The sequence below is a fragment of the Ancylobacter tetraedralis genome, from assembly GCF_014195655.1.
Lineage (GTDB): Bacteria > Pseudomonadota > Alphaproteobacteria > Rhizobiales > Xanthobacteraceae > Ancylobacter > Ancylobacter tetraedralis.
In genome coordinates this window covers 288,104-345,379 of sequence record NZ_JACICD010000006.1, presented here as the reverse complement: position 1 = coordinate 345,379, position 57,276 = coordinate 288,104, and the positions used below count along the sequence as shown (strand labels likewise).

Below are 57,276 nucleotides of genomic sequence, written 5' to 3'. Positions count from 1 at the left end.
GTCGAGACGGCTTGCGATCGAGAAGATCGGACGAGGGATCACGGAATCGGGTCGCGCGCCATTCGCGGTCAGTATCGGGACGCAGATGCGAACCGGACTGGATGGAACCACATTTGATCCGGCAAGCTGGGCCGACTGGCACACCTATCTGCGGTTCCGCTTCAATCACCGCTATGACCTGAGCGAGGGCCCGGATCTGCATCTCGACAGCGCTCCTCGCGGGATCCATACCGAGCGCGAAGGAGGATATGGCGGGCTGCCTGAGCGTATTCGGTTGATCCGGAAAGACTATGGTCGCCCTCCTTGGGAGGATCGTGAGCGCTTGTTCGTCACGGTGGCGTCGGCCGTCGGCACCCGAGTCTTCTCGCTGCCTGACCCCTGGTCCGCGGACTATGCTCCACCGGGCGGTTTCTTCGACATCATGGCAGTCGAGGAGGAAGGCCAGCTCATCTGCGACCCGATCTTCATCGACACCCAGATCGGCAGCTTGATCGCCTATATGAATGCCGGGCAGATCCAGCTCGCGGCCGATGTATTCAAATTGGCAAGGCAGTTCCTCTTCGAAAAGAACGAGGATCCGGTTCGCGCGGCCGCAGGGGGGTATGTCCTCCTGTCGGGTAACGCCCCCGACAAGCTTGGTGACTGGCCTCAATGGCTGCACAATCTGGCGACCCGTTTTCCGCATATTCCCGACGGCCCGATCCTGCGCGCTCGCTGGCTGCTCGAATTCGGCGACGGCAGCGAGGAGCAATTTCGCGATGCTCATGACCTGCTCGTCGAGGCGGTCCAGCGCGGGATTCCGTTGTTCACCACCGGCATCGTCTGGCTAATCGAGGGACTGCAGCGCACCTCGATCGATTGCCCGGTCTGTGCGGACATGCTCGGAAAGATCCGGGGAGTCGCGCGGTCGATGGATCTGAGTCAGGCGTTCAGCTCGTTCAGCCTCGCGCATCCCGAAGGACGTAAGAGCGCGATCCGCGATCCGCTGTTCGACCTGCCGCAACAAACGGGCATCGGCGACTATGAGACCGCGCGAGTGTCTCAGCAGTTCAGCGCCGATCTTGAACGCTGGAGTCTCTCGCAGGAAACGACGCCGCTGCTCCTGCCACAATATACGCGCTGACATGCTTCGCCTCGAATTGCTCCCCGCGTGCGAAGGTGACTGCCTTGTTCTTAGCTGGGGCGACGCCGCGGCGCCGCGGCGCATGCTCATTGATGGCGGCCGCAGCGTTACCGCGGGCGCGGTCAAAGCCTATGCCGCCGAGCATCGGCTCGGCGAAGGCGCGTTCGAGCTGTTCGTCATCACACATATCGACCGCGACCATATCGAAGGGGCGGTGGACTTGCTCGGCGAGGCCTGTTTTCGCCGCTTGGTGAAGGAGGTTTGGTTCAACGATCGCGCCGATCTCGACTATCATCCAGCGCCCGGCTTCGAGGAATATGGAGCGCTCGACGGCGAGCGGATCACCCGGTTAATCCGCGACCATGGCATCTCAACTAATCTACCGTTCGCGCCCAAACCGGTTGCGATGACCGGCGATGATCTTACTGTGGTCGAGCTGGCCGGCGGGCTCACGCTGACGCTCCTGTCGCCCGATCTCAAACAACTCAAGGCGCTGGCCGATCCGTGGGACGAGACCATGGCCGCAGCGCCTCTGGGCTGGGAGGATTTCGGCGATGACCAGCCGATCGACGTCGCCTGGATGGCAGCACGCCCTTTTCGCAGTGATTCCGCCAAGCCCAATGGATCGAGCATTGCCTTTGTCGCGAGCTATGGCGACGTTCATATCCTCTTAACGGGCGATGCTCATGTCGGGCGGCTGCAGCGGTCCTTGGAATTGTTCAGAGTGGCCAATCCGGAGGCTCGCTTCAGCCTGGTCAAGACCTCGCACCATGGCAGCAGAGGCAACACGTCCGCGGAACTCGTCCGGCTACTCGATTGTAGCCGTTGGGCCGTCTCGACCAATGGGACGCAGTTCCGACATCCCGATCTTGAGGCTGTAGCCAGGATCGCCGCAGGCTCGCCCGCGCCTGTCCAGCTCTTCTTCAATTACGATACTGGCCAGACCTCCATCTGGCGAGGGCCGTTTAAGCAACCGGTAGCCATCGACGCGTTCTACGGCATCGACGGCTATATCGCGATCGACGTCGCCTGACGTGCCCAGCACGTCTGAGGCGCGGGGGGCAGCCTCGCAATCGACCGAGTTGCTACCTCTAGCGGCGCTCTTCGGGGTATCGGGGGGCTGCGTGCGGCCGATTCGCGCCGCCAAGTCGGTCGTTCTGCGGCAGCGTCACTCTACCTCAATTGCCGCCGTTCGGCCTTCCACTAGATGGCGCCGGCGGTGATGGGCAGAGAATATCGGGTGCTTTGGAGATCATGGTCGCGCGAACCGCGTCGACATAAAGCGATATGCCCCTTGCCGAGACTGCCGTGAATGGAGCCAGTGTTCGGATTGATACATCCCGCGTGCAGTACGCGCGGACCGTTTTCTACAGCCAATCTCGTCCGAGCCACCTATGTCGCGTCGATACGGCTGGATACGCTTGTCAGCGCTGAGGCTGCATGAGACGAAAAGGAATTTCTCGATCAGTCGGTTTGTGACCGTCGGCGGGCTTGCGTCCGCCTACTCTATCGGCCACCAATCGCTATCGAGTGCGGCTGCGTCAGAGGTCTACGGGCGGGCACGGAGCGCCTGTGAGGGATGAAGAGATGAGCAAGGACCGTTCGGTCCAAAAGCTGCAAGCGGCCGGCGGATCGGGCCAGGTCCGTTCCGTGCGCGAGACAATGACGGCTTTGATCCGAGAGGCGCAGCGACAGCACAGTGGCGGTCCGGTCGCCAAGGGCGAGGCGGCCTTCGAAAGCGCTCAGCACATGCGCTTCTACGGCGGAGGATCGCCGATGCTGCCAGAATCATTACGCGGACTGCTGCGCGAAACCGAGCCAAGTCGTCGCTTATCCGAGCTTGTCCTGCCTCGCCAGACGATGATTGATATGCGCGATCTGATCGCAGAGATTCGCGACACGGCCCTTCTTCGCTCGCATTCATTGGAACCAAGACACACGGTCCTGCTGGTCGGCCCTCCCGGCACGGGTAAGACCAGCATGGCAGCCGCGCTCGCCGCGGAGCTTGCGCTTCCATTCCTGACGGTCCGGTACGAGGGGTTGATCGGCAGCTATCTGGGCGAAACCGCAAGCCATCTGCAGGATGTCGTAGACTATGCCTCGCGCACACCCTGCGTGCTGTTCTTCGACGAGTTCGACAGCGTCGGCAAGGAGAGATCCGACGCACAGGAAACCGGAGAGATCAAGCGCGTCGTGAGTTCGCTGCTTCTCCACATGGACGCGCTACCGAGTCACTGCGTTGTGGTCTGCGCGACCAACCACCCTGAATTGCTTGATCGCGCGGTTTGGCGGCGGTTTGAGCTTCGGCTCCAACTGCCTCCGCCGGGAGCAGCCGAACTGCGCGATTGGTTCAACCGGACCGAGAAGTCGTTTGGCGATCTAGGGATGACCAGCAAGGAGTTCGTCGACCTATTTTCGGGAGAGACCTTTTCTGAATTAGAGGCGATTACCATAGACGCTCGCCGTAAAGTTGTTCTATCTCATGGTGAATTGGCACCGAGAGACGCTTTCCTGGGGGCAGTGGAGCGGTGGGAGCGGCGCCGGAATATAGGGGACTTCGTCGCCAGTGGCCCAACGACCAATCGTCAGAATCCGTCGCGAACCCGCGCGACAAACAAGAAAACCCGGAAGGCGGGCGTTCTTCCCCAGGGCGATCTCCTCGGGGGAGCAGGCGACACGTCAGGGTCCTAAGTTCGACGCGATCGAGAACAGTGTCGTCCGTCTGCTGGAAGGCGCCGACCTGAAGCAATCACCGTCGGAGGTTGCACCAGACCGCGCACTCGTTTTCGAGGTCATTAACCCTCTTTCCAACGTTCCGAAGTTCATTCTGGCCGCTCGCTCTGCGGGGTTCGAGTGGCTTGGAGAGGATTACGACCTCGCCGACGATGAGCACGAGGAGCAAGGCGAGGACGAGGATCCCGACTCCGCGAAGAGCGCTCAGAGCGTGCTCTACGTGACGATGCCCACTATCGCTGGGCTACAGAAGATAGTGTCGCTGTGGAAGCGGTTCAGCGCAGGTGCGGCGAAGCCAACTGGCGGCGAGGGCGAATGGTGGCCGCTATTCGGTTACCTGAGTGATGTTCGTCCCTGGTCCGCCAAGGATCGCGTCGATCCCACCACCGATCGCTATGTCGAGCGCATGGCGCGAGATCACCCTGATCGTCCTGTTAGGCTTGAGCTCGATCTCTGGTTCCGCGCCGAACCCGCGCTCCGGGCGGACGCGCGCACCTACGTTACAGAGCTGCTCGCCGTGCTGGGTGGCCAGCTGCTCGATTTTGCAACGATAGAGCCGATCCATTACCAGGCGGCGCTGATCGAGATCCCGATTGCTCAGGCAAGGATGCTTCAGTCGCTCAAGGGTCCGATTGCGGACGCCGACCGGGTAATGAAGGTCCGCCCCCAGTCACTCTATCGCGCGGATGGCGGTATAGAAGGCGACGGGGTCGTTGCAGAAGTGGCGGAAGGCCCGGTTGCTCTTAGCGGCCCTTCTGTTGCGGCGCTCCTCGACGGATATCCAGTCGACAATCATGTACTGCTTGCCGGCAGGCTCGATATTCAAGAAGTTGATATAGGTGCGGCAATGGTTCCGGTGGCCCGCCGGAAGCACGGCACCTCGATGGCATCTCTCATCGTCCATGGCGATCTTGGTGACGATCCCGGACCAATCGAGCGTCCGCTGACCGTAGTCCCGGTGCTCGCCTCGCCGCAGCATCTCAACGTCGAGTGCACGCCGCCTGATAAGCTACCGATCGCCATGGTCTACCGTGCGGTCACCGCACTGATGGAGGGCATCGATGGCCTGCCGGCGCAGGGTGAGAATATCGTAATCGTCAACCACTCCATCTGCGATCGCGAGGCGCCCTTCGCCCAGCGCCCGAGTTATTGGGCCAAGCTGCTAGACCATCTGAGCTACACCTATCGGCTGCTATTCGTCGTGAGCGCCGGCAACTCGAACGATCCCTTCATCCTCGACGCATACGCAGATGCCCAGGCATTCGCCGATGCTGATCCGATCGAGCGTCAAGTCGCGGTGCTGAGGTGCGTTGAAAAAGCGAAGGGACGCCGAATCATCCTGAGTCCGGCCGAGTCGATGAACAGCCTCACCGTAGGTGCAATACATGGCGACGGTTCAGGTGCTTGCCCTAACGGAATGACTGAGCCTTACGATCCCGTCTCGGGAGTCACCAACATCACCTCGAGTGTGGGGTTGGGCATCAATCGTGCGATTAAGCCGGACATGGTTGAAACCGGCGGCCGTCAGTTCGTCCAGTCGGATGTCGAGGACGGTTTGCTCTCAGTCTGGGCGATCGAGCACCCCGATATTGGTCAGCTAACCGCCGTGCCCGATCCCTCAGGCGTCACCAACGGCCGTCTCGGTTTCTCAACGGGCACTAGCAATGCCGCAGCACTGATCACGCGCGCCGCCATCCGCTTGGCGGACGTTGCTGAAGACATCTTCGAAGAGAATGACGAGGTATGGGCCGAGAGCGCAACCCGCGCGGTAGTTCTCAAGGCGCTCCTGGCGCATGGTTGCGGATGGGGCGCAACGGGCGAACTGCTGTACAGCCTCTATCCGGGCAAGTGGCAGCGGCGGCGCGAGGCTGTTTCTCGCACAATTGGTTATGGAAAGCCAGATCATACCAGGGTAGTCAGCGCGGATGGCAGCCGCATCACGCTGCTTGCGGACGACGTGATCAACCATGACGAGCTCCATGAATATCGCCTCCCGGTGCCGCGGGCGATGATCAACAATCGCGAGATACGCCGCGTCACAATGACTCTCGCCTGGAGCAGTCCGATCGATCCAGTCACCAAGCGCTATCGTGGTGTGCTCGTCGAGGTGGTCGATGGAGATGGCAAGCGGAAATTCTGGGACGGCCTTGATGGCGTGAAGGGCGAGGACGGTTCAAAGAAGGTGACTGGCCCGGTAGTGGACGCGACGCGCCGGGGCACGCTCCAGCATATCGTCCTCGAGGGAAAGAAGCTCATTCGAACAGCACCTACAGGCGACATCTTCGTCGGCGTACAGGCGCGTGCGGATCTCGTGGCTTTCGCCAATGTCGACATACCCTATGCGCTAGCGATCACGTTGGAGATGGGGCAGCCGGTCCGCCAGGATCTATTCGCCGACGTCGCCGCCCGTGTTCGTGCCAAACGTGTTGCTGTGCCGACCCGCGTCAGAACGAGAGTGAGGGGCTGAAATGGCGTCGAGCGCAAGGGGCAATTTAGGCAACAAAAACCCGTCGAAAGTCATCGAGTATCTGCGCGAGATCGATGATCATGAAGCGGCAGATGCCCTCGCACCGGCGGGCGGTACTGGACAGGCCTTCGGCTTGAACTGGGGCTCGGAGGTGTGGGGGCACACCGGTGTCCTGATTGGCTTCATTCCCCCAGCCCCGAGCAACCGACTCGCTTCGATCGAAAATGCGGCCATCCTGCCTCCCGATCCTTCTCTTAAGGGATCTCGGATCAAGATCAGCCTCGAGAAATTCTGGGTCCAGAGATATCCGGGGCGCGGGACGCACGAGATACTTTGCGAGTTCACGGGCAAGAATCAGGCCCAAGGCGAGCAGGAGGAAATGCAGTTCGCGCTGAAGACCGAGGCGAATGACGGTGCGAGTGCGGCGGTCAGCGGTGCACCGATCTTCCTCGGCGTAACGGTCGGCAACAACGGGATCGCATTTGAAGGCAAGACGATCAACGTCCGGAGCAAAACCGACGAGGATCTCCTGTCCGCGTTGAGTAGCGGCACGTTTCGAGAGGGGCTCGGTCTTCTTACGACGGTTCAGCCGGCGCTGAAGCCCTTCGTAGGCCTTGCCTCGTCCGTCGTGACGGCCGTCCTCAAGCGCAGCAAGAACAAGCAGATACATTTCTTCAAGCTGGGTCTCGATTTCTCGGCGAGCCAAACCTCGGTTGCGCTGCGCCACGGCTCATTCGCCGTGATCCAGGCGGACGATGTGAACTGGGACTGGTCCAGCATTGCCTGGAATGTCGACGCGCAGCAGATTGTTCGGAAGGAAACCGGACAAGCCGTCGGCTTTAATTATCTCGTGTTTCGCGTGTCACCTTTCGAAGAGCAGTGAAGCCAAGTGCGGCGTGCCGCGCTCGAATCGTTGATTATATCAACTAACGTGGACGAAGGCAGCTATTTGCGGTTCGCTATCGAAAGCCGATCGGTCGTCTAGCAGCCCCGTTCTGTCAGAGGAGCAGAATTTGCTAGTCGAAGAATCCTCTCGCTTGAGGATGGTCAGCTAGCTGTGGCGGACGATAGGGTCGGGAATATTCAGGGTCAGGCACGGCGGGCGCTTCGAGCCTCTCAATGACAGTTGGATGCAGGCGAAACTCTGATTCAACAAGACGAGGGCGGCGCTTCCATCTTTTCCTAAAGTACCATCGCTGTGTCATCCAAACCTCGTCATGCTGCAGGCCAAGCGCGTCTGGAGTGGTGACAACCAGCTCGTCTCTAACGATGATCGAGGGGATGCAGGCTTTGAGTTCTCCGATCATCCACTCGAGCGCAATATCGCTCAGCCGGGACTCATCCTCCGGGTAGCTGCCGCCGACATCGCTGTGGCAGCCGGCGAACCAGAGCTGGTCAAGCCATTGGTGCTCTTTGCCCTCATTCTCCTGCACGGCGGCGCGCGTACCCCATTCAACGCGGGGGAAATCGGCTCGGTTTTCGTCAATAGAGAGCGCATGGCGCGCAAAACCGACCTTGGGTGAAAGCCACCGGTCGTAATTTTCCTTGCGCCAATATGCCCGGTGCGTGTTGAGAATGGCTTTTCGCCAATTGAATGGATTCCAGAGGTTCAGCGGCGCGTGGGGATCTTCCTCAAAGTATCGTATCTGCCGTGTTACTGTCCAAACATAGCCGATGAGGACGACACAGGTGAGGGCGCCAAAGACCAAACTCAATACCCAGTGCCAGTCAAAGAAGAAGCTGGCAGCGAGCAGAAGTACGGTGCCCGCAAACGCCCCGCGGACCAGCCAAGTCACAACTGCATTTTGAAGCGCGGCGACGGTATCGAAAACGCCGACGAAATCGGGCTCGACATTACCGCGTAGATTGTCGGAGCCGTCGCAGGCTGTGCATCCATAGGCCACGCGGAACCGCCGCCCCTTTTCTTCGCGCTGTGCAAAGTAGGGCTGTTGGCGGCGCGGCTTTCCCGTGCCGTGGCTATACACCGACTTCACTGCCTCTGTTGCGATCGCCATAAGTTGCGGGCCATGTCGGGGTATAGCCGATCCGTCGCGAAGTTTAGTAGGCACTCCGCATAGGTTCATCATGTTGGCGAGCGCACGCACTGTATAAGCGCCGCGTGAAAATCCAATCAAGATGATACGATCGCCAGGCTCGTAGTGGGAAATGACTTTCGCGTAGCAATCGATCATGTTGTCTTCGATACCCGCCCCTACGGCGGACTCTAAACCGCTCATTATCTTTGAGGGCGTTGCACCTTCGATTTCGCCGGCGCCGAGCCCGGGATCATAGTAGGCGACCTGATCGTAATAAGAAATTGGCGAGGATGGACCCGGGCGCATGGCGCGAACCACAGTGCAGAGCCAAGCCCCTTTTGAGGGCGTCCCTAAGTCGTAGCGATTTCAAGGACATAAGTGTTCGTAGTTCCACTCTGGTCGGCGCGCCAGCAACCTCAGGGGGGCTTTGGACGAGGCGGAAGATCGCCATTTTCGTTGCCGAAATCGTGTCATTGGGTTGGGATGTTGGCACGTGCCCTCGGTCGCTGGCGTTGGCGCGCGGGCCGTGTGCTGCAGCTGGTATGTTCCGAGCGGCTACATAGAGCGATTTTGCTGAGGTTGGGGTCGTGGGTTCGAATCCCATTACCTGTAGCATAACGATGCGGTCGGCCTCATTGCTTGAAGTATTGCTCACGATGCCAACGCAGGGATGCGGGTGCGGCGTGGCGGTGTACATCTTGACGCCCCTTAAGATCGGCGTCCCTTTGAAGCTGATCTGCCCTCAGGATCGGACGGCATCGGAGACTGCCTTGAAGGATTCACCCGTCGTGTCGCGCATCACCTTCCAGTCGATGCACGAGCAGGTCTACACGCAGATCACCGACGTGCTGATGCGTGGCGGTTTCGCGCCCGGACAGAAAGTGAGTTCGCGTAAACTGGCTGCCGCGCTGGGGACGAGCGACATGCCGGTGCGCGCGGCACTCGGCCGGCTGCTGGCCGAAGGCGGCCTTGTGCAGAATGCCAACGGGACCTATGCGGTGCCGTCCGTCGATCCGGTACGGTTCCGCGACGTGATGGAACTTCGCGCTCTGCTGGAAGGTCGGGCGGCGGAGCAGGCCGCGGGCTGCATCGACGCGGCAGGCTTGCGGGAACTTGAGGACTGCGGCGCGGAGTTGGACGCAGCCTTCGCCGAGAACGACACCCAGCGCTATCTCGACATCAATCAGCGGCTGAAGTTCACCATCTACCGCTACACGCCTTCACAGACTCTGAAGGCGCATATCCGGCTGCTCTGGCTTCAGGCAGGCCCCTTCCTGCGCCACCTTAACGGGCGCCTCCCGCAAATGCTCGATGCCAATTTCCATGACGAAGCCATCGCGGCGTTGAAGGCGGGGGACGGCCCGAGGGCTGGCGCGGCGATTGCGCGGGTTATTCTGGCCGGCACGCATTTCCTGCTGGCGCATGTCAGCTTCGCCGAGGACGACACGGCTCCCTAGTTCCGCCCGCCTCTTCTCGTGAACAGGACCAGCACGAAGCATTGCGCGATCGCAGATCGCAATTTACGCTGCTGCCTCTCGTTCGACCCGCGCGGCGTCGGTTTCACGGGCCTCCGCTCGCGCGCAGGGGCTTCACCTTTGGAGAGGTGTGAGATAACGCATTTCGAGGGCAAGACCTGCATTGTTACGGGCGCCACGTCCGGCATCGGATTCGCCATCGCGGCCAAGCTCGCCGAACAGGGGGCTGATCTCGTGATCGTCGGGCGCAATCGCGCCCGAGGGGAAGACGCCCTTGCCACCTTGTCCAAGGGCGGCACCCGAGCGCAGCTGGTCGTTGCCGATCTCGCGGACCGTGCCGCTGCCGGCCTCATTCATGGGCGCGCCATGGAGGCGTTCGACCGGGTGGATGTGCTCATCAACAATGCCGGCATTCTCGTCAGAGGCACGGTACTCGATGGCACGGATGACGAATGGAATACCGTCCTCGACCTCAATCTTTCCTCCGCCTACCGCATGTCGCGGGCCGTGCTGCCGACGATGATGGCGCAGCACGCGGGTTCCATCGTGAACATCGCCTCCGACTGGGCACTGATGGGCGCGCAAAACGCGACCGCCTATTGCGTTTCCAAGGCGGCGCTTGCCCAGCTCACCCGGTGCATGGCGCTCGACTTCGCCGCCCACGGCATCCGCGTCAACGCGATCTGCCCCGGGGACACGGCGACGCCGATGCTGGAGCGGGCCATTGCGGACCGCGGCCGGGAAGCGACAATGAGCGCCATCAATGCCAGCATACCGCTCGGCCGTGTCGGACGACCGGACGAGATCGCCAATGCGACGGTGTTCCTGGCCTCGGAGGCGGCGAGTTTCATGACAGGCGCGCTGGTACCTGTGGATGGCGGAACCTCGGCTCAGTAAAGCTGTGTCGCGGGAACACATGCCACGATGCCAGAGAAAGACATGACGCACACCTCGCCCTCCGGGGCCTGCCTCGACGAGGCGCAGCAATTTCTTGCCGCCCACCCCGACGCGCCGGCCTTCGACATCGTCATGACCGATTGCCACGGCATCGGCCGCGGCAAGATCATCCGCCGCCACGAGCTTGAGGCCCTGTATCGGTCCGGGCGTCCGATACCCACGAACATCTTCGCGCAGGACGTGACTGGGCGCGATGTCGAGGCCACGGGCCTCATTCTGGAAGATGGCGGCGCCGATCAGCGCTGCTGGCCGATACCGGGAACACTCGCTCTCCAGCCGCACGTCAATCGGGGGCAGGTACTGGTGAGCATGTTCACCGATGCCGGCCTGCCGACCGACGTGGAACCCCGACCGGTTCTGCTCCGGCAGATCGAGCGGGCGCGGCAGGCCGGCTTTACGCCCATGGGCGCGTTCGAGCTCGAATTCTATCTGGTGGATCCGCAGCCGGACGCGCAGGGGCGCCATGGGCCGGCCCGCTACCCGCTGACCGGCCGACGCCCCATCGGCCCGAATGCGCTCTCTGTCGACGAGCTCGACGAAGTGTCTCCCCTCTTCGACGCGATCTATGAGGGCGCCGCCAAACTTGGCCTGACGCTGGAATCCCTGATCTCGGAATATGGCGTCGGCCAGTTCGAGCTGACCATTCGCTACCGCGACCTCGCTCGGGCGGCGGACGACGTCATCATCGCCAAGCGGCTAATCCGCTCCGTGGCAAGGCGGTTCGGGGTGGAAGCGACGTTCATGCCCAAGCCCTTCGGCGATCAGTCGGGTTCGGGCATGCATCTGCATCTGTCGCTGGCGGACAGCTCGGGCGCCAATCTCTTCGCCGATCAGCCCGACAATTCCCTCAGTCCGCTGATGCTGAACGCCATCGGCGGCGTGCGCGCGACGCTGGGGGAGACGATGCTCATCCTCGCCCCCTTCCTCAACTCCTGGCGGCGTTTCGCCTCCGCTGTCTACTCGCCGGCCTCCGACAGCTGGGGCGTCGACAACAGGACCGTCGCGCTGCGGATTCCCGGCACGCCCGGTGTCGGCGGCGCCACCCGCCATTTCGAGCACCGCGTGGCTGGCGTCGACGCCAATCCGTATTTCGTCGCGGCGGTGACGCTTGGCGCCGCCCTCGACGGTATCCGCAATCACCGCGATCCCGGCCCGCCCACACATGGCGACGGCCATGCCGAAGGGCGCGGGCGAAGCCTGCCGCGTAGCTGGCTCGACGCGATCGATCGCTGCGAGCACTCCGCCTTCGTCAGGGAGATACTGGGCGCGCGGCTGCATCACGCCTTCCTCGCCATCAAGCGCGCGGAATATGAGCAACTCGCCGCGCAGGCGACCGCCGTGGAATGGGATCACTATGGCTTCATCATCTAACCCGTCATCCGGGAGCGGCCGCCAGCCGAGCCCGGCCCGTCCGCTCGTGGCCATTCTTGGCTGCGGGCTGATCGGGCAGAGCTGGGCAGCCCTGTTCCTTCATCACGGTCTGGATGTTGCCGCCTGGGACCCCGACAGGTCGACCGTGGAAGCCATGCCGGAGCGCCTCGTGCCGCTGATGGCTCAACTGCGTGAGCTGGGCGACACGCAGCCGGGCACGTTCCGGCCGGCGCGTTCGCTCGCGGACGCTGTGCGCACGGCTTGCTGGGTTCAGGAGAACGCCCCGGAGAAGGTGCCGGTGAAGGCGGCGCTCTATGCGGAGGTCGAGGCGACGGCGCCGCCGGGCGCCATCATCGCCAGCAGCACCTCGTCGCTGACCTGGACCGAGCTCTCCGCCGGCATGGCCGACCCGGCGCGACTGGTCACGGCGCACCCGTTCAATCCGCCGCACCTCATGCCGCTCGTCGAGATCTACGCCGCCAACGATGCAGTGCGCGGGCGGGCGGTGGCGTTCTATGAGGCCCTCGGACGCAAGACCGTCACTCTGCGCAAGGATGCGACCGGCCATATCGCCAACCGGCTGGCTTCTGCGCTGTGGCGTGAGGCTGTGTACATTGTCGCGGAAGGCATTGCCGACGTGCCGGAGGTGGACGCGGCGCTGGTTCACGGCCCCGGCCTGCGCTGGTCCATCATCGGCGCCCATATGGCCTATCATCTCGGAGGTGGTCCGGGCGGGATGCGCCACTATCTCGACCATCTCGGTCCCAGTCAGGAACGGCGCTGGTCGACATTGGGGACGCCGCGCCTCACCCCCGAAGTGCAGGCGATGCTCGTCGAGGGGATCGAGCGTGAAGTCGATGGTCGCTCGATCAACGAACTGGAGGCGGAGCGCGACCGGGCGATCATCCATGCCCTGCGTGCGCGCCAGGAGGCTCCATGAGCGATAGCCCGCGAATTGTGCTCATCCACGCGCTGGAAGAGTCCGTTATCCCGTCGCGGAAGGCGTTTCGCGAGCAGTGGCCGGAGGCGCTCGTCTTCGACCTTCTCGACACGTCGCTGGCCGTCGACCTCGCCGCTGTCGGGAGGATCGATGCCGCCATGATCCGCCGCTTCGTCACGCTGGGCGACTACGCCGCCAGCGCGGTTGGGGCCGGTGGAGTGGCCGCGGGCATCCTCTTCACCTGTTCGGCCTTCGGCCCGGCCATCGAGGCGGTGAAGGAACGGCTGGAGATTCCCGTCCTCCGGCCCAACGAAGCCGCCTTCCGGGCCGCGCTGGCACAAGGCGACCGCATCGGTTTAATTGTCAGCTTCGGGCCGTCCGGCGCCGCGCTGTCGAGCGAACTTGAGGCCATGGCCGCGGTGGAAGGTCGCCGCATCGCCATTGAGGTTGCGGTTGCCGACGGCGCCCTCAGCGCGCTCAAGGCGAGTAACGGCGAGGAGCATGACGCGCGTGTCGCCACGGCGGCGGCGCGACTGCGCGGGTGCGATGTGATCGTGCTTGGTCAGTTCTCGCTCGCGCGCTCCCGCGCGGCGGTACAGGCTGTCGGCGGCGTCGAGGTGGTGACGACCCCCGATGCCGCCGTCATCGCTCTGCGCGAACTCGTGGTTGCCCGGCGCGGCGAATAGCGAGGACGTGGGACACCTGGGACAGCTCTCCGCCTAAGCGTCGGCCCGGTAGCGATCGAGATTGTCGGCCAGCAACCGCAGCATGTCATCGCGGATGGGATCACGCGAGCCCCCCATCCAGGCCGCGGACAGTGGTAGGACATTCAGCTCTTCCGACCCTGAGAAGTCGAGCGGGACATAAGCCACGCCAGCGACGCTCATGCGCGAGGTCCATCGCGGCACCAGCGCTACGCCGAGGCCAGCGGCGACGAGGCCTACGATCGTCTGTTTCTCACCCGCGACCTGCGCGATGATCGGCTTCAGTCCCTCCTGCGCGAACAGCTTGATCGTGAGATCGTGGCTGTGCGGGCGCAGGCGCCGGTTAGGCACGATCAGCGGCTCGTCCGCTAGTTCGCGCACGCTGACCGAGGCGCGCGGGGCAAGCGGATGCTCGCTCTGCACGGCAATAACCACGCTTTCGCGCAGCAGGTGGAGCAGCTCGATCTGGCGGCTGAGCTGGGTCGGCGGCCGGATCAGCGCGAGATCCAGCCGCCCCGAGAGCAAACGCGGCAGCAGGCCGATCGTCTTGTCCTCCACCAGTTCGACGACGATATCCGGCCGCCGGGCGCGGAAATCGTGCAGCAGTATCGGCACCAGCCCGGCCGCGGCGGTGTCGACGGCCCCCAGCCGCAGGGTCGTCGCATTGAGCCGCGCCCGCTCGCGGAAACGGGTCTCCATCTCATCCGCCGCCTGCAGGAGGCCGCGCGCCCCCGTCAGGAGCGCAACGCCATCGTCGGTGAGGCCGACACTGCGCGTGGTGCGCACGAACAGGCGCGCCCCGAGCGACTCCTCCAGCAACTGGATATGCCGCCCGAAGGCCGCCGGCATCAGATCCATGCGACGGGCGGCGCGGCCGAAATGCAACTCATCGGCAGCGGCCACGAAGCATCTGAGCTGATGAAGATCCATGCTCTCGCCCTCGTTCATCGTCGGAAGATTATTTCAATAAATTATATAATGCAGCCTCAATTAACGAAGGGGCGACATCGTCTACCATGAGTGGAACAGGCGCAGGACATAAGCGCCCGACTGCACATAGGGAGGAATTCCAGATGCCGCGCAACGTTGCAAGCGTGCCGAAGCGCGCCCTTCAGCAGACGGCCTTGCCGTTCATTCCTCATCCTCGGCTTTTTCTCGTCGCCCTGTCCTGACCCGCTCCCACGGCCCTGCGGCCCGCTCAGCCGAGTGGAGCTTCGCGCAAACGTTGCCGCACGCGCCGTTCGTGTTGCTTTTCTGGAGAAAATTCAATGAAGACCTATAAGATCGCGGCTATTCCCGGCGACGGCATTGGTGACGAGGTGATCTCCGCCGGCGTGGAAGTGCTGCACGCGACGGCGGCGCGCGAGGGAAGCTTCTCGTTCAAGGTCGATCATTTCGACTGGGGCGGCGAGTACTACAAAAAGCACGGCGTGATGATGCCGGAGAACGGGCGGGATCTGATCCGCCATCACGACGCGATCCTGTTCGGCTCGGCCGGACACCCGGAGATTCCCGATCACATCACGCTGTGGGGCCTGCGCCTCAACATCTGCCAGCCCTTCGACCAATATGCCAATGTGCGCCCGACCCGCATCCTGCCGGGCATCACCTCGCCGCTGCGCAAGGTTGAGGGACCGGAACTCGACTGGGTCATCATCCGCGAGAATTCGGAAGGTGAGTATGCCGGTGTCGGCGGGCGGGTGCATCGCGGCCAGGCGCTGGAAGTGGCGACGGATGTGGCCATGTTCACGCGCGGCGGCGTCGAGCGGATCATCCGCTTCGCCTTCAACCTGGCCCGCTCGCGTCCGCGCAAGCATCTGACCGTCGTTACCAAGTCGAACGCCCAGCGCCATGCCATGGTGATGTGGGACGATGTGGCGACCGAAGTGGCCGCCGAGTTCCCGGATGTGACCTGGGACAAGATGCTCGTCGACGCGATGACCGTGCGCATGGTGATGAAGCCGGAGAGCCTCGACACCATCGTCGCGACCAATCTTCATGCTGATATTCTCTCCGACCTCGCGGCCGCCGTGGCCGGCTCGCTCGGCATCGCGCCGACCGCGAACCTCAACCCGGAGCGGAACTTCCCCTCCATGTTCGAGCCGATCCATGGGTCGGCCTTCGACATCACCGGTAAGGGCATCGCCAATCCGGTCGGCACCTTCTGGTCATCCGTGATGATGCTGGAACATCTCGGCGAGAAGCCCGCCGCCGACCGGCTCATGAGCGCCATTGAGCGCGTCACCGGCGACAGCCGGTTCCACACTCCCGACCTCGGCGGCACGGCCCGCACGGCGGATGTCACGGCCGGCGTGATCAAGGCCATCCAGGCAGCCAACGCTTGACGTCCGGCGTTGCCGGCCTCCGGGCGACACTTCCTCGTCGCCCGGAGGCCAAACGAAGTACGTGCCGGCAAACGGCACCCGAACCAACGAAAACAAGGGAGGTTCACCATGATACGCCACATGATCGCCACTGCCGCCATGCTCGCCGCGCTGGCCGCCTCGACGCACAATGCTGCGGCTCAGGACACATTTCCCTCCAAGCCGGTGACCATTCTCGTTCCGGCCGCGGCAGGCGGACCGAGCGATACGGTCGCCCGTCTCGTGGGGCAGGCGATGAGCGCCAATCTCGGGCAGCAGGTGCTGATCGAGAACAAGGGCGGCGCCGGTGGCTCGCTCGGCACGGGCCAGGTCGCCAAGGCGGCGCCCGATGGCTACACGCTGCTGCTCTATCATATCGGCGTGTCGACCTTCGCTGCGCTCTATCCCGCGCTGCCCTACAAGCCGTCCGAACTGACCTCGGTGGGACTGGTGACGGAAGTGCCGATGACGCTCGTCGGCCGTAGCGATCTCAAGGCGAACACCATTGCCGAGCTGCTGGCGCTGATGAAGCAGCCGGGCACCTCCCTGACCATCGGCACGGCGGGCGTGGGCGCGGTGTCGCATCTGTGCGCGCAGATGCTGGAACAGGCCACCGGCGCGAAGCTGACCAAGGTTCCCTATCCGGGCTCGGGACCGGCGATGACCGACCTGATCGGCAAGCGCATCGACCTGATGTGCGACCAGACCACCAATACGACCAACCAGATCAAGGCCGGCGAGATTAAGGCGTTCGGCGTGACGACGCCCAAGCGCATCGCCATCCTGCCGGATGTGCCGACGGTGGATGAAAGCGGACTCAAAGGCTTCGAGATCACAGCCTGGCACGCGGTCTGGGCGCCGAAGGGTACGCCGGAGGCGGTTCGCGTCCGCCTGTCCCAGGCGCTGCAGGTAGCCCTCAAGGACCCGGTGGTGATCGAGCGCTTCGCCGCGCTTGGCACCGTTCCGGTCGAGCCGACCGAGGCGACGCCCGCGGCGCTCGACACGCACTTCAAGGCGGAGACGGCACGCCTCGAGGCGCTGCTGAAGACGGCGAACTGACCAGCGGCAGCATCCCTGCCGGGCAGACTCCCATAGTCTGCCCGGCACCTCGTGTCCGAAGGCGCATGATGCGGAACTTGCCGGCACGGCAATGATGCCGCCCCGCTGCGCCGAGCTGAGAGCCCATGCCCATGACCAACCCGCAACGATCGCGCAACGATCTTTATGTCGGTGCGATCTTCATCAGCCTTGCGATTTTCTTCGGAAGCGAGGCCCGCCACTACGACCTTGGCGCCGGCGGGCAGGTTGGGCCGGGCCTCTTTCCGGTGGTGCTGTCGGTGCTGCTGCTCGGTCTCGGCATCGCCATCGGGCTCCAGTACTGGCGCGCCCATAGCGATCATCAGGCAAGGCCGGTGCCGTGGCGAGCCCTCGTGCTTGTCTGCCTCTCGCTGTTCCTGTTCGGCTATGCCAGCGACGATCTGGGCCTCGTTCCCATCGTCTTCATCTGCACCGCGCTGACCGCCCTTTCCTCGACGCAGAACTCGTTCGCGGCCGCCCTGATCATTGCAGCCGTCATGAGCCTTCTGTGCTTTGCCGTGTTCAAGCTGGGCCTCGGCATCAATCTGCCGAGCTTCGGCCCGGTCTTCGGACTGTGAGGAGAATGATGGATCTTCTGTCCAATCTGGCCTTGGGGTTCGAGACCGCCTTCTCGCCGGTCAACATCATCTGGTGCTTCGTCGGCGTGCTGCTGGGTACGCTGGTGGGTGTGCTGCCGGGCATAGGCCCGACCGCCACCATCGCGATGCTCCTGCCCATCACCTTCACCTTCTCGCCGGTGACGGCGCTGATCATGCTCTCGGGCATCTATTACGGCGCGCAATATGGCGGCTCCACCACCGCCATCCTGATCAACCTGCCGGGCGAGAGTTCCTCGGCCGTCACGGCGGTCGATGGCTACCAGATGGCGCGGCGGGGACGCGCCGGACAGGCACTGGCCACGGCGGCGCTGGGCTCGTTCTTCGCCGGCAGCGTCGCCACCCTTCTGCTCGCGATGGCGGCCCCGCCGCTGGCGAGCGTCGCGATCCGCTTCGGCTCGCCGGAATATTTCGCGCTCATCGTCGTGGGACTGCTGGTGTCGATCTCGCTCGCTCACGGCTCCATGCTGAAGGCGCTCGGCATGATCGTGCTAGGCCTCGTGCTCGCCACTGTCGGTCAGGACGCCTACACCGGCACGCCGCGCTTCACGCTGGGCCAGCTCGAGCTCTATGGCGGTATCAATTTCGTCTCCATCGCCGTCGGCGTCTTCGGCGTGGCGGAGATCTTCCGCAACCTTGAGGACGAGCGCGGACGCGAAGTCGGGGTGAAGCATGTCACCCATCTCTGGCTGAGCCGCGAGGAGTTCCGCCGTATCGCGGCGCCGGTTATGCGCGGCACCGCCCTTGGTTCCATCCTCGGCATTCTGCCCGGCGGCGGGCATGTGCTGGCGTCCTTCGCCAGCTATGCGGTTGAGAAGAAGAGCTCGAAGCATCCCGAGGAGTTCGGCCACGGGGCCATCGAGGGCGTGGCGGGTCCGGAAAGCGCCAACAATGCCGCCGCGCAGACCTCGTTCATTCCGCTGCTGACGCTGGGCATCCCCGCCCATCCCGTGATGGCGCTCATTCTGGGCGCGTTCATCCTTCAGGGCATCGTTCCTGGCCCCAAGGTGATTTCGTCACAGCCGGAACTCTTCTGGGGCATCGTCGCTTCGATGTGGATCGGCAATGTGATGCTGGTGATCCTCAACCTGCCGCTGATCGGCGTGTGGGTGAAGCTGCTCTCCGTGCCCTACCGCGCCCTCTTCCCTGCCATTGTCACCTTCGCCGCGATCGGCTGCTATTCCATCAACAACAACCCGTTCGATGTCTATGCGGTGATCGTGTTCGGTGTGCTTGGCTATGCGCTCATCCGGTGCGGCTGCGAGCCGGCGCCGCTCTTGCTTGGCTTCGTGCTCGGCGGCCTGCTAGAGGAGCATCTGCGCCGCGCCCTCATCATCGCCCATGGCGACCCGATGGTGTTCATCCAGAACCCGATTTCCGCGGTGCTGCTCGCGGTGGGTGTCATCATCCTCGTGGTCGCGGCCCTGCCCAGTATTCGCGGCAAGCGCGACGAGGTCTTCGCGGAGGATGAGGGGTAGGCCGTGATGCAGTCACTTGTATCGGGTGATTGTGTAAAACGCTGTACCCACTCAGAGACCGGAAATGGCGGCGTCCGAGGGGTGAACCGAGGCCTGCGCCAATCGTGATCAAAGATATCGACGTTGCGCCTTAGAGAGCCGCAGCGAAGACGTAGCTCTCAGTTTCATCAACGTCGGTGCGCAATTTTCCGGCGTGGAATCGGGGATTTATCAATATGTCCGTTCGGGGCTATCCGCCTCTGACTCGTTGCGGAAGCACCACGGAAGCAGATTGCGGCGCGGGCTAGCGTGCGGCGCGTAGGTCGGGCGGCTAAGAGACTCGCGCGTCGCGGCTCTGCACCTAGCGCAGACGATCGGCGTTCAGCAGGCTGTTTTTGGTGCTGCCGAGTTGCCGTCGCCCGTGCGAATCGCCTCCCTGCGGCAGTTCGATGAGCTCGCGGCCGAGCTTCCGGCGCTTTACTCACGGCGCGCCGAAGTCGCTGCGACGTTGCGCGCACATCAGCAGCGCTGGGACGACGCAGATCGAGCCATCGGCTACACCGTCACCAGACAGGGAGAGGCGGCTGCTTCCGCCTACGAAGAGAGCTTGATCGCGAGGCTCTTTGCAGCGGAAGCCACCTCTCTGTGTGACCTCTCGGCCAAACGTGACGAGCTGATTGCCGTCGGTTCCGAGGGGCCGCACATGGCCCGAATTGCGGCGCATCCGCAGGGATCGCGCACGAGGCGCCGATAATGGGCGTCCTGGAAGGTCTCGGGATAATGCCCGGGCTGGATGTAGACGACCGGGCTGTTCCTCACCCGATGCGTCCAGACGACGAGATTGCTGCCGGGCGGGCGCTGCCATCCACGATTGGAACGCCTTTCGCCCGTCATGGCGAGCTTCAGCGAATAGAGGTTGCGGTCGGTGAACGCGACATCGCTGCGGGCAATGGGCGTTACATCCTCCTCGAAGACCTCCATGAGATAGGCCTCGTCGGTCAGGGTGAACGAGGAGGGCAGGCCGGCGAATAGCGGATGTTGCGGGTCCTCCGCTCTGATCGTCATCGGGACCTCGAAACGCGTGCCGCCATCCATCGCCGGCTTGCCACGCACCGCGCCAGGAAAATGCCTCAGGACGCCTCCCAAAGCCTCGGCGTAGTCCGGCCAGGAGGTCCACGCCGCGATCGCGTGATGCAGCGCCACGATCGGCATGCCCGCTTCAAGCAGAGCCGCGAAACCCTGCTTGAATGCCTCCGACGGAGGAACCTCGTAGCTCGGTCCGTCCCAGGGATTGCCGCCCGGCATGTCGTAGAGCACCACGGCGTCGACATCGCCAAGGCATTCGGGATTGAGGACGCGCTCGGCAAGCGGATGTTCGACGAGGAAGGGCTCCATGCCCGCAAAGCTCTCGAACATCGCCATCAGGTTGGTGCGGTCATATGTGTGCCCGTTGCCGACGACGAGAAGGCGCGGCCGTGCCTTGTAATCGAGAAATCCCAAGCATTCCTCCCGGCGTGTGACATCCGGGCCCGCGCCCCCGGCCGTGCGTCAGGCGCAATAGTCGATCGCGAAGCTCACGTCGGGATCGTAATGGTCGTCCCAATAAGCCTTCCACAGCGCCTTGCTGATCGGCCCCACCTCGCCATTGCCGACCGGTTTACCGTCGAGCGTGGTGATCGGCATCACCCCACCCGCCGTGGTCACGAAGAGCAGTTCGTCGCACGCATAGGCCAGATCCACCGGTACGTCGTCGATCGTATAGAGGTAGCCAAGCTGCTCGGCGGCGGCGAGCACCGATTTGCGGGTCACGCCTTCGAGCACGCCCCGGCGCGGCGTGTAGAGCTTGCCGTCCTTGATGAGGATGATGTTGAAGCCGGAGCCTTCGGTCAGATTGGCGTCGCCGTCGGTCAAGATCGGGTACATCGCACCACGGTCGCGCGCTTCGATGAGGCCGCGGGTGAGATCGCCCCACTGCAGGTTCTTCACCGTCGGATCGATGGCGCCCGGTGGAACGCGGCGAACCGTACGCGCGATGACGGCGCTGCCGCCGGTCTTCTGCGTCTCCTCGTTCATGACCCACAGATAGGGCATGACCATGAGATAGCAGAAGTTCTCGCATTCTTCGGGAGCGTACTGGCGCACGAAGCGCAGGCCGCGGGTCACGATCATCATTACATAGGCATCGCGGATGCCGCTTTTCGCGGTCATCGCGACCAAACGGTCGCGGATTTCCTGGCGCGACAGGGGGCTCTTCAGGCGCAGCCGCTCACAGCTACGCTCGAAGCGGTCGAGATGGTCGTCAAGACGAAAGAAACGGCCGTCCCAGACCGCCGGCACATCATAGGTCAGGTCCGAATGCAGGAAGCCTTGGTCGAGGATGGGTATGCGCGCCTGCTTCAGCGGCACATACTCTCCCTCGATATAGGCGATGCCCTGGGCGAACGGGTTGTCGCTCGCTTCCAGCGCCTCCACTCGCCGCCGATATTCCGTGAAGATGTGGTCGGTGTAGGGCATGCGGAATCCTCCGTCAGGGGGCGGAACGTTTTGTCAGGCGGGCTGAAGTCCGAGGGCCGCGATTTCCTTCATGGCCTCCTCGGCGCCTTCGAGGGCGCGGTCGATATCGGCGGGCTGGTGCGCGGCGCACAGGAAGAGATTGTGCTTGGGGTGCATGTAGACACCGTGGCGCAGCGCCGCCGAGCAGAAGGCGTTCGCGATCTGCAACTCCTTGTCGCCGTCGAACAGCACCATCGGCATCTGCGCCGGCCCGGTCTGGCGCAGGCGGAAGCCGTGCTGCCGGGCGGCGGCATCGAGGCCCTCGCGGAACCGCAGGCCCATCGCTTCGGTGTGGGCCAGCGCGTCGCTGTCGCGCAGGATCTCGATCGTCTTCACGCCTGCGGCCATGGCCGCCGCGCCATACCAGAACGAGCCGGTCACGAAGATCTTGCCGGCACCCTCGCGCATGCGCTCGCTTCCCGCGACGGCGGCCAGCGGCCAGCCATTGGCGATCGCCTTGGAGTAGGCGGCGAGGTCGGGCTTCACACCATATGGCGCCCAGCTGCCACGCACGTCGAGACGGAAGCCGGCACGCACCTCGTCGACGATCAGTGCCGCCCCGGTCCGGTCGCAGACCGCGCGCGCGTGCTGGAGGAAGGCCGCATCGGGTAGTTCCTGGTCGCGGCCGACATCGTGCCGGAAGGCCGCGAGCAGTATGCCGGCAAGGTCATTGCCCGCCGCCGCCACAGCCTGGTCGAGGCTCGCCGTGTCGTTGAAATCGAAGGTGATGAGATGCGCCCGGTCCTCCGCGGTCACGCCCACCAGCGAGGGTGAGCACCACGGCACCGCGCCGTGATAGGCGCCGCGCGCCACCAGGATCTTTCGCCTGCCGGTCGCGGCGCGTGCGATCGTCACGCAGGCGGTCGTGGCGTCCGTGCCGTTCTTCTGGAACATTGCCCAGTCGGCGTGGTCGACGGTCTCAGTGAGAAGCTCGGCGAGTTCGACCATCGCTTCGGTCGGCCCGTTGCCGATGTCGGCATCCTTCAACTGCGCCATTGCCGCCGCATCGACGTCGGGATGGTGGTAGCCAAGGACATTGGGTCCCCAGGCGCACATGAAGTCGATATAGCCATTGCCATCGACGTCCCACACCCGGCATCCCTCCGACCGGGCAAAGAACTGAGGGTAGCCTGGGCCGATGGCGCGGGTCGCCATGTGGCCCCATACGCCGTTCGGCACGACGCGCTGCGCGCGAGCAAGGAGTGCAGCGTCGCGGCTGTTCGGCAGGCTGCGTGTCATGATGTCCTCCATGGCAAGAAGGGAGGCGTGAAGCCTCCCTTCCAGCACCGATCAGTTCGAGATTTCAGCAAGCGGCAGGTTGCAGCAGGCGCTGTAGCGCATGCCCTTCACGTCCGGGCTGTGAGCCAGGATCAGATTCGGGCTGACCATCGGGATGATGATGCGGTCCTTGGCCATCTGCTGGCCGGCTTCGAACCACAGCTTGTCCGCCTCCGCCGTCGTCGGGGCGGCAAGGGCCTGCTTGAGCAGCTTGCCGGTTTCCTTGTTGATGATGCTCGGATCGGTCGCGGCGCCGGCGCGCTTGGCCCAGACCGAGCCTTCGGACAGGCCGAACACGTCGATATACTGCGAGGTGCCGTAGAAGTCCGGCGCAAAGAACACGGTGGTCAGCGGAATGTGGTCGCCATTGGCCGCCTCGCGCCAGTTCGCGAACGGCACCGGCGACAGCTCGACCTTGATGCCGACCTTGGACAGATCCTGCTGGATCTTCTGCATCATCAGCGAAAGGTCGACCCCGTACACGTTCATGTCGGGATAGATCGACTTGAGGGTGAAGCCGCCCGCACCCCCGGCCTTGGCCAGCAGTTCCTTGGCGCGCGCGGGATTATAGGCCGGAATCTCGTGGCCATCGCCGCCGGGGAAGCCGAGCGGGATCGGCGTCGCCATCGGCCGGCCCGCGCCGCCCAGCGTGAAGTCGATCAGCGAGGTGCGGTCGATGGCGATGGAGATGGCCTCGCGCACTTCCGGCGTCAGCTTGACGGTATTGGCCTTCGCGCCGGGCGACAGGGCGATGTAGACGAAGTTGTAGGAAGGCACCTGCTCGACGACGATCTTCGAGCCGGCGAGGGTCTTGGCGGTCTCGGGGTCGATCTGCATGGCGATGTCGGCGGAACCCGACTGGAGCATCTGTGCCTGCGCCACCGCGTCCTTGACCTGGCGGAACACGACTTCCGGCACTGCCGGCGCCTTGCGCCAGTACTTCTCGTTGCGCTTGAGGCGCAGCTCGGCGTTCGGCTCATAGGAAGCCAGCACGAACGGGCCGCTGCCGGCCGAATGGGTGAGGAACCAGTTTTCCGACGTGTCCTTGTTCACGGCGGTCACGTCCGACAGCGCGCCCGCGGCCGTCGCGACATCGCTGTTGATGACGGCGAGGAAGCCCGCCGCGACCTGGTTGAGGAATTCGGAATTGGGGGCGGACAGGTGGATGATCACCGTCTGCGCGTCGGGCGTGTCGATCGAGGTGATCGGGTCCGCGAGGAAGGCGCCGTTGCCCTTGATGTTCTTCAGGCGCTCGAAGGACCATTTCACGTCCTTGGCCTCGACGGGCGAGCCATCGGAGAATTTGGCGGCCGGATCGAGCTTGAAGGTGAACTGGGTCTGGTCCTTGTTCGCCTCCCAGCTCTTGGCGAGGACCGGGGCCACCTTGTTGTCCTTGTCGAGCGTGACGAGCTGCTCGTAGACGGAGGTGTTGTAGATCTGGCAGGTGTCGCACCAGGCACGGGCGGGATCGAGCGAATTGATGTCCATGTCGCGCGCAATCACCAGCGCGCGCTCTTCCGCCCGGACCGGGCCGCAGAATACGGTCGCGGCAAGCGCCATCGACAGCAGAACCATCTTGGACTGTTTCAGGTCTAGTCGTTTCATCGTGGTACACCTCTCTGAAGGTTGAGCCGCGGCTGCTCGTGTTTCACTGGTTTTCCGCAATTCTCAGCAGGGCGTCCCCCACATCGCCGGCACCCGCGAGCGCCGCGCGATTGAGGACCGCCGATACCGTCGGCGCAGCAAGCCCGCCGGTGACGCGCAGGATTTCGTGGTCGAGACTGTCGAAGAAGCGTTCCTGGATTTCGGCCGCCCAGGTCGCGCCCATGGAAAGGCTGCGGGCCGTCTGTTCGGCGATGACCACGCGTCCGGTCTTGTCGATGGACGCGCCGATCAGCTCCCAGTCCATGCCGTGATGGTCGATGTTGCGCAGGTCGATAATCTCCGCGTCGACGCCGGTCTCCTGCGCCGCCTTGACCGCGTTCTGAACCATGACGGAGGTCGCCAGCACGGTGCAGGCATTGCCCTGCCGGACGACCCGCGCGGTGCCGAAAGGAATGCAGTAGTCGCGGTCGCCCTGCGGCACCTCGAACTCGCGCTGATAAAGCTCGGTATGCTCGATGACCGCGACGGGATCGTTGCAGGCCAGTGCCGAATTCATCAGCCCGATATAGTCGAAGGCGGTCGACGGCGTGACGATGCGCCAGCCCGGGAACAGGCCGAAGAGCGAGGACGGATCGCCCGAATGCTGGGATCCGTAGCCGGTGTGCGGTGACACGCGCACGCGCATGACCAGCGGAACCGGAAAGCCGTCGCCGAACATGTGACGCACCTTGCCGACGCCGTGCGCGATCTGGTCGGCGGCGGTGAAGCAGAAATCGCCGAACATGATCTCGACGATGGGGCGAAGCCCGTTGAGCGCCGCACCGAGCGCTACGCCGGTAAAGCCGTTCTCGGCGATCGGCATCGGCAGCACGCGGCCGGGCCATCGCTCCAGCGCGCCCTTGGTGAAACCGCTGACGCCGCCGCGCATCTGGTGGACATCCTCGCCCATGACGATGATGGTCGGATCGCGCTCCATCGCCGCCGCGATCGTCTCCGACGCCGCCGTGACGAACTTCACCTTTTCCAGCGGCAGGCCGCCGAGCTGGTCGTGATCCAGCATCCGCCTGCCGGCCAGCTCGGACAGATCGCCCAGAATACCGCGGTCCCGGCTGCCCGCCTCCGGCCAGAGACGGTCGGGAATGCGCAGCGCATTGCCGCCGGGCACCGGCTCGGTCAGCCGCGCGGCGGCAGCGGCGACGCGATCCGTCACCAGCTGGTCGATGCGATCGAATTCCTCGGCGGAGAGATAGCCGAGCGCGGTCAGCCGCTCGCGGGCTAGCGCGATGGGATCGCGCTCCCGCCATTCGGCCTCTTCCTCCTTGGTGCGATAGCCGAAATCGCTGCCGCTGCGGCTGCCAGACTGGTGGAAATGCCGGTAGCAGAGCGCCTCGACGACGACGGGCCCGCCCTGCTCGCGGATCCGCCGGCGCGCCTCGGCCATGGCCCGATGCACGGCCACCACGTCCATGCCGTCGCACTCGATCGAGGTGATGCCCAGCATGGCCCCGCGCGAGGACAGGCGCGTTTCGCGCGTCACGTCGGAAACGCGGGTCGAAACGCCGTAGAGATTGTTCTCGATGAAGAAGATGACCGGCAGGCTCTGCGCCGCCGCGATGTTCATCGCCTCGTAGCTGGCGCCGTTCTGGGTGGCGCCATCGCCGAAGAAGGCGACGGAAACCTGGTTGCGCTCCAGCATCTTGTCGGCGAGCGCATAGCCGACCGCGTGGGGCGGGTTGCCACCCACGATGGCCGAGGTGCCGACGACGCCTGCATCGGCAAAGCGCATGTGCATGGAGCCGCCGCGCCCGCCGCAATAGCCCGGCACCAGACCCATGATCTCGGCCATGAAGCGATAGACGGCCTCATCCATGCCGGGCGTGAACGTGTCCGTGCGGATGTCGAAGCCTTCCGGCACCTCGGTGTTGACGAGCTTCATCAGCACTTGGTGATGGGCGCGATGCGTGCCGTTGATCTTGTCGCCGGCGCCGAGCACCGACATGGCGCCGACCGCTCCCGCCTCCTGGCCGATGCTCGCATGCGCCGGCCCGTGAATGAGCCCCGCCTTCTCCAGATCGAGCAGCTTCTCCTCGAAGCGGCGGATCAGCAGCATCTGGCCGTACCAGTGGATGAGGTCCTGGGCCGTCTCGTCCCGCCAGTCGGATTGTTCGAGCTCCAGGCGGAACCATGCCGCGGACGGAGATAGCGGTATCTGGCGAACCATGGTTCCTCCGGAGTGGTCCTTGGAGAGTGTCAGTACCCGGCCGCGTACGGCTCTTTTTGTTTATGGAAATAAATTCCGTTTTCTATTGAATGGCACACTAAGCTGTGCCAGCCTCAGGACGCAACAGGAATTTTCACAGGATTAAGAAGGTCAAGTTTGATGATCAGGGACGCTGACCTGCTCGAAGCGCTGGCGCAGACAGTGCAGCGTTTCGTCCGCGAACGGCTGATGCCGGCGGAGGCACGCGTCGAAGAGGAAAACGCGATCCCGCCGGAACTGATCGATGAGATGCGCGAACTCGGCCTCTTCGGCATGTCCATTCCCGAGGCGTTTGGCGGGCTGGGCCTGACGATGGAGGAAGAGGTGATCGTAGCCCTCGAACTGGGCTATACCTCGCCGGCCTTCCGCTCGGTCATCGGCACCAATAACGGCATCGGCTCGCAGGGCATCATCGTCGACGGCACGCCGGCGCAGAAGGAATACTGGCTGCCGCGCATGGCGACAGGGGAGGTCATCGGCTCCTTCGCCCTTACCGAGCCCGACGTCGGTTCAGACGCCGGTTCTGTCAAGACCACCGCCGCCCGCGATGGCGACCATTACGTCCTGAACGGCACCAAGCGCTTCATCACCAACGCACAGGTGGCGGGTGTGTTCACCGTCATGGCGCGTACCGGCGGCCCGGGCCCCGCGGGCGTGACGGCGTTCCTGGTGCCGCGCCATTCACCCGGCGTCAGCTTCGGCGCCGTCGACAAGAAGATGGGCCAGCGGGGGACGAACACCTGCGACGTGATCTTCGAGAATTGCCGCGTGGCGGCGGACGCGGTGATCGGCGGCGTGGAAGGCCAGGGGTTCAAGACGGCAATGAAGGTGCTCAATCGCGGGCGCCTGCACATTGCGGCGGTGTGCGTGGGCATCGCACAGCGGCTTTGCGATGAATCGGTCGCCTTCGCGCGCAACCGCGTGCAGTTCGGCAAGCCCATCGCCGAACACCAGCTCATCCAGGCCATGCTGGCCGACAGCGCAACCGAGAGCTATGCCGGCCGCTCCATGGTACTGGAAGCCGCCCGCCGCTTCGATACGGGCGCGCGCATCATCCAGCAGGCCGCAAGCGCCAAGCTGTTCTGCTCGGAAATGGTGGGGCGTGTCGCCGATCGCGCGGTACAGATCCACGGCGGCGCCGGCTACATGCAGGAATATCCGGTCGAGCACTTCTATCGCGACGTCCGGCTTTTCAGGCTCTATGAAGGCACATCGCAGCTGCAGCAGATCATCATCGCGCGCGAAATGATGAACGCCTGAGGCACGCCATGGGACGGCATCTCGGCATCGTCGCCGACGACTTTACCGGTGCGCTGATGGTCGCCGGCTATATCGAGGGGGCCGGGATCTATTGTCCCGTCGTCTTCGATCATGCCGGCCTCATCCCGGAGGCGCCGATTATCGTGGCCGGCACGCGGACTCGCACCATCGCGGTTTCGGACGCGCTTGCCGAGCTGGCCCGCATGAGCGACGCCTTTGTTCAGGCGGGCTATGCGCGGCTGGCCTATAAGGCCTGCGCCTCCTTCGATTCAACCGCCGAGGGCAATATCGGGCCGGCAGCCGATTTCCTGGCGGACCGACAGGGCCTGCGGCCGGTGCTGATGAGCGCCGGCTTTCCCCGCTACGGCACGACGGTTCATCAGGGGCATCTGTTCTATCGCGGCCGGCTGGTCTCCGACTCGATCAAGCGCTTCGATCCGTTGACCCCGATGCCGGACCCCGATCTCGTGCGCTTCCTGTCGCTGCAGACCCCGCATCCGATCGCGCTCGTCAACCACGCCACTCTGGTCAACGGCGCGGGTGCCGCGGGCGAGGCCGTCGACGCCCTGGCGGCGGAAGGGGCGGGCCATGTGCTGTTCGACATGAGCGACGACAATGACGCCGAGGTCGCGGCCGAACTCGCTTGCGCGCGGCCCAGCGTCGTGGTGGCAAGCGATCCGTTGATCATCGCCTATGCCTGCCGCCTTGCCCGCGCCGAACCGGCGCATCCCATGCCCCCGCCGCGCCATGCCGACGGCCCGGCGGCGGTGATCGCCGGCTCGGTCGGCCCGGTGGTTCTCCGGCAGCTCGATGTATTCGGCGAGGCCCATCCAGTCCTCACGGTGGACCTCCTCGACCCGCGCGGCGAAGCCGGGATGATCGCGGCCGCGCTGGAATGGGCGATCCCATTTGTCGGCGCCCGACCCTTTGCCATTTCGAGCGCAACCGACGCCGAGGGCGTGGAGCGCGCGCAACGCATGCTCGGCCCGCTCGGCGCCGCGCGGCGCGCCGAGCATGTACTGGGGACCATCGCGAAAGGTCTGTACGAACGGGGCGTCACCCGCTTCGTGGTTGCCGGCGGCGAGACCTCGGGCGCCGTCGTCTCGGCGCTGGGCATCGGTGCCGTGCGGGCCTTTCCCGAAGGGCCGCTCGGCACGGGCTTCTGCGTCGCGGAAGGCGGGACGCCGATCTCGCTCTACCTCAAGCCGGGCAAGCTCGGGGCCGACGACGTGCTTCTGCGCGCGTTGGACCTCATGAATGCATAAGCCAAGGAGTTCTCCCCATGTCGACCTTCTCCGACCCGCGCGTCGCCCTGGTGGACGCCACGTTGAAGAGCGTCGAGTTGAGGCTCAACAGTGGCACGGCGGGTAATCTGAGTCTGCGTCACGGCGAAGGTATGCTGATTACGCCTACCGGCATCCCCCCGCACGCGCTCGACCCGGAGCAGATTGTCGAGATGGATTTTGCCGGCAACTGGCAGGGCCGCTGGAAGCCGTCTTCGGAATGGGCGATCCATGCCCGGCTCTACCAGACGACCTCGGCCGGGGCCGTCGTTCATGCCCATCCCGACAACTGCGTGGCTCTCGCCGCGCTCCGGCGCCCCATGCCGCCGTTTCACTACATGATCGCCAGCTTTGGCGGAGATATCGTCCCCTGCGCGCCCTACGCCTGCTTCGGCACCCCGGCCCTCGCCGAAACTGTGATCGCGGTCATGGGCACGACCTACTCCGCCTGCCTCATGGCGAGCCACGGCATCGTCACCACGGGGGCCGACCTGACCACGGCACTGATGCGCGCTGAGAAGCTCGAAATGCTCGCGCGTCAGTATCTTCTGGCGTGCGCGGGCGGCGAGCCGGTCCTGCTGACGCCGGAGGAACTGGTCGAGGTTCACGGCCGCTACGGCAGCTACGGGCAGCAGTAGGCGGTTCCCGGCGCTCAGGCGCTGCGCCAGACCTCGCTGAGGATGCGCAGCGCCAGCTCCGGCTTTTCCAGATGAGGCATGTGCCCGCAGGCGTCGAAGGCATGCAGCGCGACATTGTCGGGCAGGCCGCGCGTGGAGGCGAAGGGCAGCACCCGGTCCTGCCGCCCGAACACGACCCGCACGATCTGCGGCAGCTTCGCGAGGTCGGCGGCCACGGAGAAGCTCTGCGTGCCATCGGGGAAGAAGCGGTTGGCGAAACCCGCTATCGCCGCCGTCAGATCCTCATCTTTGCGCTGCTGCACGACCGCCCGCACGAAGGCGTCGGAAATCGTCGCCGGGTCGTGAACCAGCAGTTCCAGCCAGGGCCGCACGCTCTCGGCGCTGCGCGCCCTCACGACGCCCTCGGTGAAGGGGGCATTGATCTGCGGGCCCAGCCCCGCGGGCGCGAAAAGGCAAAGGCCACGAATATCGGCCTGCGCCCGCCGCGCCACGCGCGCCGCCAGCGCGCCGCCGAGGGAATGTCCGGCCAGGATCATAGGGCCGATGTTCTGGGCGGCCAGCGTCGCCTCGACCAATTCGGCCATGTCGTCGAGATCATCAGGCACGCCGCGCGGCGACTGGCCATGCGCCGGCAGATCCAGCGCCAGCGCGGGGAATGCGCTGCGGCCGCCAGCAAACAGGCCGCGCCAGTTGTTCAGGTCGCCGCTGAAACCGTGCAGCAGGACGACGGGAAGGCCGTCCCCCCGGCGAAGCCAGACCGCGTTGAGCAACTGGGATCCCGCCACAGCCGGCGCGAACGGGCCTTCAGCGACAGAAGCCGCCGCGCGCGCGGTGGCCGGCTGGGCAAGCCCGGCCAGAACGTCCTTCTTCTGCACGCGGCTGCGAGGGCCGGTGCCCTTCAGCCCCTCGATCGAAACCCCGTACTCGCGGGCCAGGCGGCGTGCCAGCGGCGTCGGGTTGGGCATGGCGCGCCGCGATGTCCCGCGTGCCGCCGCCACTTTCTGTTCGGCCGTGGCCGGCACAGCAGATTGCACGACCGGCATTGCCGCCGGCGCGGCATCGGCGACCGCCTCGTCAGGCGCAAGGATGCGGGCGACTTCCGCACCCACCTCGACCTCGACATCGCTGCCGACCAGATGGCGGATGATCCCCGAGCCCGGCGATTCCACCTCCACGGCGGCCTTGTCGTTGTCGATCTCGAACAGAACCTGTCCCTGAACGACCGTGTCGCCTTCCCTGACATGCCAGCGCGAGACGCTGCCGCTGGCCATTTCGAGGCTGACCTTGGGAAAAATCACATTAATCGGCATGGCGGGTCCTTCAGGGGCGAAGCTTATTCCGCGGAAGTCTTCCAGTCGGGCAGGCCGAGCGGGATGGGCGTCGTATCGGGTTGGCCGGCGAGCCGGGCGCGCAGGCGCTGCGTCAGGCGCACGAGTTCGGGGCCGACCATCTCACGGCACAGTTTCTGCGGCAGAAGATCGACGATGCCGCCGCAGGTCAGCGCCACGAGCGGCGAGCCATCCGTCGGCCGGAACGCGACGCCGACCGCGTTTATGTAGCTGTGCCAAGTGCCGAAGACGCTGACGAAGCCATCGCGCTCATAGTCCCGGACCGCCTTGTCGACGAGCGTGACAAGCGCGGCCTGGTCCTTTTCGCCCGCGAGCACCTGCTCCAGCACGGAGGCGCGAATGGGTAGCTTCATCTCGGCGAGATAGGCGAGGCCCATCGCCGTGCGGCAGATCGGCACCCTGGAGCCGATGTTCAGCCGCAGCGTGACCGGCGACATTGAGCGGCAATTGGCGAGGTAGACCATCTCCAGCCCGTCTCGCGTACCTAGGGCCACCGCCGCGCCGGTCCTGTCGGCCAGCTCCTGCATGAGCGGGCGCGCCATGTGGATCACGGGATTGGAGCTCAGCGCGGAATAGCCCAGCGACACGGTCGCCGGACCTATGCTGTAGCGGCCCAGCGTCTCGTCATAGTTCAGATAGCCCAGATTCACGAGCGTGGCGGTCAGGCGCGACACTGTCGCCTTGGGCAGACCCGTCCGCTCCAGCAGATCCTGGTTGCCGAGCGTGCCGACATCGGCCGTGAACGCGCGCAGTATTTCCAGCCCGCGCGTGAGCGAGGCCGCCGGATTGCTGCCCTCCGCAACATCGCTGCCATCAACCGGCTTGGTTCGCTTGCGCATTCTGTCCGTCTCTCTCTCCAGGACGCGCCGATCAAAGCACCTCCCGGCCTGTCATTCCATCACAAATGGAATATAATTTCATTTACGTTGACGTTCGCTCCGCCTGTTGTCAATAATGACGTTGCAGCGACCGCACGCCCATTCGAGCCCAAGGAACCGGCATCCTGCAGAGGGGACGTATTCTTGACACGCTACATACTGCGACGCCTCATCGCGATGCCGTTCTTGGTGCTGGGCATCGTCACCCTCGCCTTTCTGCTGACGACGGTGACAAAGGGCGACCCGCTGGCGGCGATCGTGTCCGACCGCCAGATGAACGACCCGGAGGCCGTCGCCGCCGCGAAGGCTCGCTGGGGGCTCGATCGAAGCCTGCCCGAACGCTACGTGATCTATGTCCGCAATCTCCTGACCGGTGACATGGGCACCTCGTTCATCACGCGCCGGCCGGTGGCGCAGGATGTTCTCTTTCGCCTCCCCGCGACGATGGAGCTGGTGATCGCGGCCATGCTAGTGGGCTCGACTATCGGCATCGCGCTCGGCGTGCTGGCGGCCTATTTCCGCAACACCCCGACCGATCATCTGGCCCGCTTCTTCGCGCTCATCGGCTCGTCGGTCCCCGTCTTCTGGCTAGGCCTTGCGCTGCTCTATGTGTTTTCGGTCAAGCTGGGCATCCTGCCCGGACCCGGACGGCTGGACCCCCGCGCGGCGTTGCCGCCGAGAATTACTGGCTTCATGACCATCGACACGCTGCTGGCTGGAAACGTCAAGCTCTTCATCGACGCGGTGTGGCACTTGATCCTGCCCGCCTTCGTGCTGGGCTGGGCGGTTGCCGGCACCATCTCCCGTCTGGTGCGGGCCAACATGCTCGAAGTGCTCGACCGCGAATTCATCCTCACCGCGCGCTCCAAGGGGGCCGGTGAATTCCGGGTCGTCATCCGCCACGCGCTTCGCAACACGCTCGTGCCGACCCTCACCGTCATCGGCTATTCCTTCGCCTATCTGCTGACGGGCGCGGTCCTCACCGAAACCATCTTCTCGTGGCCGGGCATGGGGTCCTATGCGGTGGATGCCGCGCGCGGCCTCGACTTCCCCGCGATCATCGGCGTGACCATCGTCGGCGGCATCGTCTTTCTGGTGACCAATCTGCTCACCGACGTCGCCTATGTCATCGCCAACCCACGCGTCCGGCTGGGGTAGAGACATGAGCGCGCTCTCATTTTCCTCGTTCCGACGGGTCGGCTGGATCTCGCTGCCGCTCGCCGTCGGCATCGCGATCGTCCTGTTCTGGCTGGTCGTGACGTTCCTCGCGCCGGTCATGTCGTCTTATGATCCGATCGACATGGTCGGACGCCGCCTGCAGGCGCCGAGCTGGCAGCACTGGCTCGGGACTGATGCGCTGGGGCGCGATGTGCTCAGCCGCACGCTGCATGGCGCGCGCCATTCGCTGCCTATCGCTGTGATCGTGGTGGCGCTGTCCGTCGCTATCGGCGCGCTGCTGGGCGCCATATCGGGCTTTATCGGCGGCCTTGGCGGGGCCGCCATCATGCGGCTGGTGGACGTGACGCTGTCCTTCCCGCCGATGCTGCTCGCCATGGCGGTCGCGGCCTCGCTCGGGCCCGGCCTCGAAAACGCGGCCATCGCCATGGTCATCGTCTGGTGGCCGGTCTATGCTCGGCTGATGCGCGCGCAGGTGCTGGAAGTCCGCGAGCGCGAACATGTCGAGGCGGCCATCGCCGCCGGCGCCAGCAGGCCGCGCGTGCTGCTGAAGCACATCCTGCCGCTCTGCTGGACCCCCGTTCTCATCAGCGCCACCATGGATCTCGGCCAGGTGATCCTGCTCGCCGCCTCGCTGAGCTTCATCGGTCTTGGCGCCGCGCCGCCCACACCGGAATGGGGGTCGATGATCTCCGACGGCGCCGCCCAGTTCTATTCGTGGTGGGTCGCATTGGGACCGGGTCTTGCCATCCTGACCATCGTGCTCGGCTTCAATTTCGTCGGTGACGGGCTGCACGACTATTTTGATCCGAAGTCCAAATGAGGCGCGACATGCGGCAGGAACCGCTGTTCTCCGTGCAAGACCTGCGTGTCTCCTTTGGTCGTCACGGCCATCAGTTCGAGGCAGTGCGTGGCATCAATCTCCATGTCGATCATGGCGAGGTGCTGGGCATCGTCGGCGAATCCGGCTCGGGCAAATCGGTCGGAATGCTGGCGGCGCTCGGTCTGCAGGCAAAGACGGCACAGGTCCGCGGCTCGGCGAAATTCAGAGGCCGCGAACTCGTGGGAATGCCCCGGCGCGAACTGCGTACGCTTCGCGGCTCCCGCATCGGCATGATCTTTCAGGACCCGCTTTCATCGCTCAACCCGGTCATGACCGTCGGTGCCCAGATCGCCGAAACCATCCTTCTGCACAATTCGGCGGTGTCGAAGAAGGCCGCGCTCGATCGGGCGGTGGAACTGCTGGCCCTCGTCGCCATCTCGCAACCCGACCGCCGCATCCACCAGTTCCCTCACGAGTTCTCGGGGGGGATGCGCCAGCGCGTGATGATCGCGATGGCCGTCGCGAACGACCCGGACCTGCTGATCGCCGACGAGCCCACCACTGCGCTCGACGTGACCGTCCAGGCCCAGATCATGGACGTTCTGGGCGATCTCAAGAAGCGGCTGAACCTCGGCCTGATCCTCATAACCCATGACCTCGGCGTGCTTGCCGGTCATGCGGACCGGGTCGCCGTGGTCTATTCGGGGGAGGTGGTGGAGCAGGCGGGCATCGACGATCTCTTCGAGCGCCCGAGCCATCCCTATACGCGCGGCCTCATCGCCTCCATCCCCGACATGAGCGAGGAAAAGGACCGGCTCTTTTCGATTGAGGGGGCGCCGCCGCCGCTGGGCAGGCTGCCGGGCGGCTGCGCCTTCCATCCGCGCTGCCCGCAGGTCCAGCCGATCTGCCGGACCGCGGCGCCGGTGCTGCGGACCTATGAAGGCCATAGCGCGTCCTGCCACTTCGCCGACATTCCAGCCGAGGGCGCTGCATGATGCCGCAGGTCATTCTCTCCGTCCGCGACCTGACGAAGCGCTTCCCGGTCAAGGGCGGCCTCCTGATCGAGCGCGAGATCGCGCAGGTCAATGCGGTGGCGGGCGTGTCGTTCGACGTCAATGCCAGCGAGACACTCGGCCTCGTCGGCGAGTCCGGTTGCGGCAAGTCCACCCTCGGCCGGTGCATCCTAAGGCTGATCGAGCCCACCAGCGGCGAGACGCTCTTCCACGGCCACGACATCAATCTGGCCAACGCTGCCGACATGCGGCGACTGCGGCGCAAGATCCAGCTTGTCTTCCAGGACCCCTATGCCTCGCTCCACCCGCGGATGCGGGTGTCCGAGAACATCGCCGAACCGCTGCGCATCAGCGACCTGAACGCCACCCAGCGTAAGGAGCGCGTGGCGGAAATGCTGGATCTCGTACGGCTGAATCCCGAGCACGGGCAACGCTACCCGCATGAACTTTCCGGCGGCCAACGCCAGCGCGTGGTCATCGCCCGTGCCCTCGCGCTCAAGCCGGAACTGCTGGTGCTGGACGAGCCTGTTTCCGCGCTCGACGTGTCCGTGCAGGCGGGCGTGCTCAATCTGCTCAAGGACATCCAGCGCGACATGGGCACCGCCTTCGTGTTCATCGCCCATGACCTGTCGGTGGTGCAGCACATCTCGCACCGGGTCGCCGTGATGTATCTGGGCAAGATCGTCGAGATCGCACCCAAGGCGCAGCTCTATGGCGCGCCTTTGCATCCCTACACGCAGGCGCTGATGTCGGCGGTGCCGTTGGCCAACCCGAAGCTGGAGCGCTCGCGCTCGCGCATCGTGCTGAAGGGCGATCTTCCAAGCCCGCTCAACCCGCCCTCGGGTTGTCGCTTTCGCACCCGTTGCCCGATGGCGCAGCCGATCTGCGCCGCGCAGGAACCGCTCCTCGCCGAACGCGGCGAAGGCCATGCGATCGCCTGCCATTTCCCCACCGCACTCGACCCCGGTTTGTCGCCCCGCGCCTGACGCGGAGCAGGGAGGACAACATGACTGAACAAGGACTGCCGCTGCGGGGCATCCGCGTGCTGGACCTGACCCGCGTGCTGGCCGGGCCATGGACCACCATGAGCCTCGCCGATCTGGGCGCCGAGGTCTGGAAGATCGAGAACATCAAGGGCGGCGACGACACCCGCGCCTGGTCCGTGCCGAACTACAAGGGCGTCAGCACCTATTATCTCTGCGCCAATCGCGGCAAGCACAGCATCGCGCTCGACCTCAAGGCGCCCGAGGGACGCCAGATCGTGCTCGATCTGGCGGCGAAGGCCGATGTGATCGTCGAGAATTTCCGCGCCGGCACGGTGGACCGGCTGGGCATCGGCTACGAGGACATCCGCAAGATCAACCCCGGCGTCGTCTATTGCTCGATTTCCGGTTACGGCCAGTCTGGGCCCGAGCGGGAGCGGCCCGGCTATGATTTCATCATGCAGGCGGAAAGCGGCCTGATGTCGATCACCGGCCAGGAAGATGGCCCCCCCAGCCGTCTCGGGGTCGCCTTCACCGATATCGTCGCCGGCATGATCGCCACGCAGTCGGTGCTCGCCGCACTCTACCAGCGGCGCGAGACCAAGCTCGGACAATATATCGACGTCGCCCTGCTCGATTCGACGCTGAACATGCTGATCAATGTCGGCACGGGCTACCTGAACGCCGGGGTCCAGCCGATGCGCTATGGGAATGCCCATCCCACCGTAGTGCCCTATCAGGTGTTTGAGACTGCCGACGGCGTGTTTGCGCTCGCGGTGGGCAATGACCGCATGTTCATCGATTTCTGCGAGCAGGTGATCGGCCGGCCCGAGCTTGCCCGGGATCCGCGCTTCGTCTCCTCGCACCAGCGGGCGCTGCACCGCGAGGTGCTTCTGCCGATGCTGGCGGAGATCATGCGCGAAAACACCTGCGACTACTGGATCGAGAGCTGCCACAAGGCGAGCGTGCCGGCCGGACAGGTGAAGACGGTGGCGGAAGCGCTGCGCAGCCCGAGCGTGGTGGAGCGTGGTGTCGTCCAGCAGCTGGAACATGCCGAACTCGGCCCGATCTCGCTCATCCGTGCCGCGCATGGCATCGCCGCCCAGCGCGAGTACAAGCCCAAGGCGCCGCCGCTGCTCGGCGAGGATACGCGCCACGTGCTGCGCGATGTTCTCGGGCTGGACGATGCCCGCATCGACAGCCTTGCTGCCTCGGGCGTCGTTGGCTGCCGCGCATTGGGTTCTTCCCTCCCGCTCGTGGCTGCCGGAGAAACGGTATGAGCGTCACCGTCACACACCGCGGCCCGATTGCGGTCGTCACCATCGACAATCCCCCCGTCAACGCGCTCAGCCTCGCCGTGCGCACGCAGCTGTTCGCCCTCGTCGAGGCGCTGGACGCCGATGAGCACGTCCGCGCCATCGTGCTGACAGGGGGCGGCAAGCTGTTCGTCGGCGGGGCCGACATCACCGAATTTGGCCGCCCGGTGGAGCTGCCTTCGCTACCTGCGCTGATCGAGCGGATCGAGAACGCGGCCAAGCCCTGGATCGCGGCGGTGCGAGGCGCGGCGCTCGGCGGTGGGCTCGAACTGGCGCTCGGCTGCCATAGGCGGGTTGCCACGGCCGAGGCGAGGTTCGCGCTGCCCGAGATCAATCTCGGCATCATCCCTGGCTCCGGCGGCACGCAGCGCCTGCCGCGACTGATCGGCATCGAGACCGCGATCCGCGTCGCGGCCGAAAACCTGACGCTGGACGGCACGCGCGCCGCCGAGCTCGGCTTCATCGATCGTCTCGTGCAGGAGCCGCTGGTCGACGCTGCGGAGGCGTTCGCTCTGGAAGCGCTCAGCCGCCCGCTGCCGGAACCCGCTTCGCGTCGCCCGCTTGCCACCCCCGCGGCAACCGCTTGGGAGGAGGCCACCCAGCGCATCGGCCGCGCCGCGCGCGGTGCCTCCGCTCCGCTGCGGGCGCTCGAGGCGCTGCGTTTCGGTGCCGAGAACGGCTTCGAGGCCGGATTAGCCAATGAGCGCGCGATCTTCCTGGAATTGCGCGCCAGTGACGAGTCGGCGGCGCTGCGCTATCTCTTCTTCGCCGAACGCGCCGCGCCGCGCCCGGCTGGCCTGCGTGGCATCGCCGCGCTGCCGCTGGCGAGCGCCGGTGTCATCGGGGGCGGAACGATGGGCGTCGGCATCGCCGCGGCGCTGCGCAATGCCGGCATCCCGGTCGTGCTGGTCGAACGCGACGAACAGAGTCTGGAGCGCGGCCTCACCGCGCTGAAGGCCATCTTCGAGGCCGCCCGCAAAAGGGCGAGCCTCAGCGAGGAGGAAGCCGAGGCGCGCATGCGTGGCGTCACCGGCGCGGTAGGCTATGAGGCGCTGGCCGGCTGCGATCTCGTCATCGAGGCCGTCTTCGAAGATCTTGCCGTCAAGCGCGACGTCTTCGCCACGCTCGGACGCGTCTGCCGGCCGGACGCCATTCTGGCCACCAACACCTCCTATATCGACCCGCGGCAGATCGCCGAGGGCCTGCCTCATCCCGACCGGTTCATCGGCCTGCACTTCTTCAGTCCCGCTCAGGTGATGAAGCTGCTCGAAATCGTGCCGATACCCGAAACCCGGCCCGAGGTTCTGGCCACCGGCTTCGAACTAGCCCGCAGGCTGGGCAAGGTGCCGGTGCGTTCGGGCATCTGCGACGGGTTCATCGGCAATCGTATCCTGCGCCGCTATCGCGCCGAGGCAGAGGCGATGGTGCGCGACGGTGTCGCCCCCTCAGCCATCGACGCCGCCATGCGCGGCTTCGGCTATGCGATGGGTCCCTTCGAGATGCAGGACATGGCCGGTCTCGACATCTCCTTCCTGCATCGCGAGGCCGCCCGCGCCCGTGGCGAGGCGATAGCGGAAACGCCGGGCGACCTTCTCGTGCGCGCCGGCCGCAAGGGCCAGAAGAGCGGCGGCGGCTGGTATGACTATGCCCCCGGCAACCGAACGCCGATCCCTTCACCGGATGCGGCACGCCTGATCGCGCCCCTCGTCGGCGCCCCCCTGGAGCTGGCCCCCGACAGGATCGTGGCGCGGCTCATCGACGCCATGGCGCTGGAAGGACAGGCGATTCTCGACGAGGGCATTGCCGGTTCCCCCAGCGATATCGATCTGGTCGAGGTCCATGGCTACGGCTTCCCGCGCAGGCATGGCGGCCCGATGTTCCTCTCCTCCCGCCAGCCCTCGTGATGAGCCCTGAAGGACGGTTGGCCGAGATGCAGATCACCGGCAAGACCGCGATCGTTCTGATGTTGGCCGATCCGGTCGACCATATTCGCGGCACTCTCCTGATCAACGAACGCTTCGCCCGTCTCGGCCTCGACGCGGTGATCGTGCCGATCCATGTGCGTCCCGAAAATCTCGCCGGGTGCCTCGACGCTATCCGTCTCATGCACAATGTGCGCGGGCTGGGCCTCACCATCCCGCACAAGATCGCGGCCGTGCCGTTGATGGATGAGTTGACCGCCTCCGCGCGACGGCTTGGCGCGGTCAATTTTGTCCGCCGCAATCCCGATGGCACGCTGACCGGCACCAATACGGACGGGGCGGGCTTCGTCACCGGGGTTGCCGCAAACGGGGTGGACGTGACGCGCAGCCGGGCCCTTGTGGTGGGAAGCGGCGGCGTCGGCCGGGCCATTGCGCTGGCATTGGCGGACGCGGGGGTGCCGGAGCTCGCGCTCGCCAATCGGGATCGGCTCAAGGCGGAAGAGCTGGCGCGCGAGATCGCGCAGTGCGTGCCGGGCTGCGGCGTTCGCGTGCTCGACGCCCGGCAGCCGGATGCGCTCGACACGATCGATCTTCTCGTCAACGCCACATCGCTCGGGATGCGGCAGGACGATCCGCTTCCCGTCTCCATCGCACGGCTGCGCCGGGAGACGGTCGTCGCTGAGGTCATCGTCAGTCCGGCCATGACGCCGCTGTTGATCGAGGCCGCGGCGCGCGGCTGCAGGGTCATCGGCGGCGCGGAAATGTTGACGCCGCAGCCCCCTCTCGTGGCCGAGTTCCTCGGCCTCCTTCAGCCGGGCTGACACCGTCGGCGCTCACATAACAGCTCAGGGGAGCAGCATGCAGATCACCGGTGAAACCGACCTCTTCTTCATCGTTGGCGCACCCGTTCGGCACTTCCGCGCGCCGATCATGTTCAATGATTATTTCGCCGCGAAGGGGCACGATTTCAGCTGCGCCGGCCTGCATGTCCTGCCGGCGGACCTCGCTGCGACGTTCGATCTGGTGCGCAAGGTCGACAACATCAAAGGCCTGTGCATCACCATCCCGCACAAGATCGATGCGGTGCCGCTGGTCGACCGCCTGACCGAGGCCGGCAAGCGTGTCGGCTCCGTCAATTTTGTCCGCCGCGAGCCCGATGGAAGCTTGACCGGCCATAATATCGACGGTCAGGGCTTCATGCGCGGCCTCGCCAATAACGGTTTCGATCCGCAAGGTGCCGATGTCGTGCAGGTCGGCGTGGGTGGGGTGGGACGCGCCATCGCCTTCTCGCTGGCATCCTCGGGCGTCGCCCGCATCACCCTGATCAACCGCGACGCGGAGAGGGCCAGGCGCCTCGCGGAGGAGATCGAGGCGGCAACGGGCACCAGGGTTGTCGCGCTGAAGGCGGATGAGCGCCCGGACCTCGGTCGCGCCACGCTGCTCGTCAATGCCACCTCGGTCGGCATGGTCGGCAATATCGCGCTGCCGCTGGAGCTTTCCGGCCTGACGCCCGCCTGCACCGTGGCCGATGTCGTGCTGAAGCCGGACGAGACCGAACTGCTGGCCGCCGCCCGCGCGCTCGGCTGCGCATGTGTTCCGGGCACGGCCATGCTCAAGCCCCAGATCGAACTCTGCGAGGAGTTTCTCTACGGCGAAGCCTCGCCCGGCTGACAGGCGGCCAGCCGGGCGTCTTCATCTGAGCGTGCGCGCAGGAGAGGCGTCAGGCCCGTTCGAGCGCGACCGCGATCCCCTGGCCGACGCCGATGCACATCGTGGCAAGAGCGAGCCGGCCACCGCGCAGGCGCAGTTCCAGCGCCGCAGTGCCAGCGATGCGGGCACCCGACATGCCGAGCGGGTGCCCCAGCGCGATGGCGCCACCATTGGGGTTCACGTGCTCCGCATCCTCCGCGATGCCGAGCTGGCGGAGCACGGCGATGCCCTGCGAGGCAAAGGCCTCGTTGAGTTCGATCACGTCGAAGTCCGATGGCCTGATGGCGAGCCGGGCGCACAGCTTCTGCGTCGCCGGCGCCGGGCCGATGCCCATGAGGCGCGGCGCGACACCAGCGGTGGCGCCGCCAAGCACGCGCGCGATCGGCGTCAGGCCATATTTATTCACCGCCGCCTCGGACGCGACAAGCAGCGCGGCCGCGCCGTCATTGACGCCGGAGGCATTGCCGGCGGTCACCGTGCCGCCCGCGCGGAACGGCGTCGGCAATCGGGACAGGGATTCGATCGTGGTGCCGGCGCGTGGATGTTCGTCCCTGTCAACGACAACGGCCTCGCCCTTGCGCTGCGGGATCGTGACCGGGGTGATCTCCTGCGCGAGGCGCCCATTCGCCTGCGCGGTAACGGCCTTGTTCTGGCTGCGTACGGCGAAGGCGTCCTGACCGGCCCGGGAGACCGAGAAAGTCTCGGCCACGTTCTCACCGGTCTCGGGCATGGAATCGACGCCGTACTGCTGCTTCATCAGCGGGTTGACGAAGCGCCAGCCGATGGTGGTGTCATGGATCTCGGCATGGCGCGAAAAGGCCGTCTCCGCCTTGGGCATGACGAAAGGCGCGCGGCTCATGCTCTCGACGCCGCCGGCTATCATCAGTTCGGCTTCGCCCGCCTTGATGGCGCGGGCGGCGGAGATTAGCGCGTCCATGCCCGAACCGCAGAGGCGGTTGATGGTCGATCCCGGCACGCTCTCGGGCAGTCCAGCCAGCAGCAGCGACATGCGGGCGACGTTGCGATTGTCTTCACCGGCCTGATTGGCGCAGCCGAACAGCACATCGTCGACCGCCGACCAGTCGACGGACGGGTTCCGCTCGACCAGGGCACGTAGCGGCACCGCCCCCAGATCGTCGGCTCGGACCGACGACAGCGAACCACCGAAGCGGCCGATCGGGGTGCGGATATAGTCGCAGATATAGGCCTCAGCCATCCATGAATCCTCTACTGATGGAGTGCTGCCTTTGGCTCGACTGCCGCAGGCTCCGCCAAAGGGGACTCCTACGCCGCTCTGGACGGGTCTGTTGCTGCGAGGGTCATTGGAAGCCGCGCATGGGAGGAGCTTTACGCATCCGCCGTCGGGCGCCGCCTGCCCCAATTCCAAGAGCAAGCCGGGGAGATTTCGCTCTCCGGGACCGTCTCCATCTGACCGGTGAGACACTCTCTCAAATTATGGAACTAAATTCCATTTTCAATTTATATGCTGTTTAACAAGCGAGTTGCAACAGGATTCTCTGCCGCGGGCCAACGAGAATCGAGGAACCGGGCACGCTCGCTTTGTGCCGGAAACAGCAGCGATTGGAATCCGAACTACCGCATGTCGCGGGCCGTGCTGCCGACGATGATGGCGCGGCGCGCGGTTCCCATTGTGAACATCGCCTCGCACTGGGCTCTGATGGGCGCGCGCAACGCCACCGCCTATTGCGTCTCCAAGGCGGCGCTTGCCCAACTCACCCGCTGCTTGGCGCTCGATTTCGCCGACCACGGCATTGGGGTCAACGCGATCTGTCCCGGGGACACGGATATGCCGATGCTGGATCGGGCCATGACCGACCGCGACGATGAGCGCCATCAATGCCAGCATACCGCTCGGCCGGGTCGGGCGTACGGACGAGATGGCCAATGCGACGGTCTTCCTAGACTCGGAGGCGGCCAGTTTCATGACCGGCGCGCTGGTGGCGGTGGATGGCAGCCCCGCCACTGGCGAGCGTGGCGATCCGCTTCGGCTCTCCAGAATATTTCGCGCTCATCGTCGTGGGACTGCTGGTGTCGATCTCGCTCGCTCACGGCTCCGTGCTGAAGGCGCTGGGCATGATCGTGCTTGGCCTCGTCCTCGCGACCGTCGGGCAGGATGCCTATACGGGTACGCCGCGCTTCACACTCGGTCAGCTTGAGCTCTATGGCGGCATCAACTTCGTCTCGAGTTGACCCGCCTCAAAGCAGCGCTCCAACGCCTGAATCGTTGGGTTACGTCAGCTGATTATCTGGGAGTCAGCGCCCAACAGCGGACACTGCCAAACGCCGCTCAGGGTCAACTCCGGCCCAGTTCCGTGCGAAACGAAACTCGCGCAGTTGTTCGGCAGGCAGCAGCTCGCGCCTCCAGCCTCGCCGACACGCGCTGTCGCGAACAGCACATTCTGCAAGACTAAACGATTTCACTTTTGACGATATTGATCTCGTTCGGCCGTTGTTCCTCGAACGTCTGAGTTCCCATCACCGTCCAAAGGCTACGCGCTTGCTCTCCCTGCTCACCTCTGAGCTCGTCGGCCATCCAGAGGAGCGCGCCGTAGATGACGGCGCGGTCGTCACCGGTCAGCTCTACGACGCCTGACTTGACGACGAGCCCGCCGAACTCGATCAGACGCCGTGTGTGCCTGCGGCGCTCCACCTGCCAGTCCCGCATATCATGCCGCGCCCGTGCTGCCTGATGGCGGTTGCGCGCCGCCCTGTTGCGCCGGAGCGCTGACCGCGTCGCCATCATGTGCCGCTGCAGATCGGCGTGCCCTTCCGTGAAAGAACGCCGCGCCCCGTCGCGCCCACGCCTCCCTCCGTCCGAGGTCCTCGGTTTCGGCGAGCACGAGCAGGGCGCCGGCCAGTTCCTCCGCCGTGAGCGCGTCGGCGCCGGTGGCGATCACCAGATCGCCGAGCTGCTGCACCTTACGGGTCTTGAGCTCTCGTGCCTTGTCTTCGAGTGCCTTCAGCTCCGCGTCGAAGTCCCGTGGCTTGCGCATCGTCCTCTCCATTAGCAGTCCATGGAGCAATGATAGTTGAGCGTGTTCGCCGCGGCTGTGATGTTGCCGGGACGGACTGGGATGGGCTCGTGGCTCCCGAGATTTTTTCGAGGGAGGGCGCGCTTATACGTCGTTCCGACGTGCGCTTCGCCGTGCTGATGTTCGGATCGCGATGGCGATCTATCATCTTCACGTCAAGGTCATCGGCCGCAAGGCCGGCTCCAGCGCGGTGGCGTCCGCGGCCTACCGCTCGGCCTCACGGCTGCGCGATGCGCGGATCGATCGGGTCCAGGATTTCTCGTCCAAGCGCGGCGTCGTGCATTCCGAGGTGCTGCTGCCGGACGGGGCGCCTGAGGCGTGGGGCGACCGCGAGCGGCTGTGGAATGATGTCGAAGCTTTCGAGCTGCGCAAGGACGCCCAGCTCGCCCGCGAGGTCGAGTTCGCCCTACCGCGCGAGATGAGCCAGGCGCAGGGCATCGCGCTCGCCCGTGATTTCGTTGAGACGGAGTTCGTCGATCAGGGGATGGTCGCCGATCTCAATGTGCATTGGGATATTGGCGAGGACGGCATGCCCAAGCCTCATGCCCATGTCATGCTCACCATGCGCTCGGTCGATGAGGACGGCTTCGGCCCGAAGGTGCGGGAGTGGAACGCGACCCAGATGGTCGAGCGCTGGCGGGAACGCTGGGCGGAGCTTGCCAATGAGCGGCTCGCCGAACTCGACATCGACGCGCGCATCGATCATCGCAGCCTGGAAGCCCAGGGCATCGCGCTCGAGCCGCAGAGCCAGATCGGCGCGCCCGCCCAGCGGATCGAAGCGGAGGGGATCGAGGCCGCTGACCGGGCAGAGGTTCATCGCGAGGTCGCGCACGGCAATGGCGCGCGCATCATCGCCGATCCGTCACTGGCACTGGATGCCATCACCCATCAGCAATCGACCTTCACCCGGCGCGACTTGGCGCGCTTTGCACACCGCCACAGCGACGGCATTGACCAGTTCAACGAGGGGATGGGCGCGATGGGCCGCGCACCGGATCTCGTCGAACTCGGCAAGGACGGACGCGGCGAGGACCGCTTCACCACCCGCCAGATGATCGAGGCCGAGCAGCGTCTACACACGGCTGCCGAGTTGATGGCGGAGCGCGAGCGCCATGCCGTAAAGGATACAGAGCGGGAGGCGGCTCTTCAGCGTGCTGAGCAGCGCGGCCTTGTTCTCTCCCTTGAGCAGGCTGACGCGCTGTCGCACATCACCGGCACCGGCGATCTCGGTATCGTCGTCGGTTATGCCGGGACGGGGAAGAGCGCCATGCTAGGCGTCGCGCGCGAGGCCTGGGAGGCGGCCGGCCTGGAGGTGCGCGGCGTTGCGCTGTCCGGCATCGCGGCGGAGAATCTGGAGAGCGGATCGGGTATCACGTCCCGCACCATTGCCAGCCTGGAACATAGCTGGGGACAGGGCCGGGATCGGCTCACCTCCCGCGATGTTCTGGTGATCGACGAGGCCGGCATGGTCGGAACGCGCCAGCTGGAGCGCGTGCTGTCCCATGCCGCGGATGCCGGCGCCAAGGTGGTTCTGGTCGGCGATCCGCAGCAACTGCAATCCATTGAGGCGGGCGCCGCCTTCCGCTCGCTCGTCGAGCGCCACGGTGGCGCCGAGATCAGCGAGGTGCGCCGCCAGCGCGCGGACTGGCAGCGCGACGCCACGCGCGATCTGGCGACCGGCCGGATCGGCGAGGCCATCCAGGCCTATGAGAGGAATGGCATGGTGCATGCCGCGCAAACACGGGAACAGGCGCGGGGCGAATTGATCGAGCGCTGGGAGCGTGACCGGCAGGCCGCGCCGGACCGTAGCCGCATTATCCTTACCCACACCAATGACGAGGTGCGCGCGCTCAACCAAGCCGCCCGCGAGCGGATGCGTGAGGCCGGCGGGCTCAGTGAGGAGGTGCGCGTCACCGTCGAGCGCGGCGCGCGTTCCTTCGCCCGTGGCGACCGCGTGATGTTCCTACAGAACGAGCGCGGGCTCGGGGTGAAGAATGGCACGCTCGGCACCATCGAAGAGGTCAGCGCGCAGTCCATGTCGGTGCGCACCGATGACGGCCGCTCCGTTGCCTTCGATCTGAAGGACTACGACCGTATCGGTCATGGTTATGCCGCCACCATCCACAAGGCGCAGGGCATGACGGTGGACCGCACCCATGTGCTGGCCACGCCCGGCCTGGATGCCCATTCCAGCTATGTCGCCCTGCCGCGCCACCGCGACGGCATGGAGCTGCATTATGGCCGCGACGACTTCGCCGATCGGGACCGGCTGGCGCGCACCCTGTCGCGTGACCGGGCCAAGGACATGGCCTCGGATTACGAGCGCTCCGACCCGGCGCAGGACTATGCCGAGCGGCGCGGCATCACCTTCCGTCAGCGGGTCGTGGAGATCGTGCGCAAGGTCCCGGAAAAGCTGCGCGACCTCGTCGACACCCTAAAGCCGCCTGTGGACGTGGCACAGGAAGCGCCAGCCCCGCGCGAAGAGCTCGGGAACAAAGTTGAGCCGCTCGCGCGGGAGGCATCCGAGGATCCGGAGGCGGTTCTGCGGCGGGCGCGAACACGCGCGCTGATCCGGCATGCCCGCGCATGGGATGCGATCCTCACCACGGCGGAAGCGGCCGGCCAGGGCACGCCCGAGCAACTGCGCGAGCTCAGCGACGCCCGCAAGGCGTTCGAGGAGGTGCGCCCCCATGGCTGGCGCGACGCGGAAGCGGCCTATGAGAAGAACCCGGAGCTGGTGCATGAGGCCGCGACGGCAAGCTCAATCGCACCATCCGCGCCCTCCAACTTGAAACCGAAACACCCGGCAGGGTGTCTCGGTCGGCGAGTACGGCTCTCTCCAGCACCGTCCTTGACCCGTGGATGCGCACGACGTGCTGATCGACCTCGACAGCGTCGATCCGCGAACGCAGATAGGCTTTGCGGAACGGCACCTCACCCTCTGTGATGTTTGAGCGCATGAGCTGCCCGAAGCGGGCAAGCTTGTCTGGATCCAGCCGGCTTGCGGCGGCACCCTGATTCTCGATCCGCTCCAGCGCCGAATGCGCGCGATCCCGATCTGCGTTGAGCTTGGCAATCTGTTCCTTGAGGATCTCGTCGGGCTCGGCGATGCCGTCGGCGACGAGCTGGTAAAGGCGCCGGAGCTTGTCTTCCGCTGTCGTTCTTTCGCGCGAGAGTTCATCGATCCGCGCCTGAACCTCGGCATCGGCCTTCATCCGCCGGTCGACGACGGACTGTAGCAGCGCCTCCAGCCGCTCGGGCATCAGCACGCGCTCGGCAACATGGCGTGTGACCAGATGGTCGAGCTTGTCCATCGGCACCGTTCGCCCCTCGCAGGCGGACTTGCCGACCCGGCCGGAGGTCGAGCAGCTGTGATAGCGATAGACCCTGTCGCTCTTCGAGGTGCCGGTGCGCAGCGTCATGGCGCTGCCGCAACTGGCGCAATAGGCGGCGGTCTGGAGGCGCAGGTCTGGGATGGAGAGGTCGACGTCAACCTGCCGTGTGGTGGAGACCCGGAGATAGAGGGCGGCCCGGCTGGTGATCGGCAAGGTGAACGTTCATGGTCCAATCGCCTCCCTCAGTTTCCTTCGGCAGCACCGTCACCTCAGCAGCGCATCAATCTCCCGCCTGAGGAAGGCTTCGACAACATCGACCTCGTCAGGTGTGATCGGAACGCTCGACGGCCAGTCGTCGGTGACATGCACGACCTTGGAATCATGCTCGACGGAGTCAGCGGGCCCAAGGTTTTGCTCAGCATCTCGAATGACGCGCGCATCACAGTGCGGGATCTTTGAGAGTGGTGCGCCAGCCAAGCTCGAAGCTGGCGATGGAGCATCGCTGGCCACACGGAATATTTTCTTCGGACGAAACGGACGCGAGTGGCGCATGCGCGGAGGATCACGGGCATCCCCCACTTGGCCAAGGCGCCAATTCTACGCCGCAGAACGACCGCGTGTAGCAGCGCAAAAATACTTGTCAGAAGCGGCGTGGGAGTCTTTCCCGGGATACGCTTGGTGGAGCGCTCTGGCGGCAATGACTGATACTTGGCGTTCGATAGCCATTGCAGCGATGTCTGCTTTGCGCCCCATCTCAGTCATTGCCTTAGTGGCGTCCGGAGCCCAGAAGCAGACATGAGTGAAGCGAGGTGCATTGGTACCTTCGCGCCAACTCGAGACATAGGCGCCTCGCTAAAACCGGACCTGCCCGACAGGGGGAGTCGAACATCTTCCACCAATTAGTCGATGAAAGATTGCTCACTCCGGATCGTCGATCGGCACTACATCGCGGCCAACTGGAGAGGTCACGCTCAATAGAAGTACGGATGTCTGTTTACGAGAGATTGGGAACGGCGAAGGCGATCTGGGCTTCCGTCTGGTGCCGCAGCTGCTTCAAATGGGCGATCGCCTGGTCGAGATGTGCCTCCCGCATGCGTTGCGAGATCGCGCTCATGCTGAGGGCGGCGATCGGTCTTTTCTGCCCGTCGAGCACGGCGATGGCGACAGTGGTGGCGCCGAGGTCGCCGAGCCGGCGCACCACATGGCCGATCTGCGCGGCCTCGTCCATCTCGGCGGCGAGCGCTGCGAGGGGGCGCCCGGCCTCAGCATAGCTCCGCTCATTGGCGGCCAGTATATCCATCGCCTCGGCTCGCGGCAGGGCGGCGAGAACCGCCAGCCCGCCGGCGCCGAGGCCGAGGAGGCGGCGCGTGCCAACATCGGTCAGCAGCGTCTTGACCGGGAAGGAGCCGGAGGTCCGGCTGACGCACAGCATGTTCACGCCGACACGTCGGAGGAAAAACGCGGTGTCGCCGGTCAGCTCTGCCAGCCGGTCGGTCGCGGCCCGCGCCACGGCCTCCAGATCCAGCCGGTGACTCAGGCTGAGGCCTAATTCATGGACGAATGGCCCGAGAAAGTAGCGCTTGTCGGCGGCGCGCTGATAGGCGAAGCCGACATCGACGAATGCCCGCAGGATGCGGTGCACGGTGGGGCCGGTGAGTCCGGTCGCCTCCGCTATCTCCGTCATGCCGCTTCCCGCGCCATTACGGGTTGCCAGTTCCTTCAACACCGCGACCGCGCGATAGATGGACTGCGCACCTTGTTCCATCAAGAACTCCACAATATGGAATTATGTAAGATAAACCAGCGACGTGTTGACAGATTAATCCATTATATGGCTAAGTTGACTCGAAGATCAACCATATATCCATATTGTGGAGTTTATAAATGCTGATGCACACGCCGGTCCGTTCGTCCGCCGGGGCTCGGTTCCGCCAGGCCCTGCGGGAGGAGCAGCCGCTGCAGATCGTGGGTGCCATCAATGCCTACACCGCTATGATGGCGAAGAAGGTCGGCTACAAGGCGATCTATCTTGCCGGGGCCGGCGTCGCCAATGCGAGCTACGGCCTGCCCGATCTCGGCATCACCACGATCAACGACGTGCTGGGCGACCTGCGCAAGGTGGCCGATGCCAGCGACCTGCCGGTTCTGGTCGATGTCGATACCGGCTTTGGCGGCGCCTATTCCATCGCCCGGCTGGTGCGCGGCCTGATCAAGGACGGCGCCGGCGCGATGCACATGGAAGACCAGGTGGCGCTCAAGCGCTGCGGCCATCGCCCGGGCAAGGAAATCGTCTCGAAGTCCGAGATGCTCGACCGCATCAAGGCCGCCGTCGACGCCCGCTATGATGAGGATTTCGTCATCGTTGCGCGCACCGACGCACTCGCGCTCGAAGGTCTCGACGGCGCCATCGATCGCGCCCAGTCCTATATCGAGGCCGGCGCCGACATGATCTTCGCCGAGGCCTTCACCGAACTGGGGCAGTACACCCAGCTCGCCAAGGCGCTGAACCATCCTTATTCGGTGCTCGCCAACATCACCGAATTCTCCAAGACGCCTAATTTCACCACGGAGGAATTGCGCGAGGCCGGTGTTTCGGCGGCGCTGTATCCGCTTTCGGCGGCGCGGGCGATGAACGCGGCGGCACTCAATGTCTATGAAACGATCCGCCGCGACGGCACCCAGAAGCACATTCTCGATACGATGCAGACCCGAGAGGAGCTCTACGGCTATCTGAACTATCACGCCTACGAGCAGAAGATCGACGCGCTGTTCGCGGCCAAGAAGTCCTGATCCAGAGCGCCTGAACCAGAACGATCGAAAAGATCGAGACCATAAACGGGAGGAAGCAATGAAGCGCTTTGTCATGGCGTCAGTGGCGGCATGTGCCGCCCTGACGGCGATCTCCTTGGCTGTCGCGGGTCCCGCCCGCGCGGCTGAGTTTCCGGCCGGGCCGATCCGTTTCATCGTTCCGTTCAACGCCGGCGGCGGCACGGATGTGGTGGCCCGCGTGGTGGCCGAGGAAATGTCGAAAAGTCTCGGCCAGCCGGTGCTGGTGGATAATCGCCCTGGCGCGCAGGGCATCGTCGGTACCAAGGCCGGGGCCATGGCGGCGCCGGATGGCCAGACCATCACCTTCGTGCTGCAGGCCACGCTGGCGCTTAATCCCAGCTTGTACAAGGCGACCAATTACGACCCGGTGAAGGACTTCGCGCCGATCTCGCAGCTTTCCACCGCGCCTTATGTCGTGGCGGTAAATCCCAAACTGGGCGTCACCAACATCAAGGAACTCATCGCCAAGGCGAAGCAGGCGCCGGGAAGCGTCAACTACGCCAGCGGCGCCTCGGCGTCGCATCTGGCTTCCCTGCTGTTCCAGAAGACGGTCGGCATCAAGATGACCCACATCCCGTATTCCGGCTCGGGTCAGGCGCTCACCGACCTGCTGTCGGGCCGGATCGGCGTGATGCTGTCCAGCCCGGTCTCCGTGCTGCCTCACATCAATTCCGGGGCGCTGCTGGCGCTGGCCGTCACCGGGCCGGAGCGCATTCCCTCGCTGCCCGGCGTACCGACGGTGGCCGAGCTGGGCTATCCCGGCTTCGATGTGTCCGGCTGGTACGGCGTCGCCGCGCCTGCGGGCACCGACCCTGCGGTCATCGCTAAGCTCAACGCGGCGGTGGCCGCGGCGTTGAAGCAGGAGGGCGTGCGCGCCAGCCTGGAAAAGGCAGGCGTCGAGGGGCGCAGCTCCACGCCGCAGGAGTTCCAGAAGTTGATCGATGCCGAGATCACGCGCTGGACCGCGCTGATCAAGGAAGAGGGCATCCAGCCCGAATAGGCGCCGACACCCATCCGGGAGGTCGCGCCGCGATCTCCCGCTTCTCAACGCGCAGCAAGGAACAGCGGCATGCCTCACGCCTGGATCGAATGCTCGGCCAATATCGTCGACGAACCCGAAGTCCAGCAGCTCAAGCAGCGCATCTATGACGCGGCACTTCAGACCGGGATCTTTCCGCTCGGCGGCGTGCGGGTCCGGTTTCAGGTCATCACCGACTACATCGTCGGCGACGGCGATCCGGCCAACAGCTTCGTGCATGTCGTGCTGCGCATTGGCGCGGGGCGCGACCTCGAGACCAGGAAGGCCGCGGCCGACCGGGTCTTCGAGCAGGTCTGTGAGTTGCTGAAGCCGCTCCATGACCGCCGGCCGCTCGCGGTGGCCTTCGAGGTGCAGGAAATGAGCGCCGACCTGAACTACAAGTTCAACAATCTGCACGAATACATAAATCAAAGGGCCGGGTCCCGTTAGAGGACCGCAATAACGGCCAGAAAAAACGGCTAAAAAAATGGGGAGGAGCCTCCATGCCCATTACCAAGGATGGCCTGGGTGGACTGATATTCGCCGCCTTAGGCCTGTCCGCCTTGCTGATGTCGCGAAGCTATCCGGTGGGATCGGCGCTGAGCATGGGGCCGGGATATTTCCCGACCATCGTGTCGACGCTCATGCTTGGGCTGGGCGTGCTGCTGTTTCTGCGCAGCCTGCGTGGGCCGGCGGATGCGGTCCCGTTCGCCATCGCCTGGCGCCCGTTCATTCTCATCACCGCGGCGATTGCCGGCTTTGCCTTCCTGATCGAGTTCGGCATCGTCGTCGCCGTGACCTATCTGGTGATCGCGGCGTGGCTGGCGGACCCCAATCGCAAGCTTAAGACGCTGCTTATGCTGATCGTGATCGGCATTCTGGTTCCGATCCTGATCTTCAGCGTCGGCCTCAAGCTCCCCATTAAGATCTGAGGTCGCCATGCTCGACGGTCTGCTTCTCGGATTCCAGGTCGCGTTGTCGTTCGACAACCTGCTCTACTGCCTCATCGGCGTCACCCTCGGCACGTTCATCGGCATGCTGCCGGGGGTCGGCCCGCTGGTGACCATCGCCGTGCTGCTGCCGATGACCTACGGGCTGACGCCGGTAGCCTCCATGATCATGCTGGCGGGTATCTATTACGGCGCCTCCTATGGCGGTTCCTCCACCGCCATTCTGGTCAACGTGCCCGGCGAATCCTCGTCCGTCGTCACCTGCATCGACGGCTACCAGATGGCGCGGCGGGGCAGGGCGGGCGCGGCTCTGGCCATCGCGGCGATCGGTTCCTTCGTGGCCGGCTGCATCGGCACATTCGGCATCGCGCTGTTCGCCCCCATGCTGGGCCAAGCGGCGCTCGCCTTCGGGCCGGCGGAATATGCCGCGCTGATCGTCATGGCGCTGGTCGCGACCTCGGTGCTGGTGCAGGGCGCCGTGGTCAAGGGGCTGCTCATGGCGCTGCTCGGCATCCTTGTCGGCCTGGTTGGCATGGATGTGAATTCCGGTGTCATGCGTTTCACCTTCGGCCAGCAGTCGCTGATGGAAGGCATCGATTTCGTGGTGGTCGCGGTCGGCATGTTCGCCTTCTCCGAGATCATCCGCGAACTCGCCGTGTCGCATGGCACCACGCAGGAGCAGGTGGAGGTCGGCTCGCTGATGCCGACGCGCGCCGAGCTGAAGCAGTCGGTGAAGCCAATCTTGCGCGGCACCGCCGTCGGCATGTTCTGCGGCGTGCTGCCGGGCATCGGCTCCACCGTGAGTTCGTTTGCCTCCTACATTCTGGAAAAACGCGTGGCGAAGGAGCCGAGCCGGTTCGGGCATGGCGCCATCGAGGGGGTCGCCGGGCCGGAATCGGCGAACAACGCCTCGGCGCAGACCTCCTTCATTCCCACCCTCACGCTCGGCGTGCCGGGCAGCGCCACCATGGCGCTGATGCTGGGCGCGCTGATGATCCATGGCATCACGCCCGGCCCCAATGTCATCACCGACCGACCCGAGCTGTTCTGGGGGCTGGTCGCCAGCATGTGGATCGGCAACGTGCTGCTGGTGATCCTCAACCTGCCGCTGATCCGGCTTTGGACCACGCTGCTGAAAGTGCCGTATTCCTGGTTGTTCCCGATGATCCTCATACTGTCGTGCTTCGGCATCTACACTCTGTCGAACGACCCGACGGATGTGCTGATGGGCGCGGGGTTCGGCGTGTTCGGCTACGTGATCCTGCAGCTCGAATTTTCGCTGGCGCCGTTCATTCTCGGTCTCGTGCTTGGTCCGATGCTGGAAGAGAACGTGCGGCGTGCGCTGCTGATCTCCCATGGCGATCCCATGGTGTTCGTCGACAGCCCGATCAGTGCGGGCTTCCTCGCCGTCGCCTCCCTCCTGCTGATCCTGCTCCTGCTGCCGGCGATGCGGCGCTCCCGCGCGCATCTCGAACACGAAGCCTGATCCGCGCCTCGCCGACCTCTCGCGTTTCGCTGCCGCGCCACTTCGCGCGTGGCCGGCGCACGCCCCCACGCCCGATTTTCAACCGCACCGACGGGGATATGATGTTGAAACTTGTCAGCTTCTCAGCAGCCGGCCGCGATGGCTTCGGCCTGGTCCATGCGGCAGGCGTCGCCGATCTCGGCGCCCGCACCGGTTTCGCCTCGTTGCGCGAACTCATCGCGGCGCCGCAGGGCCTGGAGGCGGCCCGCCGGGTCGCCGCGGAGGCGCCGGTCGATGTCGCACTGGGCGACATTCGCTACCGCATCCCCGTGCCGGATGCCGACAAGATCATCTGCATCGGCGTGAACTATGCGGACCGCAATGCCGAGTACAAGGACGGCTCCGAGGCGCCGCGCTATCCCAGCATGTTCCTGCGCACGCGCGGCTCGTTCGCCGGCCATGGTGAGCCGCTGCTGCTGCCGCCGGAATCGCCGCAATTCGATTACGAGGGCGAGATCGTCATCGTGATCGGCAAGGGCGGGCGCCGCATTCCGCAGGAGGCCGCGCTGTCGCACATCTTCGGCCTCACGGTCTGCAATGAGGGCGGCGTGCGCGACTGGATGCGCCATGCCAAGTTCAACGTCACGCAGGGCAAGAACTTCGAGAAGTCCGGCAGCATCGGGCCGTGGATCGTGCCGGTGGAGGATGCCGGCGATCTCGCCGACCTGTCACTGAAGACCTGGGTGAACGGCGAGCTGCGGCAGGAGGACACCGTGCAGCGCATGATGTTCCCCTTCGCCTATCTCATCAGCTACATCTCCAGCTTCACCGAGTTGCTGCCCGGCGACATCATCGTCACGGGCACGCCCACCGGCTCGGGCGCCCGCTTCGATCCTCCCCGCTATCTCGTCGATGGCGACGTTGTGCGCGTCACCGTTCCCGGCGTCGGCACGCTCGAGAACCGCGTCGTCCGCGAGATGGTTCCGGCGTGAGGGGACGGCAATCGTGTTGAACGACCTTGAGATCGAAGCCGCCGCGCAGGCACTCGCCGGCGCCGAGCGGGAGCGCAGGCAGATCGGCCTGCTGAGCCTGCGCTATCCCGGCATCGGGATGGGCGATGCCTATCGCATCCAGGAAAGATGGGTGGCCGCCAAGCTCGCCGACGGTGACCGCCAAGTCGGCTGGAAGATCGGCCTGACCTCGCGCGCCATGCAGCAAGCGTTGGCGATCGAGATGCCGGATTCCGGCTATCTCCTCGAAAGCATGCGCTTCGAGGACGGCGCCACCGTCCCGCCGGATCGCTTTATCCAGCCCCGCGTGGAGGCCGAACTCGCCTTCGTCATGAAGACCGATCTCGGTCCCGGCGCCGGGGTGCACGATGTGCTCGAAGCGACCGCCTATGTCGCGCCGGTTCTTGAAATATTGGACACGCGGGTGGAGCGGCGGGACGCTGGCACCGGCCGGCTGCGCAATGTCTGCGACACCATTGCCGACAACGCCGCCAATGCCGGATTTGTGCTCGGCGGGCGGCCGGTTCGGCCCGACCTCGTCGACATGCGCTGGTGTGGGGCGATCGTCTCGCGCAATGCAACGGTGGAGGAGACCGGGCTCGGCGCGGCGGTGCTGAACCAGCCCGCGCGTGGACTGGTCTGGCTCGCCCAGCGCCTCGCCGCCGGCGGCCACCGGATCGAGGCGGGGCAAGTAATCCTTTCCGGCTCACTGATCCGCGCCATCGAGTGCCCGCCGGGCTCGACCATCACGGCCGATTTCGGCCCTCTCGGCAGCGTTGCCTGCCATTTCGCCTGAGGAGTTGCCATGCCCGCGCCGATCAACCGTTTCAAGGCCGCGCTTTTGCAGGGAAAGCGCCAGACCGGCCTGTGGGTCGCGCTTGCCAGTCCTCTCAGCGCCGAACTGCTCGCCGGGGCGGGGTTCGACTGGCTGCTGATCGATCTCGAACACGCCCCGAACGACGTGCGCTCGGCGATCGCGCAGATGCAGGCCATGTCGGCCTTTCCCGTCACCCCGGTGATCCGCCCGCCCATGAGCGAGGCTTGGGTCATCAAGCAGGTGCTGGATGCCGGTTGCCAGACGCTGCTTATCCCCATGGTCGAGAGCGTTGCACAGGTTGAAGCGCTGCTCGACGCCATCCATTATCCTCCGAAGGGCCAGCGCGGAGTGGGCGCTGCGCTGGTGCGTGCGTCCGGCTTCGGTGCGCAGGCCGATTATCTGACGACCGCCAATGAGCAGATCTGCCTGCTGTTGCAGATCGAAACCCGCAAGGGCCTCGATGCCCTCGATGCCATCGCGGCGATGGACGGGGTGGACGGCCTCTTCATCGGGCCGGCCGACCTTGCCGCCGATATGGGGTGCCTCGGCAATCCCGGGCACGAGAGCGTGCGGAACGCCGTGCTCGACGCCTTCCAGCGCATCAAGCGCGCGGGCAAGAAATGCGGCGTGCTGACATCGGATCCCGGACTGATCGAGATGTATAAGGCGGCCGGCGCCGATTTCATGGCCATCGGATCAGATGTCGGTCTATTGAGGGAAGCCGCAAACGTTGCATTTGATAGATATAATTCTGCTAGATAAATGGTGCATATTTAATAAAATTCCGTCAATTTACGAAGGTCGGTTATCTTATGATTTATATATTTTTCCGAATGATATAAAAATAACGCAATTCGAATCAATGAAACAAACGATATAGGAGATGTGATAATATATGCATGTATATATAATAAATGAAGATGAATGGACATTTGAACAAATGATATGTGCATTTTCATTATAAAACTATGCTAAAAATAACAAAATATACTTATAGTTCGACATGTTGGCATTCATTAATTTAACCAAAAGCGGGCGCTGTTGAGGTCCGTAAGTGATCAATTTCGGCCTTGGCCTTCCTTCGAGATATGTCCGCTTATCGTCAGGCCTAGCCAATAGCCGACAGTCCGCCGCCGAGCGCAAAGCTGTCGCCCACCTCACGGAAGCCCATGGGATGAGCGAACGGCGGGCGTGTAAAGCCACCGGCTTCCGACGCTCCGCGCCATGAATGGCTCCGCGTCTGCACTCGCCGCTCCACACGCCCGAGAAGACAAACCCAACCGCCAGAACGAACTCACAGCTGGATAGACGTGGGGGCAACGTCACCAGGGACAAATCCCGGAGGAGGAAACGTCGCGATCAACCGGCGCGCGGTGCGTCCAAGGGATCTCAATGGCGTTCGCGGCTTTGCTGCTCGTTATTCTCGCCTCCA

The 57,276-nt window shown here is 64.8% G+C and carries 49 protein-coding genes and 3 pseudogenes (1 of these 52 running past the window's edge); 37 read left to right on the top strand and 15 right to left on the bottom strand.

All coding sequences use genetic code 11. The annotated features are described in order from the left end of the window. From FHS55_RS16925 to FHS55_RS16910, 5 genes are all read left to right on the top strand, one after another. Positions 1-1,123, top strand: partial view of a hypothetical protein gene (locus FHS55_RS16925; RefSeq protein ID WP_183190941.1) — the 3' portion only. 365 nt of this gene lie to the left of the window's left edge; 1,123 of the gene's 1,488 nt are visible here — the last part of the coding sequence; the start codon falls outside the window, past its left edge; it ends in the stop codon at positions 1,121-1,123. A gap of 1 nt (position 1,124) precedes the next feature. Next, complete coding sequence (locus tag FHS55_RS16920) at positions 1,125-2,156, top strand: ComEC/Rec2 family competence protein (RefSeq protein ID WP_183190940.1); 1,032 nt, start codon at positions 1,125-1,127, stop codon at positions 2,154-2,156. A gap of 554 nt (positions 2,157-2,710) precedes the next feature. Beyond that, positions 2,711-3,814 carry an AAA family ATPase gene (locus FHS55_RS16915; RefSeq protein WP_183190939.1) on the top strand — a complete coding sequence of 368 codons (1,104 nt, stop codon included), beginning with the start codon at positions 2,711-2,713 and terminating at the stop codon, positions 3,812-3,814. Between the two features lie 268 nt (positions 3,815-4,082). Continuing rightward, the gene (locus FHS55_RS23530; RefSeq protein WP_343056223.1) at positions 4,083-6,323 is read left to right on the top strand and encodes a S8 family serine peptidase; all 2,241 of its coding nucleotides are present in this window, start codon (positions 4,083-4,085) and stop codon (positions 6,321-6,323) included. A 1-nt stretch (position 6,324) separates the two neighbouring features. Next, positions 6,325-7,206 carry a hypothetical protein gene (locus FHS55_RS16910; protein WP_183190938.1) on the top strand — a complete coding sequence of 294 codons (882 nt, stop codon included), beginning with the start codon at positions 6,325-6,327 and terminating at the stop codon, positions 7,204-7,206. A gap of 133 nt (positions 7,207-7,339) precedes the next feature. Here the strand turns inward: FHS55_RS16910 and FHS55_RS16905 are convergent, their stop codons facing one another. Beyond that, positions 7,340-8,665: a phospholipase effector Tle1 domain-containing protein gene (locus tag FHS55_RS16905; RefSeq protein ID WP_183190937.1), complete on the bottom strand. Its 1,326-nt coding sequence runs from the start codon at positions 8,663-8,665 to the stop codon at positions 7,340-7,342. A gap of 482 nt (positions 8,666-9,147) precedes the next feature. On the opposite strand from FHS55_RS16905, the gene FHS55_RS16900 reads away from it, so the two are divergent. From FHS55_RS16900 to FHS55_RS16880, 5 genes are all read left to right on the top strand, one after another. Continuing rightward, on the top strand, positions 9,148-9,816 hold the full coding sequence (locus FHS55_RS16900; RefSeq protein WP_183190936.1) for an FCD domain-containing protein: 669 nt from the start codon (positions 9,148-9,150) through the stop codon (positions 9,814-9,816). Positions 9,817-9,954: 138 nt separating this feature from the next. After that, on the top strand, positions 9,955-10,731 hold the full coding sequence (locus tag FHS55_RS16895) for an SDR family NAD(P)-dependent oxidoreductase (RefSeq protein ID WP_210287029.1): 777 nt from the start codon (positions 9,955-9,957) through the stop codon (positions 10,729-10,731). Positions 10,732-10,773: 42 nt separating this feature from the next. Then, a complete protein-coding gene (locus FHS55_RS16890; RefSeq protein ID WP_183190935.1) occupies positions 10,774-12,162 on the top strand; it encodes a glutamine synthetase family protein in 1,389 nt (462 codons plus the stop codon). Next, complete coding sequence (locus FHS55_RS16885) at positions 12,146-13,102, top strand: 3-hydroxyacyl-CoA dehydrogenase NAD-binding domain-containing protein (protein WP_183190934.1); 957 nt, start codon at positions 12,146-12,148, stop codon at positions 13,100-13,102. Before FHS55_RS16890 ends, FHS55_RS16885 begins: the two co-directional genes overlap by 17 nt. Continuing rightward, the gene (locus FHS55_RS16880) at positions 13,099-13,788 is read left to right on the top strand and encodes an aspartate/glutamate racemase family protein (RefSeq protein ID WP_183190933.1); all 690 of its coding nucleotides are present in this window, start codon (positions 13,099-13,101) and stop codon (positions 13,786-13,788) included. Before FHS55_RS16885 ends, FHS55_RS16880 begins: the two co-directional genes overlap by 4 nt. Positions 13,789-13,821: 33 nt before the next feature. Here the strand turns inward: FHS55_RS16880 and FHS55_RS16875 are convergent, their stop codons facing one another. Further along, positions 13,822-14,736 (bottom strand): LysR family transcriptional regulator, encoded by a 915-nt coding sequence (locus tag FHS55_RS16875; protein ID WP_183190932.1) that lies wholly within the window; start codon positions 14,734-14,736, stop codon positions 13,822-13,824. 338 nt (positions 14,737-15,074) lie between these two features. On the opposite strand from FHS55_RS16875, the gene FHS55_RS16870 reads away from it, so the two are divergent. The 4 genes from FHS55_RS16870 to FHS55_RS16855 all read left to right on the top strand — a co-directional run bounded on the left by FHS55_RS16870 (position 15,075) and on the right by FHS55_RS16855 (position 19,341). Continuing rightward, the gene (locus FHS55_RS16870; RefSeq protein ID WP_183190931.1) at positions 15,075-16,151 is read left to right on the top strand and encodes a tartrate dehydrogenase; all 1,077 of its coding nucleotides are present in this window, start codon (positions 15,075-15,077) and stop codon (positions 16,149-16,151) included. A 108-nt stretch (positions 16,152-16,259) separates the two neighbouring features. Continuing rightward, positions 16,260-17,228 (top strand): tripartite tricarboxylate transporter substrate-binding protein, encoded by a 969-nt coding sequence (locus FHS55_RS16865; protein WP_183190930.1) that lies wholly within the window; start codon positions 16,260-16,262, stop codon positions 17,226-17,228. Positions 17,229-17,353: 125 nt separating this feature from the next. After that, the gene (locus tag FHS55_RS16860) at positions 17,354-17,824 is read left to right on the top strand and encodes a tripartite tricarboxylate transporter TctB family protein (protein ID WP_183190929.1); all 471 of its coding nucleotides are present in this window, start codon (positions 17,354-17,356) and stop codon (positions 17,822-17,824) included. 8 nt (positions 17,825-17,832) lie between these two features. Then, on the top strand, positions 17,833-19,341 hold the full coding sequence (locus tag FHS55_RS16855; protein WP_183190977.1) for a tripartite tricarboxylate transporter permease: 1,509 nt from the start codon (positions 17,833-17,835) through the stop codon (positions 19,339-19,341). A 573-nt stretch (positions 19,342-19,914) separates the two neighbouring features. Here the strand turns inward: FHS55_RS16855 and FHS55_RS16850 are convergent. Genes FHS55_RS16850 through FHS55_RS16830 form a run of 5 tightly spaced genes read right to left on the bottom strand, consistent with a single transcriptional unit; the run spans position 19,915 to position 26,977 of the window. After that, the gene (locus FHS55_RS16850) at positions 19,915-20,820 is read right to left on the bottom strand and encodes a ThuA domain-containing protein (RefSeq protein WP_183190928.1); all 906 of its coding nucleotides are present in this window, start codon (positions 20,818-20,820) and stop codon (positions 19,915-19,917) included. Between the two features lie 48 nt (positions 20,821-20,868). Further along, positions 20,869-21,834: an aminotransferase class IV gene (locus FHS55_RS16845; protein ID WP_183190927.1), complete on the bottom strand. Its 966-nt coding sequence runs from the start codon at positions 21,832-21,834 to the stop codon at positions 20,869-20,871. Positions 21,835-21,867: 33 nt separating this feature from the next. Next, on the bottom strand, positions 21,868-23,115 hold the full coding sequence (locus FHS55_RS16840; RefSeq protein WP_343056222.1) for an aminotransferase class III-fold pyridoxal phosphate-dependent enzyme: 1,248 nt from the start codon (positions 23,113-23,115) through the stop codon (positions 21,868-21,870). Between the two features lie 48 nt (positions 23,116-23,163). Continuing rightward, positions 23,164-24,756, bottom strand: a complete 1,593-nt coding sequence (locus tag FHS55_RS16835; RefSeq protein WP_425485827.1) for an ABC transporter substrate-binding protein — start codon at positions 24,754-24,756, stop codon at positions 23,164-23,166. 43 nt (positions 24,757-24,799) lie between these two features. Further along, the gene (locus FHS55_RS16830; RefSeq protein ID WP_183190925.1) at positions 24,800-26,977 is read right to left on the bottom strand and encodes an alpha-ketoacid dehydrogenase subunit alpha/beta; all 2,178 of its coding nucleotides are present in this window, start codon (positions 26,975-26,977) and stop codon (positions 24,800-24,802) included. 159 nt (positions 26,978-27,136) lie between these two features. On the opposite strand from FHS55_RS16830, the gene FHS55_RS16825 reads away from it, so the two are divergent. From FHS55_RS16825 to FHS55_RS16815, 3 genes are read left to right on the top strand one after another with little or no spacing between them, the layout of a single operon-like run. Further along, complete coding sequence (locus tag FHS55_RS16825; RefSeq protein ID WP_183190924.1) at positions 27,137-28,276, top strand: acyl-CoA dehydrogenase family protein; 1,140 nt, start codon at positions 27,137-27,139, stop codon at positions 28,274-28,276. 8 nt (positions 28,277-28,284) lie between these two features. Continuing rightward, positions 28,285-29,541 carry a four-carbon acid sugar kinase family protein gene (locus FHS55_RS16820; RefSeq protein WP_183190923.1) on the top strand — a complete coding sequence of 419 codons (1,257 nt, stop codon included), beginning with the start codon at positions 28,285-28,287 and terminating at the stop codon, positions 29,539-29,541. A 17-nt stretch (positions 29,542-29,558) separates the two neighbouring features. Then, on the top strand, positions 29,559-30,197 hold the full coding sequence (locus tag FHS55_RS16815; RefSeq protein WP_183190922.1) for a class II aldolase/adducin family protein: 639 nt from the start codon (positions 29,559-29,561) through the stop codon (positions 30,195-30,197). Between the two features lie 14 nt (positions 30,198-30,211). On the opposite strand, the gene FHS55_RS16810 is transcribed toward FHS55_RS16815, so the two are convergent. Beyond that, positions 30,212-31,507: an acetoin dehydrogenase dihydrolipoyllysine-residue acetyltransferase subunit gene (locus tag FHS55_RS16810; protein WP_183190921.1), complete on the bottom strand. Its 1,296-nt coding sequence runs from the start codon at positions 31,505-31,507 to the stop codon at positions 30,212-30,214. A gap of 23 nt (positions 31,508-31,530) precedes the next feature. Further along, positions 31,531-32,385 carry an IclR family transcriptional regulator gene (locus tag FHS55_RS16805; RefSeq protein WP_183190920.1) on the bottom strand — a complete coding sequence of 285 codons (855 nt, stop codon included), beginning with the start codon at positions 32,383-32,385 and terminating at the stop codon, positions 31,531-31,533. Between the two features lie 183 nt (positions 32,386-32,568). Here FHS55_RS16805 and FHS55_RS16800 point away from each other — a divergent pair, with 183 nt between their 5' ends. Genes FHS55_RS16800 through FHS55_RS16765 form a run of 8 tightly spaced genes read left to right on the top strand, consistent with a single transcriptional unit; the run spans position 32,569 to position 41,328 of the window. Next, positions 32,569-33,582, top strand: coding sequence for an ABC transporter permease (locus tag FHS55_RS16800; RefSeq protein ID WP_183190919.1), 1,014 nt, complete (start codon positions 32,569-32,571; stop codon positions 33,580-33,582). A gap of 4 nt (positions 33,583-33,586) precedes the next feature. Continuing rightward, a complete protein-coding gene (locus tag FHS55_RS16795) occupies positions 33,587-34,423 on the top strand; it encodes an ABC transporter permease (protein ID WP_183190918.1) in 837 nt (278 codons plus the stop codon). Then, complete coding sequence (locus FHS55_RS16790; RefSeq protein WP_183190917.1) at positions 34,420-35,418, top strand: ABC transporter ATP-binding protein; 999 nt, start codon at positions 34,420-34,422, stop codon at positions 35,416-35,418. Before FHS55_RS16795 ends, FHS55_RS16790 begins: the two co-directional genes overlap by 4 nt. After that, entirely contained in the window at positions 35,418-36,422 is a 1,005-nt protein-coding gene (locus tag FHS55_RS16785) for an ABC transporter ATP-binding protein (RefSeq protein WP_183190975.1), read from the top strand. The genes FHS55_RS16790 and FHS55_RS16785 overlap by 1 nt, the downstream gene beginning before the upstream one ends. A 20-nt stretch (positions 36,423-36,442) precedes the next feature. Next, positions 36,443-37,699: a CaiB/BaiF CoA transferase family protein gene (locus FHS55_RS16780; protein WP_183190916.1), complete on the top strand. Its 1,257-nt coding sequence runs from the start codon at positions 36,443-36,445 to the stop codon at positions 37,697-37,699. Further along, on the top strand, positions 37,696-39,639 hold the full coding sequence (locus tag FHS55_RS16775; protein WP_183190915.1) for a 3-hydroxyacyl-CoA dehydrogenase NAD-binding domain-containing protein: 1,944 nt from the start codon (positions 37,696-37,698) through the stop codon (positions 39,637-39,639). Before FHS55_RS16780 ends, FHS55_RS16775 begins: the two co-directional genes overlap by 4 nt. Beyond that, positions 39,639-40,478, top strand: a complete 840-nt coding sequence (locus FHS55_RS16770; protein ID WP_183190914.1) for a shikimate dehydrogenase family protein — start codon at positions 39,639-39,641, stop codon at positions 40,476-40,478. Before FHS55_RS16775 ends, FHS55_RS16770 begins: the two co-directional genes overlap by 1 nt. Before the next feature lie 37 nt (positions 40,479-40,515). Next, positions 40,516-41,328: a shikimate dehydrogenase family protein gene (locus FHS55_RS16765; protein WP_183190913.1), complete on the top strand. Its 813-nt coding sequence runs from the start codon at positions 40,516-40,518 to the stop codon at positions 41,326-41,328. Between the two features lie 49 nt (positions 41,329-41,377). Here FHS55_RS16765 and pcaF read toward each other — a convergent pair whose 3' ends face one another. After that, positions 41,378-42,583, bottom strand: a complete 1,206-nt coding sequence (gene pcaF / locus FHS55_RS16760; RefSeq protein WP_183190912.1) for a 3-oxoadipyl-CoA thiolase — start codon at positions 42,581-42,583, stop codon at positions 41,378-41,380. A gap of 267 nt (positions 42,584-42,850) precedes the next feature. Here pcaF and FHS55_RS23940 point away from each other — a divergent pair. Beyond that, a pseudogene (locus tag FHS55_RS23940) lies at positions 42,851-43,280 on the top strand (SDR family NAD(P)-dependent oxidoreductase); the annotation flags it as partial. Positions 43,281-43,341: 61 nt separating this feature from the next. Continuing rightward, a pseudogene (locus FHS55_RS23525) lies at positions 43,342-43,572 on the top strand (tripartite tricarboxylate transporter permease); the annotation flags it as partial. A 223-nt stretch (positions 43,573-43,795) separates the two neighbouring features. On the opposite strand, the gene FHS55_RS16745 reads toward FHS55_RS23525, so the two are convergent. Both FHS55_RS16745 and FHS55_RS16740 read right to left on the bottom strand, forming a co-directional pair. Continuing rightward, complete coding sequence (locus tag FHS55_RS16745) at positions 43,796-44,053, bottom strand: conjugal transfer protein TraD (RefSeq protein WP_183190909.1); 258 nt, start codon at positions 44,051-44,053, stop codon at positions 43,796-43,798. Position 44,054: 1 nt separating this feature from the next. Beyond that, positions 44,055-44,381 (bottom strand): conjugal transfer protein TraD, encoded by a 327-nt coding sequence (locus FHS55_RS16740; protein WP_183190908.1) that lies wholly within the window; start codon positions 44,379-44,381, stop codon positions 44,055-44,057. 172 nt (positions 44,382-44,553) lie between these two features. Between FHS55_RS16740 and traA the strand changes: the two genes are divergently transcribed. Together traA and FHS55_RS23520 are read left to right on the top strand one after the other, a co-directional pair. Continuing rightward, positions 44,554-47,367: a Ti-type conjugative transfer relaxase TraA gene (gene traA, locus FHS55_RS16735; protein WP_425485826.1), complete on the top strand. Its 2,814-nt coding sequence runs from the start codon at positions 44,554-44,556 to the stop codon at positions 47,365-47,367. A gap of 94 nt (positions 47,368-47,461) precedes the next feature. Next, positions 47,462-47,659, top strand: coding sequence for a hypothetical protein (locus FHS55_RS23520; RefSeq protein WP_246340224.1), 198 nt, complete (start codon positions 47,462-47,464; stop codon positions 47,657-47,659). A 51-nt stretch (positions 47,660-47,710) separates the two neighbouring features. Here the strand turns inward: FHS55_RS23520 and FHS55_RS23750 are convergent. The 3 genes and pseudogenes from FHS55_RS23750 to FHS55_RS16720 all read right to left on the bottom strand — a co-directional run. After that, positions 47,711-47,968: pseudogene (locus FHS55_RS23750) on the bottom strand (recombinase zinc ribbon domain-containing protein); the annotation flags it as partial. Positions 47,969-48,019: 51 nt separating this feature from the next. Next, the gene (locus FHS55_RS16725) at positions 48,020-48,307 is read right to left on the bottom strand and encodes a hypothetical protein (RefSeq protein ID WP_183190980.1); all 288 of its coding nucleotides are present in this window, start codon (positions 48,305-48,307) and stop codon (positions 48,020-48,022) included. A 442-nt stretch (positions 48,308-48,749) separates the two neighbouring features. Next, the gene (locus tag FHS55_RS16720; RefSeq protein ID WP_183190907.1) at positions 48,750-49,520 is read right to left on the bottom strand and encodes an IclR family transcriptional regulator; all 771 of its coding nucleotides are present in this window, start codon (positions 49,518-49,520) and stop codon (positions 48,750-48,752) included. A gap of 119 nt (positions 49,521-49,639) precedes the next feature. Here FHS55_RS16720 and prpB point away from each other — a divergent pair, with 119 nt between their 5' ends. From prpB to FHS55_RS16680, 8 genes are all read left to right on the top strand, one after another. After that, positions 49,640-50,545 (top strand): methylisocitrate lyase, encoded by a 906-nt coding sequence (gene prpB, locus FHS55_RS16715; RefSeq protein ID WP_246340207.1) that lies wholly within the window; start codon positions 49,640-49,642, stop codon positions 50,543-50,545. 58 nt (positions 50,546-50,603) lie between these two features. Then, positions 50,604-51,584 carry a Bug family tripartite tricarboxylate transporter substrate binding protein gene (locus FHS55_RS16710; RefSeq protein ID WP_183190906.1) on the top strand — a complete coding sequence of 327 codons (981 nt, stop codon included), beginning with the start codon at positions 50,604-50,606 and terminating at the stop codon, positions 51,582-51,584. A gap of 69 nt (positions 51,585-51,653) precedes the next feature. Continuing rightward, on the top strand, positions 51,654-52,052 hold the full coding sequence (locus FHS55_RS16705) for a tautomerase family protein (RefSeq protein ID WP_183190905.1): 399 nt from the start codon (positions 51,654-51,656) through the stop codon (positions 52,050-52,052). Positions 52,053-52,105: 53 nt separating this feature from the next. Next, the gene (locus tag FHS55_RS16700) at positions 52,106-52,534 is read left to right on the top strand and encodes a tripartite tricarboxylate transporter TctB family protein (RefSeq protein ID WP_183190904.1); all 429 of its coding nucleotides are present in this window, start codon (positions 52,106-52,108) and stop codon (positions 52,532-52,534) included. A 7-nt stretch (positions 52,535-52,541) separates the two neighbouring features. After that, positions 52,542-54,038, top strand: coding sequence for a tripartite tricarboxylate transporter permease (locus FHS55_RS16695; protein WP_183190903.1), 1,497 nt, complete (start codon positions 52,542-52,544; stop codon positions 54,036-54,038). A 98-nt stretch (positions 54,039-54,136) separates the two neighbouring features. After that, a complete protein-coding gene (locus tag FHS55_RS16690) occupies positions 54,137-55,009 on the top strand; it encodes a fumarylacetoacetate hydrolase family protein (protein WP_183190902.1) in 873 nt (290 codons plus the stop codon). Between the two features lie 13 nt (positions 55,010-55,022). Beyond that, a complete protein-coding gene (gene hpaH, locus FHS55_RS16685) occupies positions 55,023-55,823 on the top strand; it encodes a 2-oxo-hept-4-ene-1,7-dioate hydratase (RefSeq protein ID WP_183190901.1) in 801 nt (266 codons plus the stop codon). Between the two features lie 9 nt (positions 55,824-55,832). Continuing rightward, the gene (locus FHS55_RS16680) at positions 55,833-56,606 is read left to right on the top strand and encodes an aldolase/citrate lyase family protein (protein ID WP_183190900.1); all 774 of its coding nucleotides are present in this window, start codon (positions 55,833-55,835) and stop codon (positions 56,604-56,606) included. Positions 56,607-57,276: the final 670 nt, after the last annotated feature.

Bases quoted from the DNA above. Each gene is read 5' to 3' on its own strand.
- FHS55_RS16920 (WP_183190940.1), top strand. From the start codon at position 1,125: ATGCTTCGCCTCGAATTGCTCCCCGCGTGCGAAGGTGACTGCCTTGTT.
- FHS55_RS16915 (WP_183190939.1), top strand. From the start codon at position 2,711: ATGAGCAAGGACCGTTCGGTCCAAAAGCTGCAAGCGGCCGGCGGATCG.
- FHS55_RS23530 (WP_343056223.1), top strand. From the start codon at position 4,083: ATGCCCACTATCGCTGGGCTACAGAAGATAGTGTCGCTGTGGAAGCGG.
- FHS55_RS16910 (WP_183190938.1), top strand. From the start codon at position 6,325: ATGGCGTCGAGCGCAAGGGGCAATTTAGGCAACAAAAACCCGTCGAAA.
- FHS55_RS16905 (WP_183190937.1), bottom strand. From the start codon at position 8,665: ATGCGCCCGGGTCCATCCTCGCCAATTTCTTATTACGATCAGGTCGCC.
- FHS55_RS16890 (WP_183190935.1), top strand. From the start codon at position 10,774: ATGACGCACACCTCGCCCTCCGGGGCCTGCCTCGACGAGGCGCAGCAA.
- FHS55_RS16885 (WP_183190934.1), top strand. From the start codon at position 12,146: ATGGCTTCATCATCTAACCCGTCATCCGGGAGCGGCCGCCAGCCGAGC.
- FHS55_RS16880 (WP_183190933.1), top strand. From the start codon at position 13,099: ATGAGCGATAGCCCGCGAATTGTGCTCATCCACGCGCTGGAAGAGTCC.
- FHS55_RS16875 (WP_183190932.1), bottom strand. From the start codon at position 14,736: ATGGATCTTCATCAGCTCAGATGCTTCGTGGCCGCTGCCGATGAGTTG.
- FHS55_RS16870 (WP_183190931.1), top strand. From the start codon at position 15,075: ATGAAGACCTATAAGATCGCGGCTATTCCCGGCGACGGCATTGGTGAC.
- FHS55_RS16865 (WP_183190930.1), top strand. From the start codon at position 16,260: ATGATACGCCACATGATCGCCACTGCCGCCATGCTCGCCGCGCTGGCC.
- FHS55_RS16860 (WP_183190929.1), top strand. From the start codon at position 17,354: ATGCCCATGACCAACCCGCAACGATCGCGCAACGATCTTTATGTCGGT.
- FHS55_RS16855 (WP_183190977.1), top strand. From the start codon at position 17,833: ATGGATCTTCTGTCCAATCTGGCCTTGGGGTTCGAGACCGCCTTCTCG.
- FHS55_RS16845 (WP_183190927.1), bottom strand. From the start codon at position 21,834: ATGCCCTACACCGACCACATCTTCACGGAATATCGGCGGCGAGTGGAG.
- FHS55_RS16835 (WP_425485827.1), bottom strand. From the start codon at position 24,756: ATGAAACGACTAGACCTGAAACAGTCCAAGATGGTTCTGCTGTCGATG.
- FHS55_RS16830 (WP_183190925.1), bottom strand. From the start codon at position 26,977: ATGGTTCGCCAGATACCGCTATCTCCGTCCGCGGCATGGTTCCGCCTG.
- FHS55_RS16825 (WP_183190924.1), top strand. From the start codon at position 27,137: ATGATCAGGGACGCTGACCTGCTCGAAGCGCTGGCGCAGACAGTGCAG.
- FHS55_RS16820 (WP_183190923.1), top strand. From the start codon at position 28,285: ATGGGACGGCATCTCGGCATCGTCGCCGACGACTTTACCGGTGCGCTG.
- FHS55_RS16815 (WP_183190922.1), top strand. From the start codon at position 29,559: ATGTCGACCTTCTCCGACCCGCGCGTCGCCCTGGTGGACGCCACGTTG.
- FHS55_RS16810 (WP_183190921.1), bottom strand. From the start codon at position 31,507: ATGCCGATTAATGTGATTTTTCCCAAGGTCAGCCTCGAAATGGCCAGC.
- FHS55_RS16805 (WP_183190920.1), bottom strand. From the start codon at position 32,385: ATGCGCAAGCGAACCAAGCCGGTTGATGGCAGCGATGTTGCGGAGGGC.
- FHS55_RS16795 (WP_183190918.1), top strand. From the start codon at position 33,587: ATGAGCGCGCTCTCATTTTCCTCGTTCCGACGGGTCGGCTGGATCTCG.
- FHS55_RS16790 (WP_183190917.1), top strand. From the start codon at position 34,420: ATGAGGCGCGACATGCGGCAGGAACCGCTGTTCTCCGTGCAAGACCTG.
- FHS55_RS16785 (WP_183190975.1), top strand. From the start codon at position 35,418: ATGCCGCAGGTCATTCTCTCCGTCCGCGACCTGACGAAGCGCTTCCCG.
- FHS55_RS16780 (WP_183190916.1), top strand. From the start codon at position 36,443: ATGACTGAACAAGGACTGCCGCTGCGGGGCATCCGCGTGCTGGACCTG.
- FHS55_RS16775 (WP_183190915.1), top strand. From the start codon at position 37,696: ATGAGCGTCACCGTCACACACCGCGGCCCGATTGCGGTCGTCACCATC.
- FHS55_RS16770 (WP_183190914.1), top strand. From the start codon at position 39,639: ATGAGCCCTGAAGGACGGTTGGCCGAGATGCAGATCACCGGCAAGACC.
- FHS55_RS16765 (WP_183190913.1), top strand. From the start codon at position 40,516: ATGCAGATCACCGGTGAAACCGACCTCTTCTTCATCGTTGGCGCACCC.
- pcaF (WP_183190912.1), bottom strand. From the start codon at position 42,583: ATGGCTGAGGCCTATATCTGCGACTATATCCGCACCCCGATCGGCCGC.
- FHS55_RS16745 (WP_183190909.1), bottom strand. From the start codon at position 44,053: ATGCGGGACTGGCAGGTGGAGCGCCGCAGGCACACACGGCGTCTGATC.
- FHS55_RS16740 (WP_183190908.1), bottom strand. From the start codon at position 44,381: ATGCGCAAGCCACGGGACTTCGACGCGGAGCTGAAGGCACTCGAAGAC.
- traA (WP_425485826.1), top strand. From the start codon at position 44,554: ATGGCGATCTATCATCTTCACGTCAAGGTCATCGGCCGCAAGGCCGGC.
- FHS55_RS23520 (WP_246340224.1), top strand. From the start codon at position 47,462: ATGCGCGCGATCCCGATCTGCGTTGAGCTTGGCAATCTGTTCCTTGAG.
- FHS55_RS16725 (WP_183190980.1), bottom strand. From the start codon at position 48,307: ATGCGCCACTCGCGTCCGTTTCGTCCGAAGAAAATATTCCGTGTGGCC.
- FHS55_RS16720 (WP_183190907.1), bottom strand. From the start codon at position 49,520: ATGGAACAAGGTGCGCAGTCCATCTATCGCGCGGTCGCGGTGTTGAAG.
- prpB (WP_246340207.1), top strand. From the start codon at position 49,640: ATGCTGATGCACACGCCGGTCCGTTCGTCCGCCGGGGCTCGGTTCCGC.
- FHS55_RS16710 (WP_183190906.1), top strand. From the start codon at position 50,604: ATGAAGCGCTTTGTCATGGCGTCAGTGGCGGCATGTGCCGCCCTGACG.
- FHS55_RS16705 (WP_183190905.1), top strand. From the start codon at position 51,654: ATGCCTCACGCCTGGATCGAATGCTCGGCCAATATCGTCGACGAACCC.
- FHS55_RS16700 (WP_183190904.1), top strand. From the start codon at position 52,106: ATGCCCATTACCAAGGATGGCCTGGGTGGACTGATATTCGCCGCCTTA.
- FHS55_RS16695 (WP_183190903.1), top strand. From the start codon at position 52,542: ATGCTCGACGGTCTGCTTCTCGGATTCCAGGTCGCGTTGTCGTTCGAC.
- FHS55_RS16690 (WP_183190902.1), top strand. From the start codon at position 54,137: ATGATGTTGAAACTTGTCAGCTTCTCAGCAGCCGGCCGCGATGGCTTC.
- FHS55_RS16680 (WP_183190900.1), top strand. From the start codon at position 55,833: ATGCCCGCGCCGATCAACCGTTTCAAGGCCGCGCTTTTGCAGGGAAAG.